This is a genomic window from Algoriphagus oliviformis, assembly GCF_017254915.1.
In the GTDB taxonomy this organism is placed as follows: Bacteria; Bacteroidota; Bacteroidia; order Cytophagales; family Cyclobacteriaceae; genus Algoriphagus; species Algoriphagus oliviformis.
In genome coordinates this window covers 230686-288356 of sequence record NZ_JAFKCT010000004.1, presented here as the reverse complement: position 1 = coordinate 288356, position 57671 = coordinate 230686, and the positions used below count along the sequence as shown (strand labels likewise).

Genomic DNA, 57671 nt, shown 5'->3' with positions numbered 1-57671 from the left:
CACGGCATAGGAGAAGGCAAAGTTGGACAGGTCGTAAAACCGGTTGGGAGAGTCTGGATTCCGCTTGATCTTGCGGACGTTGTTGAAGCTTAGGTTTCGGCGGTTGAGCTGATCCAGGGCGATGTTTCTGTATTCATCACGCTGCGCGCTGGTTTCAAATTTTCCCAGAGCCACTTCAAAGGGCACGTCGGGATTCAGCGGGTCGTACTCCGGTCGGGTGCTGGAGTTTTCCACGGAGAAATACATCGGTATGCTGACACCCAAGGCCTCGGGAAGAAGCTTGTTTACTTCCACATTGGTGGAGATGTCATACTGGGTGGTGGCCTGTCTGGTGCGCTGCGAAAGCTTGGTCTCCAGCCCGCCAAAACCGATGGAATTGTGGCGCACGGAGGCAGAGACTACCGCGACGTCGGCGATCTTGGCGTTCAGGAAGGCATTTGCCGCCCAGCCGTTGCTTTTGGTGAAGCCGGTGACCCGCAGCTCGTTGGCCCAGAGGCAGAGGGTCTTGGAAGAGCCGATTCCAGTGCCGGGATTGCGCACGCCGATCATCATGCTCTGTACCATGCTGAGCTCAGGTCGTCCGACCACGGTGACTTTGTACTGGCGGATTTCCTTGGAATAGGGCAGGTTGAGCGGTGACTGGCTGTTGTCCCGGTCCACCTTGACGCCGACGATTTCTTGGATAGCGATGTCGATTTCGTTTTCCAGCGGCCATACGGCGCGCTGGTCGTTGGTGCCGAGAGGAGAGATGAGCAGCGGAACCTCGATTTCGTAGTAGTTGTCCGTGTAGTCGGTGCCCAGTCTCAGGAAAGCACTCACTTCCCCGTCTCGGGCATCCTCGCTGTTGGCATGGAAAAACATCTTGATCCGCTCGTACTGGACCAGATCGTAGTTGAGGTTTTTGAATACCCCGCGGGCATCCTTGGGAGCCAAGTCTTCCACACACACGCGCAGGGACTGTTCGTTCAGCCTTCTTTCCACGGTAGAGGTGTTGTCCCGATCTCGGTTGATGCCAGGAGGCAGCACGTAGGGACTTTGCTTGTCGTTGCCCTGTGAGTTTTGCTCGATATTCACCACGTCCACGACGACATTGGAGATGTCTGGCTCGGGGATTTCCGAAAAGCCCTTTTCGTACAGCGACTCCTGGAAAACCCGCCACTGGCTGCCGACCATGCGAAACTCCGCCATTCTCAACACCACGGGCTGCTGGAAGTCGGTCAGATAGGTCCGCAACCAACGAATGGATTTGAATCCTGAAATTTCTCCCTCCACCCGGTCTGGCTGGCGGACAGGAACCCTGAACAAATACCAGCTGACCTCTTCGCCCCCATCGGTGTTGGTGACTTTATCCACGATGTAGTTTTCGCCAACGTTGAGCTGGTCAGGTCGGAGATCGATCTCGTACTCGTAGTAGTTTTCCAGCTCATTGATGGTGTTGTCGCTGTTCAGGTCTTCGTTGTCCGGCATGTTGCCTCCAGAGGGAGTGTAGGGGAGGCTGGGGTCGGCGCTGACGGGAGTGTTGCCCTCCATGCCGTTGAATTTCTTGTAGCGTTCCAGGATCTTGACGTCGGCCTGGTCAAAGCGCTCGTCCAGGTAGTACTGAAAGGCATCTCCCGAAACGTCCTGGAGGATCGCGCTTCTGGCCGCTTGGGACACGCTGAGCCGATCCAGGTATCTGCTTTGGAAAAAGGCCTGCTCGTCTTGGTTTTTCAGGCCGTCCAAGCCTACGTCCTGGTTGGGACGGGAGGACTCAGAGTTGTCAAATGCCGGAATCAAGTATTGTTCACGCGTGATCCTGCCCCATTCGTTTTGTCCGGTTTCCGAGGGATCGCCGTCGGCAGGGAGTCCATTTTCAAAGGCATGGGAGCCATCCCGCATCACGTCTTCCGAGATGTCGCCCAGGTTGATGAAAAGCTTACCGCCCGTGGTGTTGTTTTGGTTGAAAATCCCGTCGAGCACCTTCCCGTTTTCCCCGGAGATGAAGGGATCCATGAGCCAAAATTCGATGTACTCGATGTTGGTCCGATCAAAGTCCACCTCCGTGGTGATCGCCCGGGTGATCCCGCCGTAGTTGAGTCTAGGGTTGGGCAGCAGGCCGTCAAAGTCCAGGTTGGGGTTGTAGTTAAACATGCCCCTTTCGCTTGGGAAGAAGGCCATTTCAAAAAGCGGTTGGGGTACGACGATGACGTCTCGATCCTGGTTTTTGAAAATCTCCTGGGGTACCACCCGTCTTACGTAGTGGTTGCGCTTGTCCTGTGGGGTGAGGTTGGTCGGCACTCCGGGTCCGTTTTCCCGGTAGAAGATGTTGTCGATGTTGTACCAGGCCAGCCGAGCTCTTCGGTATGCACTTCCCAGGTTGTCCTCGGTTTGCTGGCTCAGGTCAAACTTGTTTGTGGGAGTCTTTGGGGTCGAGGAAAGCTTCCAGTTTTGGTTTGCCGCCGCTCCGAGGTAAAAGGGCGTCACCGCCGCCTCAAAGTCGTCGATGTAGGAAGCCGCGTCCCCGTCCACCGTATTGGAGGTGCCGGGGATGAGGTGTGCGAACTCAGCGTTAAACTGAACCAGGGACTTTTCCTTGGTGTCCGTGAACGGAAGGGCGTCTGCGAGCTTGGTCAGCCAGCGCGACTCGTCGTTGAAGTTCACATCCAATCCCCAGAGGCTGTTTCTCAGGGTTTCGTTGCCCGTGGCGATGCGGCTGACGTTGGGGCGCTCGTTGAGGTACATGAACGTGCCTCCGATGTTCAGCTTTTTGCTGGCAAGGTAGTCCAGCCTCGTGCCTAACAGACTGCGGGTCTGGAAGGAGACCAGATCCGCCTTTTCGAAGCTGACGTTGATCTGCTTGCCGGATTGGAGGATGGCGTCGTTGATGATCACCAGACGGCCGACGTTGTAGTCGATGGTAAAGTCCACACCCTCGGTCAGGGGGATATTCCCCGCCTGCACGATCACCGAGCCGGGGGCGATATTCAAGCCAGGCAGCTGGATTTCGCTGGCAGAGCCAGCGGTCAGTCTTCCCTTGATGAAGTATTTGTTGAGTCGGGTGACCAGCTCCGCATCCGCCTGCGTGGTGCGGTAGAGGGTGTCGTACACGTATTTGTCTTTGTAGACCAGCTCTTGGTCCAGGAAGTATTTGTCCAAGTTGGACCCAAAAGGCTCCAAGACAGGAAAGATCAACAGCCCCCGGTCGGAGAGCATGGTGAGGCCTTCGATGTAGTCGAAGTTACCGTCTGGTGCGGGATCGTTTTGAGGGTTGAGGTTGTCCAGCCCGGTAAGCCGGATCAAAGGCTTGTCTTTGACGTTGGCGCCTTCGAGCAGGGATGGGTTGTCCAGCCCGGTGCGGTCGTCCCGATAGATGACCTGTAGCTGGAATCCGTCCCTCAAAATCTGGCTTGCATTGAGGCTATAGACGTTTTTCATCATCAGATCCCAAGTTGGGATCTTCGGATTGATTCGGTTGGGACGGAGCATTTTCAGGAAAATAAGCTCGTCCTCGCCGCGGGCCTGATAGTCTTCGGTGAGTTCCCCGACTTTGTAAACCTGCCCGTTGTAGGTGTATTCGAAGGAGACTGCCAGGATCTCGTCGTTTTGCAGCCTGCGAAAAAGCGACACGTAGCCAAGTTGGGGGTTGAAGAAGTACTCGGTGGGGTCGAGTTTGCGGGCGCCGTTGATTTGCTCAAAGTCCACTCCTTTGCGCAGTCCCAAGCTGGACTCGATGGCTCTGGATCCTGTGTCGAAAGGCCTGAAGGACGGATTGGTCGAAAGGTTGGAGTAGAGCTGGTTGGCTCCGTTTCCGGCGGGGGCGCTCGGGTTGCCGGGGCCAATGTTGGGGTTGGAGGGGTTGTAGATTACCCGGCCTTCGCCCATGTCCATGAAAGCGGCGAAGTTCCTTAGGGTTTCGGTGTTGGTCGCCCTGTTCATGATGTACACCTCGATGCGGGTGACGGTGACGCCCGAGAGCACCTGGGGCAGCCCCCTCAGCCATTTTTCGTAGTTGTCCCGAAAGAAGTGGGCGAGAAAGAAGTGGCGGTTTTCGTCGTATTTGGAAGCTTGGATGTCAAAAGACCTGCCTTGTCCGTTGGCGTCGATCACCAGATTGTCCCTGCGTCCCCGCTGGGTCGAGGCGACGGCGGTCACGTTGAGCTTGCCAAATCGCATCTGGGTCTTTACCCCAAAGAGATTCTGGGCGCCCTGGATGAGGCGGTTTTGGATGGGCATGCTGACGTTGCCGATCTCGATGGACTGCAGGATGTCTTCCTCAAAACCGTCGTATTCGACCTTGAGCTGGTTTTGGAAGTCAAAGGAATTGTTGGAATCGAAGTTGGCGGCGATCTTCATTTTTTGGCCGAGGGAGCCATTGACCGCCATCTGGATCTGCTGCTGGAAGTTGAACCCGCCATTCTGCTGCTGGCGGATAGGCAGGGTAGGGTTGTCCACCCGTCGGAAAATCCCGCCGAAATCCAGGTTAACATAGCCGGTAGGGACGATGTTGATTTCGCTTCCACCAAAGATCCGGTCAAAAGAGGGGCTCACCGTCAAGGGAGGGATGAGGCTCCGGCCTTCGACGGCGCTTTCTCCATCCATGCCTCGCGCCCGAGACCGCCAGTATTCCTGCCTGACGCGGTACTCCTGCATCTGCGAAAACCTGTCAAAATCGTATTCCTGCTCATTGCCCAGGCGGTTGGTGTCGAGCTGGTCCACTATGTTGTATTTCAGCGTGGAGTCGATCAATACCTTGATCTCCTGGTCCACCGGGGGCGCTGGGATAAAGGGGGATTTGGGCCGCAAAAAAGGATTGCGGTTTGGATTCAGGGGGTTGGTCCTCATATTTTGCCAGAGCAAAAATGAAGGTGACAGCCTGCGCAGATTTAGGGAATCGATACGGGATTGGGTGCTATCTACTGCAACTTGTTGGGCACTGAGAGGAGAAATTGCAAATAGTAAGGCCAACAGGAAAACAAAAACAGGCCCGTGACTTCTAAATTCGCTTCTGTAGAAAGTCAGTAACTCCTGAAAGTTCAATCCAGCTTCAAATTATAGTGTCTTTAAAGATGCTTTAATTAAATCTTCTAAGGAAATTTCACCATTGCTTTTTTTGAGCGCCTGGGCGATATTTTTCTCCGCTGCGGCTTTGGGGAATCCTAAGGTGATCAAGGCTTGTAACGCCTCCTCGCGGATTTTATTGCTTGTTTTCAGGAAGCCTAGCGGCGTGGTGGTTTCCCCGGTGCCCTGCTTGCCGACCTTGTCTTTCAGCTCCAAAATGATCCGCTGGGCGGTCTTGGCACCGATGCCTTTCACGGCCTGGATGGTGGCCACATCGCCGGATAGAATGGCATGCTCGATCTCCTCGGTGCTGAGCGATGAGAGGATCATCAGGCCGGTATTGGGGCCCACTCCCGTGATGGAGATGAGCAGGAGAAAAAGTTTCTTTTCGGACTCCTCTTTGAAGCCATAGAGGGTATGTGCGTCCTCTTTGATATGCAAAAAGGTGAGGAGCCGAATCTGCTCCTCATCTTTGATCTTGCTGTATGTCTGAAGGGAAATCTTGACCTGATAGCCTATCCCGGCCACGTCGATGATGACGTAGGTGGGGTCTTTGAAGACGAGTCTGCCATTCAGGTATGCGATCATAGTATTCCTTCGGAAGATTGGGCATCCACCACAGCGATGGCTACCATGTTGACGATTTCGCGGATGGAGCTGCCCAGCTGGAGGATGTGGACGGGCTTGTTCATCCCTAGGAGGATAGGCCCGATGGCTTCGGCATTGCCCAGCTCGGCGAGGAGCTTGTAGGCGATGTTGCTGGAGGCTAGATCTGGGAAAATCAGCGTATTTACGGCATTTTTTGCAAGCTTGGAGAAGGGATATACTTCCCGCTGGATCTCCTGGTTGAGCGCTACGTTGGCCTGCATTTCGCCCTCGATGACCAGCTCAGGGTACTTTGCTTTCGCGAGAGCTGTTGCCTTCGCCATTTTCGCGGGGATTTCCCCTTGGGCGGAGCCAAAGTTGGAGTAGGAAAGCAAAGCAATCTTGGGTTCCATGTTGAAAAACTTCACGGCATTGGCAGTCAAGCCGATGATATCGCAGAGTTCCTCCGCTGTAGGGTTGACGTTTACCGTGGCGTCAGCCAGGAAATAGGGCCCTTTTGGCGTGTTCATGATGTACATCCCCGCCACGCGATTTACCCCTTCTTTGACACCGATGGTATGTAGGGAAGGCAAAATGGTCTTTGGATAGTCGCGGGTAAGTCCGGAGATAAAGGCATCGGCAGAGCCTGTTTCCACCATCAAAGCGCCGAAGTAGTTTCGCTCTCTTACCAGCCTTTTCGCGTCGAAGATCGTCATGCCTTTGCGCTGGCGCTTTTTGTAGAGGATTTTGGAGAATTTCTCGATCATCGCATGCTCCTCCACCGGATCGATGATCGTCACCTGGGTGAGGTCCAGGGCGTTGCCCTCGATCAGTTCCAGGATTCGCTCCCGATTGCCCAGCAGGATCGGTATGGCGATTTTTTCGTCGCGCAGAATTTGGGCTGCTTTGAGGATCTTGAGGTTGTCCGCCTCGCCAAATACCACCCGTTTCGGGTCTTTTTTCGCCCGGCCGATGACGATGGACATGAGTCGCTGGTCGATACCGATGCGCTTTTGGAGATCGAGCTCGTAGGCTTCCCAGTCATGGATGAGCTTTTTGGCTACGCCGGAATCTATCGCCGCCTTGGCCACCGCCGGAGCGATGGTGGTGATGAGTCTCGGGTCCACCGGCTTCGGGATGAGATAGAGCCTTCCAAAAGCCAAATTGGAGTCTCCGTAAGCTTTGTTCACGATTTCAGGGACCGGTTCTTTTGCCAGCTTGGCGATGGCATGTGCCGCGGCCAGCTTCATTTCTTCGTTGATGGCGGTCGCCCTCACGTCCAGCGCTCCCCGGAAAATGTAGGGAAAACCCAATACGTTGTTGACTTGGTTGGGATGGTCGGAGCGGCCGGTGGCCATGATCACGTCCTTGCGGGTAGCCACTGCGAGCTCGTAGGAGATTTCTGGATCTGGATTAGCCAGGGCAAAAACGATGGGGTCTGGCGCCATGGACAGGATCATCTCCTGGGTGATGATGTTGCCGGCGGAAAGGCCCAAAAACACGTCCGCTCCGGGCAGGGCCTCGCGGATGTGGTGGATGTCTTTGGTGGTGGCAAATTCGCGGTGGATGTCCGAGAGTCCCGGGCGGTCAGTGCGGATCACGCCGTCCTTGTCGCAGGCGATGATGTTTTCACGCTTCACTCCGAGGCTGACGTAGAAGCGAAGGCAGGAAATCGCCGCAGCGCCTGCTCCACTCACGACGAGCTTGATCTCGTCGATTTTTTTGCCCACGATTTCCAGCGCATTCATCAGGGCTGCGCCAGAGATGATCGCAGTGCCGTGCTGGTCGTCGTGCATCACGGGGATGTTCATCTCCTGCTTCAGGGTCTGCTCGATCTCAAAGCACTCCGGGGCTTTGATGTCTTCCAGGTTGATTCCCCCAAAAGTGGGTTCCAGTGACTTGATGATCTGGATGAGTTTTTTGGGGTCTTTTTCGTCGACTTCTAGGTCAAAGACGTCGATTCCCGCAAACTTCTTGAAAAGGACTCCCTTTCCTTCCATCACGGGTTTGGATGCGGCTGCTCCGATGTCGCCAAGGCCAAGCACGGCGGTACCGTTGGAGATGACCGCGACGAGGTTGCCTTTAGCAGTGTATTTGTAGCTGTTTTCCGGATCGATGGCGATTTCTTTGCACGGCTCGGCGACTCCCGGGGAGTAGGCGAGCGCAAGGTCGATCTGGCTGGAAACTGGCTTGGTGGGGATTACTTCAATTTTTCCTGGTGAGCCCTGGCTATGGTAGTTTAGGGCGTCTTCTTTGCGGATTTTGATAGTCATATTTGGGTGGAATAGATCAGGCCCCCTGGTTTTCCGTCCAGCTTACGTCGGTATTCAGCAGGATGGTCTGGATCTCGCGAAGGGCATCCCGATGGACTTCATTGGGGAAGTAGACAAATCCCTCCATGTAGTACAGCTTGCCCTTGGCCGGATCCACCATCACATATCCCAAGTAAGTCCCCCCCATGCTGAGGTTGTTGGTCTTCCAGGTGCCTCTGATTTCGACCGTAAAATTATCATTAATCACCATGTTTCGGAAAGCCGGTGGGATTTGTTTTTCACTGGTCATGAAAGAGCTGGGATCCTCCGGATCACCAAATACATGAATGCCGGCGATGGAGTCCCTGAGTGCCAGGATATTTGCCGGGAAGGTCTGCTCCTCCGAGGTATAGTCGGTCTCAAAGAAAAAGATGCTGATGTCTGGACGTCTGTCGGTAGGAGAGGGGGATCTCAGCCAGAGGAAATCCTCGCTTGTTTTGGCGATCTGATAGGATGCGGGCGCCTGGATCTCGATGCCCAGCTTGGTGCGCGCCTCGTGCTCGGCTGCGGAGTTTTTCCTTGCGAAAAGCGGCTTTTCCAACCTTCCCCGCTCTCTTACTTCGAAGAGATTTTGCAGTCGGTCCTTGTTCTTTTTCAGGTTGGCGATGAGCTCCTCCTCGGTATTTCCAAACAGATAAAGCACCTCCTGTCCGGCAGCAAACTCATCCTCCATTCTCAGGGAGTACAGGCTGGGGTCCGCTGCGGCCTTTTCCTTGGACTCTTTGCTAAACTGTGCATTGATTACTTGGCTTCCGCCTTTCTTATCGTCGAAAGTGGTGACGTACACCAGGTTGGTGTACATCTTCAGCATGCGGGTCATAGCCCTTGGGTCCACACGATGGACCTTAAACATCGTCTCTGAGCGAAGCATGCCAGGCAAGTCGGCTTCGAAAATCTCCCTGAGCTCATCCCCCACGGGTCCGGCCCATTTGGTGGAGTCGATTGCTAGGACGATTTCTCCGACGGATCCTCTGGCTTTGGGCTTGGAGTTTTCACCCAAGCCTCCTCCTCCTTCGCCACAGGAGATCAGGATGGCAGAAAACAGAATGACTGCGATATAGGATAGGGCTTTCATGGTTGTCTTGTTTAAGCGAGACCTCAAGTTAATGACTAAAACCGAGTCTGCTCGGTTTTTAGAAATTAAATACTGAGTTAAATTACTTTAATTACGTTGAGGGTGGATGGAGAAGCTTAAAAAGAAGGTCTATCCAATGATCAGTTTTTGGCCGGGCTTGATGTTGTTGGAGTTGAGGTTGTTCAGCCTTTTGATGTGTTCCACGGTCAGGGAGTGCTTTTGGGAAATGATCCACAGCGAGTCTCCGGGGCGCACGGTGTAGGTGAGTTGGCCGGAGGAGTTTTCGGCGAGGCGCTCCGAGGCCGGGGCTTTGCCGTCGTAGATGTAGAGAGTCTGGCCGACTTTGATCAGGTTGGAGGTGAGGTTGTTCCACTCTTTGACTTGGGTGACGCTCACGCCGTGTCTGGAGGCGATTTTGCCAAGCACATCTCCCGATCTTACCCGATAGGCGATGCGGTTTGAGGTGCTGGAAGCGACGGCTTTTTCCACGGTGACCAGGTTGGCTGAGTTGGAGGCCAGCAACACGGTAGGTTGGCTGCCGAGGGAATCTCCTATCCAGGCCAGGTTTTCCTTGAGATACAGGGCTTTGGATTTCGGGATTCTGACCTGCATGCTGCGGTTGCTCTCCGGGATGTTTCTGCGTTTGATGGAGGGGTTTAGATGCTCCAGGTCTCCAATGCATATTTCGGTCAGCTCAGACAAGCGGTCCAGGCTGAATGCGCGGTCAAATCTGATCTTTTCGTATTCGATGGGATAGGTGGGCTCTTCCAAACTGAAATTGTGGGCCTCCAGATTGTTGAGCACATAGAGGAAAGCCTGAAACTGCGGCACGTAGCTGCGGGTCTCTTTGGGGAGGTAGTTATAGATACCCCAAAAGGTCTTCTTTCCCCCGGATCTTCGGATTGCTTTTCTGACGTTGCCCGGTCCACAATTGTACGCAGCGAGGGCCACTTCCCAATCTCCAAACATCCGATAGAGCGACTTCAGATACTTGGCTGCCGCCTCTGTGGAGAGCTCGGGATCCATGCGGTCGTCCACGTCGGAGTTGACCTCCATGCCATACATCCTGCCCGTGGCGGGCATAAATTGCCAAAGGCCCATAGCGCCGACTCGGCTCTTGATCTGCGGATCTAGTCCTGACTCGACGATGGAGAGGTACTCGATTTCCGCAGGCATCTCATGCTTTTCGAGGGTAGATTCGAAAAGGGGGAAATAGATGTCCTTTCGCGCCAGCACCATCTTGGTGTAGTCCCTGTTGCGGACGGTGAAGTACTGGATGAAAGAAAAAATCTTGTCGTTGAGCTCGAAAGGCATGCCCGTTTTCATGGACTTGATCCGCTGCTCGACTTCCGCGTAGGTGAAGTCCGGGACGTATTCGTAGTGGTAGTTGGGCAAGACCTCTTCTGAGATCAGTACCGCAGCTTCCAGGGGCTCTTCTTGAGAGAAAGCTTCGGTCAGAGGGATCATGCAAGTGACTAGTACCGGAATGATTACGCTGCGCAAAGACTTTTTCATCAATAGTTTGTTTTAAGAGGTCAATTTGGTCAAATAGTTACTGAAGCTATACAGTTCAGCTTCTTTGAAGGAGTTGGATATCACCTGTAGTCCAATCGGCATGCCAGAATCGTCGCTGCCGTTGGGGATGGAGATCGCCGGAACTCCTGATACCGAGGCTTGTACGGTGAAGAGGTCCTCCAGATACATCGCCACAGGATCGCCACTGTGCTCACCAAACTTAAACGCCGTGGAGGGCGTGGTTGGCATAATAATATAGTCAAAATCATCCAAAAGATTTTCGGTAAAATCTTTTATCAACCTTCTGACCTTCTGTGCCTTGGTGAAATAGGCATCATAATAACTTGCTGAAAGGACAAAGGTCCCCAGCATGATCCTTCTTTTCACCTCTTCGCCGAAGCCTTCGCTGCGGGTAAGCTTGTACATGCTTTCGAGGTTGTGGGCGTTTGGCGTACGGTAGCCGTATTTCACCCCGTCAAAGCGGGAGAGGTTGGAGCTGGCTTCGGCCGTGGTGAGGATGTAGTAGGTAGGCAGCAGATACTTCAGCAGCGGAAACTGCACCTCCTTGACCTCGTGTCCTTCGGCTTGGAGTTTTTCCAATATATCCAGCGTGTTTTTCCTGATTTCAGGCTGGAGCGCTGGAGACTCCATGGTTTCCTTGAGGTAGGCGACCTTTACTTTTTTCTCAAAGTGCAGTAGCTCACTGTAGTGCATGACGGGCTTCCGCGAAGAAGTGCTGTCAAACTCGTCGTGGCCTGCGATGACTTCCATCACCAGCGCGTTGTCTTTGACCGTGGTGGAAAAGATCCCGATCGTGTCAAAGGTGGAAGCGTAGGCGATGAGCCCCCAGCGGGAGACCCTCGAATAGGTAGGCTTCATCCCAATCACGCCGGTGAATGCCGCGGGCTGGCGGACGGAGCCGCCGGTGTCCGTTCCGAGAGACACGGTGCAGAGGTTGGCCTGAACGGCTACCGCAGAGCCTCCGGAAGACCCTCCAGGCACGCGGGTCTCGTCGAGGGCGTTGAGAACCTTGCCGTGGGCGGAGTTTTCGTTGGAGCTGCCCATTCCAAATTCGTCGCAGTTGAGTCGGCCGATGATGATGGCGTCTTCGGCGATCAGTCTCTGGATGGCAGTGGTGGTGAATTGGGCTTGATAGCCCTTGAGGATGGCCGAGGAGGCGTTGGACTCGTGTCCGGCATAGTTGAGGACATCCTTGATGCCGATGACCATGCCGGCAAGTTTTCCGGCCTTTCCCTTCGCGATTTTCTCGTCGATCAGGTCAGCCTTGGCTAGAGCGGAGTCCTTATAAACTTCAACGAAGGCGTTGAGATGCGCCTTCGTCGTGATGTTCTGTAGATAATGAGTGACGATTGCCCGGCAATCAGTTTCCTTCTTTTCGAGCGATTTTTTGATTTCGTCGAATGAACCGAATTTTTCCAAGGGTATTGGCTTAGGGGATTACTTCTTCTTGTCTTTCAGCCCATCTTCCAGATCGTTCTGAATTTCCTTGGTGGCGTCTTTGAACTCTCTGATGCCACGACCCAGTCCGCGGGCCAATTCAGGGATCCTTTTAGCACCAAACAGCAAAAGGATTACGACAATGATCAACACGATCGAACCCCCGCCCATGTTTTGAATGAAACCTAATGTAGTCATGATGGTGTATTTGTTTAAGGATATAAAGGATTACAAAGATACAACTGTCACTCTCTTAGCCAAAAATAAGGCTAGCGACAATCGGTCTTTTTTATGAACATACGAATTTCACGGCTATCTGGACGTAATCCATGTTGCGGGATCCATGATCTGCAGGCCTTTCCAGGTCTGGAAATGGACCTCAGACTCGCCCTCGGCGTTTTGCCCCACTTGGCCGATGATGTCTTTTGCCTTTACGGTTTGGCCGGATTTGACGCTGATGTTTTTCAGGCGGCTGTACATGGTGTAGTATTCGCCGTGCTTGATGATCACGGTACCGCCGTATCCTGGCATGGTGGTGATCTTGGTCACCGTGCCGTCAAAAACCGCCCTCACGTTGGAGTTGGGCTGGGTACGGATGTCTATGCCGTCGCTGTCGAGGGTGATGCCCTTCAGCGTGGGGTGAGGGTAGGTACCGTAGCGCTGGGTGACAAAGCCCGTCTCGACCGGCCAGGGCAGCTTGCCCTTGTTGCCTGCAAATGAGCTGGAAAGCGCCGCTGCCTCCGGGGTCATCGGCATGCTCGTACCGGCTTTTTTGGTCGTGGTGCTGTTGGCCTTTTTGGCCTCGGCCTCGGCTCTTCGGATTTCTTCCTCGATCACCTGCTTGATCATCTTGTTGAGCTGATCCTGCTGTTTTTTGGTAGCGGCGATCTGGCGCTGGATGTCCCGTTCTTTTTTCGAAAGGGTGTTGACGACGCCCTGCTGGCTTTTTCTCAAGCGCTCCAGTTCTGCTTTTTCCTTTTGCTCCTCTTGCAGCACGACGACCTTGTCAGCTTTGCGCTCGTCCAGCAGCGCCCGCTGGTCGGCCAGTTCGAGGGAAAGTTTCTCGATCTGGGCGGCCTGCTGCTTGCGGCTTTCGCTGTATTGACGCAGGTATTTCAGTCTCATGTAGAGCTGGTTGAAGTTGCCGGAGCTGAAGACAAAGGCGACGATGGAGAGCCCCCGGTTGATCTTGGAGGAGGAATAGATCATGCGGGCATACTCGGCTTTGAGCTCCTTGAGCTGGGATTCCAGGTCGGAGATTTTCTTTTCGGTATCGGATATTTCCTGGTTGATGAGGCGGATTTCGCGATCCAGGGTGTTGACGAGACGGTTTTGGGTTTGAAACTGCCGAGTGAGCGCGTTGAGCTCTCCCAGCGAGGTTTTCTTGTTTGCGGTGGTCTGCTTGAGGATGGCGTCAAACTCCCTCAGGCGTGCCTGGACTTCTGCTTTTTCCCGTTCGAGTTCTTCCCGGGTTTTTTTGGTCTGCGAAAAAGTCTCCGCATTCCACGCGAAAAGAAACAGTACTACGAAAGCGATAAATCTATAAATCCGCATGGAAATCAGAATCTGAAGGGAAAGCTCAGGGCTTGGGAGTTGGGGTCAATCGAAGTCCACTCCACATGGATGATGGTGTTTTGTCCGCCTTCGGGAAGCTGGTAGGCCAGCTTGAAGAGCACCTCTGCCGGAAAAGGCTGCGAGGCCGCATCCTGAAACTTGGGGAAGCTGGCCAATACCGAACCCCGGTCGTCGAGGGAATTGCTCACCAGCTCGGAGACCTTGCCATGGCTGGTCTCGACCTTGGAAAAGTAGCGGACATTGTCCCGTACCTGGGTCAGCTCAAACTTTTTGCCCACCCGTACCAGTCGGTCTTGGTAGTCAAATTCAAAAGGCGTATTTGCCCAAAGGACATTTTGGAAGAGCTCCAGGGAGAGCTTTAGCCCATAAAACTTCTCGAAGTCCGCATAGGTAAGGTCGATGTCATCCTGACCCACCCGATCCCGGATTTGGATTTTGTCCTGGGTGAAAAAGCCCCGGATCGCTTCCATTCCCATCCCCGGCGACATGGTGAACCAAAGGACGCTGTCTTTTTTGGCGCGGAGGTTTAGCGTGCCGCGGGTGATCTTGCCGGACTCCTCCTCGATGACGATCTTCGCTTTGGCGCTGAGGTAGTCGTATTGTGCCTGAACAGGTTGGAATTCCTCCATCTGGCCCTCTCCCTCATAGAGCACTACTTTTTTGGCGCAGCCCGCCAAGGTGATGACCAAGAGTGCCAGCACTCCAGCAAAAAGTCTATTCATGGTATTTTCCGTCTTTTAGTTTTTGAGCCAGCTTGTCAGAAGCCTCGGTGCTTCCTTCCGCTTTTCTCCACCAGGTCATCGCCTCAGAAACTTTGCCAAGATGAAACAGGATGTCTCCATAGTGCTCCAGCATGACTCCGCTGGGCTCGGGATCGTTGAGGATCGCCTCGCCCATGTACTGGGAGGCTTCCTCATAGGCGCCCATCTGAAAGAGAACCCAGGCGTATGTATCGAGGTAGGTAGAGTTTTTCGGGTGTTTTTTGATGACCTTTTCGGACATGGTGCGGGCCTTTTCCAGATCCTTTTTTTCCAGCGAAAGGAAATAGGCATAATTGTTTAGCACCTGCTCGTCGTTGGGGTTGAGTTTGAGGGCTTTTTCGAAGTAGAAAAAAGCGGAGTCCTTCACGCCCAGGTTGTAGTAGGAGCTGCCCAGCGAGCCAAAGGCGACCTGGTCGAGTTGGTTGTTCTTGCCGGCGTTAAGCTCCACGGAGCGCGTGAGGGACTGTACGGCCAGGCTGTCCTTCTTTCTCGCCGACTTGACCACGCCGTCATAAAACCAAAACTCCGGCGCATCCGGAAACTCGTCCACGCCCATGGTGGTATAGGTCTCCATCTCCGCAAAGTCCGGGCTTTCGCCAAAGGAATTCAGGATCACCTGCTCCAGGATTGCGGCGTTTTTGGGCTGGATCTGGAGGGATTTTTTGTAGTAGTCTATGGCTGCGGGCAGGTCGCCGTTGTTCTTTTTGCGCTCGCCGATCACTTCCATGACCATGGCATCGCCGGAGTTGAGTTCCAGCATCAGCGCTTCCATCTGCTCGAGCAGGGAGTCGCGCTGGGAGGTCTGCATCTCGGCCAGCATGGACTTGAAGGTCTTGGCCTTCACCTCCCCGTCCAAATCGGGGCTTCGGAAGGCCGACATCAGGTACTCGTTGGCTTGCGCCACTTGCCCTTTTTCCTTGAGCAGGGTATAGGCAGCCATCTGTAGTTCGGGCTGGTTCGGGTATTTTTCTATTTCCTCGGAGACCAGTGCCATGGCTTGGTCGAGGCGGGCGTTGTTGTAGAGGATTTCGACCAGGTTGAGGACGTAGGCCGGGTTACCGGGGAACGCCTCGATGAGCTTTTCCCCTTCTATGACGGCATGGGGCAGGTCGTTTTTCCGAAGGTAGATCCGCTGCTTTTGCACGGTGAAGGGTTCGCGGACGCCGTAGTAGTCCTCAGCTCTGTCCAGGACGACGAGGGCTTTGTCAAATTCCCCCGCATTGAGGTAGATCGAGGCCAAGTCGAGGTTGTACTGCTGGTTTTGCTCGCTGTCGGCAGTGAGTCGATCCAGGATCTCGGCGGCCTTCATGGGCTGCTTGAGGTTGGTATAGATCTCCGCCACCATGAGGGAGTAGTACTTGTTGTCCGGGTCGGCCAGGGCGGCCTTTTCCGCAAAGGGAAGACCCTTTTGGGCCTGGTCAGAGCGGACGAGTACTTCCGCGATCTTGTAGTTGATGGCGGGTTCTTCTGGGGTCAGCTCCAGGGAATGCTGGAGATAGAAGTAGGCCTTTTCCAGGTCGCCCAGGACGAGGGCTTTTTCACCCTCGATAAAATACCGGCTGGATCTGGCCTGGAGGTCTTGAAGCTTTGATTCCTTTCGCGAAAGCTTCTGCTGGGAAAAACCGGCGGTATGACCCAGGCAAAAAAAGGCAAACAGGAATACGAACGGGGTAAATCTCACGGTGAATCGGGAATGCTGCATCAATTAACAAACATAATGCCTTTTGCTCAAATCGACTGGACTATTTCGTTTGCCGGGACAAAGGACCGGGCTGGGTCAGACTGACTTTTTGCGCTGGAAAACCGCGCCGAGCAGGTCTTTTTCCCAGTAGGCAATCCAAGCCAAGAACAATATGACAAGGCTGTTTTTGGCAAAAAAGTTTAACCCGCCCGAGCCTAGGTCGAGAAAGAAGCCCGCATAGCTCAAGGCAAAGGCCAAGACCAAGTAGCTGATGTCGCGGCCGGTTTGGTAGGGGATGGGAAAGTGCTTTTGGCCATAGTAGTAGCACATCGCCGTCATCACGAGATAACAGATCAGCGTGCTCAGCGCTCCGCCCAGATAGCCCAAGGTAGGCACTGCGCCAAAGATCACGGCCACGCTCACCACCGCCCCGGCCAAGGTGATCCAAAAGCTGTACTTGGTTTGATCGGTGATCTTAAACCAGATCGAGAGGTTGAAATAAATCCCCAGCAACAGATAGCCCATCAGGAGGATCGGCACGATGAAAAAGGCCGAGTCGTAGCCTTCACCAGCCGGGAACAGGTAGCCTACCAAGTCGAGATTGACCGAGATGGCGACCATCAGTACCGAGCAAAAGATCACAAAAGCATGCATCACGTTCGCATAGAGCTGAGGGGAGTTTTTGTCGCCGGACTTTCCAAAGAAAAAGGGCTCCGCGGCATATTTGAAAGCTTGGATGACCAGGTTCATCAGGATGGCGAGCTTCACGCTGGTGCCAAAGATCCCCGCGGCTTCACGAGGGCTCAGACCGGGGTAGAAGTTTTCCGGCAGGAGGTATTCAAAGAGAAGTCTCGACACCAGTTCGTTGGTCACTCCGGCCAAGCCCATGAAGAGCAGCGGAAGCGCATACTTCCACATGGGTTGGATGATTTCCTTTTCCAGGGAAAAGCTGAAAAATCCCGCGCGCCACCACACGTAGGGAATGATCAGCCCATTGGCAAACAGGTTGGCGAGCAAGATGTACTCCACGCCCCAGTCGCTTTGGTAGCCGAGAAAGCCATCCTGCATCAGACCGGAGCCGATCAGGCTGGGGATCCACACGATGAGCAGCAGAGTGAAAAAGACATTGAGCAGGACGTTGATGATCTTGGCGCCAGCAAAGGCAAAAGCGCGGTTGTTGAGCCTCAGCTTTGCAAAAGGGATCGCCAAAATCGCGTCAAACGACAGGATCAAGGCCGTCCAGCGAAAGAGGTAGGCCTGTCCCGGGTAGTCCAGCAGCTCCGCCAGCCAAGGCGCCAAGAGGTAGATCCCCGTTCCGAGAAAGAGCGTGGAAGTGATCAGAAGGGACTGGGTGGTATTGTAGACCCGCTGGGGATCGAGGCTTTTCCCAGTGGAAAATCGGAAAAACGAGGTCTCCATCCCGTAGGTAAAGATGATGTTCAGAAACCCGATCAGGGCGTAGATGCCCGTAAATGAGCCCACTACTTCCTTGTCCAGGTAGGAAGTATAGACGAAGATCATCAAAAAATTGATGGACCTTGCCAGGATGCTGCTCAGTCCGTAGATGGCGGTCTGGCCGGCAAGTTTCTTTAGGTTACTCATGCGGGAGCGAGGAGTTTACTCGCCTTTGAATACGGGTTTTCTTTTCTCCAAAAATGCCGAAGTGCCCTCTTTGTAGTCGCCCGATTTCACGCAGCGGGCAAAGCTGTTGGCCTCGGTCTGGTAGCCGTTTTCGTCGCTGAGAAAGGCCGCGTTGACACAGTCGATGACCATGCCTATGGCCAAGGGGGCCTTGCTCATGATCTTGGCGATGATTTCTTCCGCTTTTTCTATGGCTTCGGCTTTGGTAGGCAGCACGTGGTTGACGAGGCCGAGGCTCTTGGCCTCTTCGGCTCCGATCATGTCTCCGGTCATCATGAGCTCGTTGGCTTTGCCGCGGCCGATCAGCATGGTCAGCCGCTGGGTGCCTCCGTAGCCGGGGATGATGCCGAGGTTGACCTCGGGCTGGCCAAATTTCGCGTTTGCCGTCGCGATGCGCATGTGGCAAGCCATGGCCAGTTCGCAGCCTCCGCCCAGGGTGTAGCCGTTGGTGACGGCGACCACGGGCTTGTGGCAGTTTTCGATCATGGCGAAGATTTCCTGCCCGTTTTCGGCAAATTTCCGTGCATTCACCTCGTTGAGCGAGGCAATCTCGCTGATGTCCGCTCCGGCGATGAAGGCCTTTTCTCCCGCGCCGGTGATGATCACTGCCTTGATGGCTTTGTTGTCTTCAGCTTCCTCAAAAATGCCTTTGATTTCCTCCAGCGTGTCGAAGTTGAGCGCATTCATTTTTTCCTCTCGGTTGACGGTCAGGTAGAGAATGCCGTTTTTTTCTTCGGTCAGGATATTTTGCAAATCTGCCATAAGCGAATTGGGTGTGGAAAAACAAATATACACCTAGGGGGTACAAAGCCAAATCAGCCAAGGCAGAAATTAGGCAGGGCGGACTTTTGTCCAAAACCCCAAAATGAAAGATAATAGCCTGCTTTGGGGCCGTGGGAAGGGGATGTTTCGGGAAAAGTGCCGGGCTTGCTTTTTTGTAGGTCGAAAACAAGCGGAGACCAAGCTTTCCGCTGAAAGCGACTGCCTGCCTTTTGGGGAATAAAAGACCCGATTCCCGTCGCCTTCAGGCATTTTTATTTACTTTTGGCTTTCCTAAAAACACAACAAAACCTCCTGTAAATATGTCTTCCAAGAGAAAAATTACAGTGGCTTACGGCGACGGGATCGGTCCGGAAATCATGACCGCCACCCTCAACATCCTCGAAGCCGCAGGCGCGCAACTTGAGTACGATGTCATCGAGATCGGGGAGCAGGTCTACCTCAAAGGGGTGAGCTCTGGCATGGAGCCCAAGGCCTTCGAGTCCCTCCGCGAAACCAAGGTCTTCCTGAAAGCGCCCATCACCACTCCGCAAGGGGGAGGCTTCAAGTCACTCAATGTGACCACCCGTACTTCCTTTGGCCTTTTCGCCAATGTGAGGCCGTGCAAGTCCTATTCGCCTTTTATCCAGACGCACTTCCCGAAGACCGACATGGTCATCATCCGCGAAAACGAGGAAGATCTCTACGCCGGCATCGAGCATAGACAGACCCAGGAAGTGGTGCAAAGCCTGAAGCTGATCTCCCAGCCTGGTTCTGAGAAGATCATCCGCTACGCCTTTGAATACGCCAAAAAATACGGTCGTAAGAAGGTGACCTGTATGACCAAGGACAACATCATGAAGTTGGCCGACGGACTTTTCCACAGGACTTTTGACGAGATCGCCAAGGAATATCCAGACATCAAAACCGACCACAAGATCATCGATATCGGAACTGCGCTGATTGCGGATCGTCCGGAGATCTTTGACGTGATCGTGACGCTGAATCTCTACGGGGACATCATCTCCGACGTGGCGGCTCAAGTGACCGGTTCGGTAGGATTGGGCGGCTCTGCCAACGTGGGCGAGGAAGTGGCCATGTTCGAAGCGATCCACGGTTCTGCGCCGGACATTACCGGGATGGGCATCGCCAACCCGTCTGGCTTGCTGAATGGCGCCATCATGATGCTCGTGCATATCGGCCAGCCAGAAGTGGCTGAGAAAATCGCCAATGCTTGGATGAAAACCCTGGAAGACGGTATCCACACCGGCGACATCTATCAGGAAGGGCTTTCCTCCAAGAAGGTCGGCACCGCTGAGTTTGCCGAGGCGGTGATCGCCAGACTGGGTCAAAGCCCGGCGAATATGATACCGGCGGCTTTCGACAAGGAAGACACCACGCCGATGAATACCAAACTGAAGGCGAGAACTCCCGAGAAAAAGGAACTGATCGGTGTGGATGTGTTTGTGGCTTGGGACGAGGACGGACGCGATCCGAACGTCTTGGGTGAAAAGCTCCGCGCTGCGAATGCCAGCGGACTTCAGCTCCAGCTCATCACCAACCGAGGTGTGAAAGTATTTCCAGCTGGCATGAAAGAAACCTTCTGCACCGACCACTGGAGATGTAGATTCCAGACTGCCGACCAAGCTGTGATCAGCCCGGCGCAGATCTTGGACTTGCTGAAGCAGATTTCTGATTTGGGAATCGAGTTTATCCAGACCGCGAATTTGTACAGCTTTGAAGGCAAAAGAGCTTACTCGCTGGCGCAAGGAGAGTAAGATTCAAAGAGGTCTAATAGAGTACTTGGCGTAACGTATGGAGATAATTTCATCGGTTAAAATGCTAGCCACTGTTGGAGGTGTTGCGTTGATCTTCTGGTTTTTACTAGTAGGGTTGATGAAGAAAGATAAGCGACAGTATGGTAAAGCAGTGAAGGTTCTGGCAGGTGTTGCTGGTTTGCTGTTATTGCTTACCATAGTCGAGTTTGTTTATGCCTACTCCATATAAAATGTCCTTATAGATTATCAGCCGGAAAGGGGGAAGGGAAACTTTCTCCCTTTCTTTTTGCTCGGGCTTGTACTTTGTACTTTGTACCTGGTACTTTGTACAACGATGCAAAAAAGAGTTCTCATCATCACCTACTACTGGCCGCCAAGCGGAGGATCGGGCGTGCAGCGTTGGCTGAAGTTTGCCAAGTACTTGCCCGAATCCGGCTGGGAGCCGGTGATTTTTACGCCGGAAAACCCTGATTTTGACCTACAGGACGAAAGTCTGGCGAAGGAAATCCCAGAGCATCTGGAAGTGATCAAATTTCCGATCTGGGAACCCTACCAGCTTTTCTCCAAAGTAAAACGCAAGTCCAAAACCCATCCCGGAAGGCTGCTGGAGCAGAAGGATCGGGGCTTTTTGGAAAAGGCCGCCATTTGGATGCGTGCCAACTTGCTCGTGCCTGATCCGCGGGTGTTTTGGGTAAAGCCCTCGGTGAAATTTCTGGCGGACTTGGCGAAAAGCGGGCAGTTTCAGGCTGTGATTACCACGGGTCCGCCGCATAGCATGCACCTGATCGGGCTGGAGCTGAAGCGCAAAACAGGCTTGCCCTGGATCGCCGACTTCCGAGATCCCTGGTCGCAGTGGGAGTTTCTCGATAAGCTGCCGATGACTGATCTTGTCCGGCGCCGACATCAAAGCCTGGAACAAAGCGTGCTGAATGAGGCCAACGCCGTTCTGACGATTTCCCCGACTTTCCAACATGATCTGGAAAAGCTCGCTCAAAGGAAGATCAACCTGCTGACCAATGGCTACGACCCGGCGGATTTGCCTGCCGACTTTTCACCCAAAGCGAAAAAGGAAAGAGAGCTCCATCTGGTCTACTCCGGGGTGATCGACTCCATCCGCAATCCCATTCCGGTGCTGAAGGCGATGAAGGAGGAGTTTGTCGAGACGGGAGAGGAAGTCGGGATGACCTTTGTGGGAAAAGTTTCTGAGCAGGTTCGCGACTTTGTGCAAGCGGATGCTTGGCTCAGCGAGCGGGTGTTTTTCCCCGGCTACGTCTCGCACGGGGAGGTTTTTGGTTTTTATGCCAAAGCCGATGCACTGGTTTTGATCCTCACCGATACCAAAAATGCCCAGGGGAATATTCCCGGAAAGCTCTTCGAATACCTCGCCACGGGCGTGCCGGTGCTGGCGCTGGGTGATCCCACCGGCGACTCCGCCAAGATCCTTGCGGAAGCCGGAGGCGGGGAAGTCATCCGCCACGAGGATTTTGTGAAGATCCAGATTGCGCTGCGAAAGCTGATGGACGGAGACGGTGCCGCCAAATCCGAGGCGAAGATAGACCGCTTTTCCCGACAGGCACTTGCCCACGACCTAGCCAAAATTTTGGATGAACATACCCTTTCTTGACCTGAAGCGCATGGACGAGGCGCTCAAGCAGCGCCTGAAGTCCAAGTTTGGTGAGATGCTGGACGCGGGGATTTTTTCCGGAGGGGAGGAGGTAGCGAAGTTTGAACGTTCGGTCGGCCAGTTTCTACAGTCCCGTTTCGCCATCCCCTGCGCCAACGGCACCGATGCGCTGGAGCTGGCATTGCGCGCTTTGGAGATCGGTCCGGGGGATGAGGTGATAGTGCCCGCGATGACTTGGGTGTCCACGGCCGAGGCGGTGCTGATGGTGGGAGCCAAGCCGGTCTTTTGGGATACGGATGAAAATGGCTTGCTGAAAGACGACTGGGAAAATGCCGTAACCAAAAGAACCAAAGCGCTTATTCCCGTGCACCTGTATGGGAAGATGGTGCGAATGGAGGAGTTGACGGAAAAGGCAAGGAACTTGGGACTGAAAGTGATCGAGGATGCCGCTCAGGCTTTCGGATCTTTTCAGGATGGAAAAGCCGCCGGAACCTGGGGCGACGTGGGCTGCCTGAGTTTTTACCCGACCAAAAACCTGGGCGCCCTGGGTGAGGCCGGAATGTGTCTGGCTCAGGATGAACGTCTCGCCGGGCGAATCCGCCTGCTGCTCAATCATGGACAACCCCTGCGGGATCAGCATGACTTGGTAGGGAGAAACAGTCGGATTGATACCATTCAGGCCGCCTTCCTCAATGTCTTTTTGGAGGGTTTTGAAGCAAACCAGCAAAAGCGTAAAGTACTTGCCCAGTGCTATCTGGAGGGGCTTTCACAGGTTGCAGCGCTCAAGCTGCCCGAGGGGGTTTTGGAAGCGGATCACAATGTCCACCTTTTCGTGGTTCAAAGCTCAAGACGGGACGAGTTGACGGGCTTTTTGGCGGAAAAAGGAGTCGGAACGGCGATCCACTATCCGGCGATTGTGCCGGGTTTGAAGCCGTTTGAGACGAAGGGCGATTTTGCAAATGCCAGAAAGCTAGCCGATGAAGGGCTTTCTTTGCCTTTGAATCCTTTTTTGAAAGAGGAGGAAGTGGATTTTGTGACAAAGGCGATGGTTGCATTTTTTGAAACAAAGAACCAATAACTCGGTGCCGATGAAGCTATTAGCAATGAAAGGTTTGAGCGGGGCACAAGAGCTGGTTGCGGAATTTGCCACGGAGCAAGTGGTTTGCGAGTTGATCCATTCGCTGGACTGGTCAGGATTCAATTCTGTGACGTTGGAGAGGGATTCAAAAAATTGGATGGACGTAAGCGGAAACCTAAGCGGCGATGGTTTGGCCATTGTATTTGAGGAGAATGGGGTGCAATACTTCTCAGAGAGCGCACCAGCTTCGGTGGAAGAAATGGGGGAAGCACTGAAGTTGTTTTTGAAAAATGATGATGGTTTTAAGCGATTGGGCTTCGTTTCAGCCAATGAGTCTGTAGCGCCCTTAAGCGAAACAAACTATGGTCTTTGGAAAGTCAGATTCGAGGTGCTGGAAAAGCAGGAGGCTAGACGGCGGTGGTTCAATGTGCTAGTGGCGGTCCTTCTGGTTGGAGGATTCGGATTCATTTTTCACCTCGGGTCTATTGGAGAGTTAAAGTTTTTAGCGCGGAAAACAGACCATACTTCTGCGACAGTTACATCGGTTAGCGCTCGGTATTTGAAGGGAGGCTATGTCAATGTAGTGAATTATGAATTTGATTTTGGGGGAAAAGTGTACCAAGGGAGCTTTTGGGGAACTACGTCCATCGGCTCTTTTAAAAAGGGAGATGTCATACAGGTCAAATTTGTGGTGGATAATCCCTCTCGCTCAAAAATGACTGGAAAGTTTGTCGATATGGGATCTTCGAAATCGGAGGATTGAACGCTTTTTTCCTAATTTCCCCTATGTCCCTTCTCCAAGACCCGATTTTTATCGCCGCCGTACTTTGCCTCACCGTCTTTGTAGGCAACTGGCTCACGAGGTTTGGCTGGGGCAAGACCGTGGGTACGCCGATTTGGGTGATCCTGCTTTGCGCGGCTTTTTCCAATCTGGGCATCATCCCCAGTGCGATGGATGGCAGTCCGGTGTATGATGGCGTGTTTGTGTACTTGGCGCCTTTTGGGATCTTTATCGCCTTGCTGGAGGTGGACTTGAAGAGCCTCAAAAACGCGGGATTGCCGCTTTTGCTGATGTTTTTGCTCGGCTCGGCAGCGACGGTGATCGGCGTGCTGGTCGCTTGGTTGGTCGTCAGTCCCGCCGCTGAGCTTGTCGACTTGGCTCCGGCGGTGGCTGGGATGTACACCGGAACCTACATCGGCGGAAGCATCAACTTCAACGCCATCGCGCTGCACTATGGGGTAAACGAAAACGGGAATCTCTTCGCTGCAACCACGGTGGTGGATAGCGTGGTGGGGACGGTTTGGATCATCGCGACCCTGCTCTTGCCTAAGTTTTTGCAAAGACGGTTTCCAAGAAAGAAACTTGCTTCTGCCAAATCCAAGGAAAAACTGGTAACCGAGGAAACGGTGTCCATTTCTTCCTTGGGCATGATCTTGGCGCTGGGACTCTTTGGAATGGCGCTGAGCAAGGTCTTTGCCGCTTATTTCCCGCAGGTGCCGGAGATTTTGGTGCTGACGACGCTGGCCCTGGTGCTGGCGCAGGTTCCCGCAGTGAAGGCACTTCGTGGCAAGCATACGCTGGGGTTCTTTTTCATCCTCGTCTTCCTGGCAGTGATCGGCACGCTCTGTGATCTGGGTGCGTTGGCCAGTACCGGCTCGCTGGCCCTGACCCTGTTCCTGTTTGTGGGCTTGCTTGTGCTGATCCACGGTGCGGTGATTTTTGGAGTCGGTGCGCTGGTCCGAATTGATTGGGATGTGATCGCTGTTGCTTCCCAAGCCAACGTGGGCGGGAATACCACGGCCATTGCGGCGGCGGAGAGTCTGGATCGCCCAGACCTACTGATTCCCGGTGTGCTGGTCGGCAGTCTGGGCAACGCGCTGGGGACTTATGTGGGCTTTGCGGTGGCTGGGATGATTTGATGGGGAAAGAAGGAATACGGTAGGGATGGCTTGTCTATTTGGACGTGAGGTTCACGCGAGTTGGCTTTTTTTGACCGTTTCGGAAAGCAATCGATATCCGGCGGTAAGCAAAAGACAAAACCAGAAAGTGAAAGCGTACAGCAAGGTTTGGTCAGAAAAGCCTGTCCATTGTAGCCATTCGAGACGCAAGACAGGTTGACTTAGAATGGCAATCAGAAAGACGGTGTTGCCAGACGCTACGATTTGGGAGTTTTTCAGAAATCTTGCCTTGAATAGTCCTGCTGCCGCGATAGCCAGAAAAACAACCATGACCGCCGTCTTTAAGGCTGTTTCGGCGAAGTGGGGCGTGGTGTGCGAAAAGACATTCACGCACGCTCCCAGCACAATGGTTATGAGGATGACTTTAAAGAGGAGTCGTGCCGAAACTTTGCGGAAAAGCGCCTTGGCAGCTCCCAGATGTGCCTGGAAAATGAATTGTCGCTGGAATCTTGTCAAGTCTAACTGGGATAGTTTTTCGAATAAAAGCGATTCGAAAGACTTTTCTCCCCCAAGATCATTTTCGATAGCTGTCGCGAAGTGATCCACCAATTCCGCTTTGATGTCCTCGTAAAAAATCGAGCCGAAGGCCAAAGACGACTGGATCTTTGCGATTTGCTCGGGTGTAAGCGGAGTATTGTTAGGCTTTTTCATATCAAGGCAGTTTTTGATTTGATTTTCCAAGCTTCGAAGAGCGTCAGCGTGTAGGCCACGTAGCCGAAGAGCAGAAAGAAGCTAATGGCCAAGAAGTAGGGGGAGTCAAAGAAATTGCGCGTTCCGAAGATTTTCGGGACGAATATCAGCAAGTTGAGAGAAGAAGTAAGCAAAGAGAACTGTCCGAGAATGGCGTCCAAATAGGAGGATTTGATGGTGGTCTGACTTTTTAAAGTACCCTTGATGTCTTTTACTTTTCGGTAGGATTTGTAAAAAATCCATCCGGTAAGCAGCATGGAAAAAACCACGGGAACTAGCAATGTCAGGCCCTTTGTCCTGTTGTCGATCGTATCCCACACGACGAGCATGAATGCCAAAAAAAACGCGGTGGCGAAAAATCTGGGCCATGTGAAGTAGGTCTTAAAGATGGTCCACTGGAGGCCGAAAATCTCTTTTTTCGAGGCTTTGGCAAATTTTGCCTGAAGGGAGTGGCAATAGCTGTAGGGGAATTTCTCCTCCAATTCCTTCAGTTGCCCTTCGAAGTCTCCCTCGCCAAACCGCTCCAAATGGCTCACGTAGTGGTCGTAGATTTCCAGCAGGATTTCCGCCGAGCTCAAGCCCTTGGCTGTGATGGCTTTTTTGACTTGCTCCAGTTCGGTTTGCGTGAGTGTTCTCATTTCCGCGGTTTTTAAAAAATCAGATATTGAAATCAGGCTTCAAGCCGGGATTGACGATGCGCTGCATGTTTTCTACAAAGGCCCGGAGCTCGGCCAGCTTGGAGCTGACCTCGGTTTTGCCGGATCGGGTCAGGCTGTAGTATTTCCTCACCCGGTTGTCCACTTGCTGGATTTCGGTGCTGAGTAGGCCTTCCGCTTCGAGCTTGTGCAGGGCTGGATAGAGCGCCCCCTCGGTGATCTTGAATTCCCCAGCGGTCAGCTCCTTCACGCGCTGGGTGATCTCGTAGCCGTACATTTTCTCGTTTTCTTCGAGAAGTTTCAAAATGATCGTTTGGAGGCTTCCTTTCAATAAAGCGTTGCTGGACATGGGCTTGACAATGAAGCTCCAATATATCGATTTCTTTTATACCTAAGATTCATAGGTGTATTTTCTTTTCGCTTTTTGCTAAATTTTAGCCATGATCCGAAAAGCCCAAACCCAAGACCTCGGCGATCTGGTGCACATGGCCCGCACGGCCTTTCTCCAGGCCTTCACCGCCGGAAACAAACCCGAAAACGTCAGCGCCTATCTGGAGGAGGCCTTCACACCCAGCCAACTGGAAACAGAACTTTCCAATCCAGCTTCTACATTTTTTGTCGCTGAGGACGGGGACGAGATCGTCGGATACCTGAAGGTCAACCAGACTCCGGCGCAGACGGACATCCATGACCCAGAGAGTCTGGAGATCTCCAGACTTTATGTACTGGAGGAGCATTTGGGGTCGGGTTTGGGAAAAAAGCTTTTGGACACCGCCATAGACTTTGGGAAGCAAAACGGGAAAAAATACCTCTGGCTAGGCGTGTGGGAACACAATGCGCGGGCGATCCGATTCTATGAAAAAAATGGCCTCCGAATCTTCGGAAGCCATCCTTTCCCTTTTGGGGACGAGATCCAGACGGACCATCTGATGCGGATCGACTTTTAGTCGCCGAGCTGACCTTTTTCGGCCATTCGCTGCATCTTCTTGTTTGCGTAGATGGCAACTTCCACCCGTCGGTTGCTGGATCGGCCCGATTCGGTGTCGTTGCTGGCGACGGGCATGCTCTCTCCATAGCCCACGTCGGATATCCTGCCGGGAGCAACCCCCAAGCCTGCCAAGTAGGAGCTGACGGAGTTGGCTCGCTGCTGGGAGAGTTCTTGGTTGTACTCTTCGGTTCCCTTGCTGTCGGTGTGGCCTTCGATCAGGATGTTGGTGTCCTCATATTTCTTCAGCGTCGTAGCCAGATCCTGCAGATTGGCTTGGGAAGTGGAGGTCAGGGATGCTTGGTCAAAACCAAACAAAAGGCCCGAGTCAAAGGTGATCTTGATCCCTTCTCCCACGCGCTCGACTTTGGCTCCTTCCAGATCTTTGCGGAGTTCCGCGGCCTGCTTGTCCATCTCGTTTCCGATGATAGCCCCGGCCGTGCCTCCGATCGCTGAGCCGATCAGCACTCCCGTGACGGTGTTTTCCTTGCCTGCGATCACGCCGCCAAGCACGCCACCTGCGGAACCTCCGATGGCGGCACCTTTCACCGCGTTGCTGGTCTTGCAGGAGGGCGCGGCCGCCAAGACTCCCAGTAGACCTATTCCCAATAAAATTCGATTGGATGTTTTCATGATTTCTAAAATTTATGGTTCCGAAATCAAAGGGCAGTCCAATCCTCGTTTACGACTGACAGAAGCGCTTTTGAAAAACTGGTCTAGCGGCTGTCTGGGCGATGGTGGAACTGTGAAAGGTTTTGGTTTTCAATGGATTTGGAAGTGTTCTCTGATGGAAAGGGGCGAGGGAAAGCCAGGTGTCGGGAAGGTAGCCTAGCCGATGGCTGGCCTTGGAGGTTTTTCATACATCGTCTTGACTGTGTAAAAATATCCTCACTTTGCGCCGGTGTTAAACAGGCGTTAAAGATTCTTCACTGCGCAGATTTGTGTGAAGGACGGGCTTGAATTCGGAAGCGGGAGTGGTATTTTTGAAAGAAAAAAAGATGAAGCGCTTTTTGGCTTTTGTTTTTCTCGCTTTTCTGGGACTGCCTCAGGTTTTTTCCCAAGAGAAAAATGGCGAACCCATCGTGATCCTGATTTCGCTGGATGGATTTCGATATGACTATGTGGAGCGATTTCAGCCAGAAAACCTCTCCCGCTTCATCGCAGGCGGGACTGCAGCCGAAGGACTGATCCCGTCTTTTCCCAGCAAGACTTTTCCCAACCACTACACCATCGCCACCGGGATGCTGCCCGAGCACCATGGCCTGGTGGACAATTCCTTCTACGAGCCCTTCAAAGACCAGGTGTACAACATGGGCAATCGGGACATCGTGCAGGATGGCTATTGGTATGGAGGCACGCCGCTTTGGGTGCTGGCGGAAAACAACGGCATGAAGGCAGTCAGCTATTTTTTTGTCGGTTCGGAGGCTCCAGTGCAGGGGATCCGGCCCAGCGAGTACTTTGACTACGACGGCACGGTTCCCAATCTGACCCGCGTCAGCAAGGTCTTCGACTGGCTGCAGCTGCCGGATACGGAACGGCCACGCTTTATCGCCCTCTACTTCTCCGATATGGACGATGTGGGGCATGCCTATGGGCCGAGCAACGATGCAAAACTCAAGGAAAGGCTCACCCAGCTGGACCATGAGCTGGGTGCGCTCTTCGAGGGGATCAAGAGCTTTGACCTCCCCATCAACGTAATCATAGTCTCCGACCACGGGATGGCGGATGTGCAAAAGGACAAGCTCATCAACCTGGACGAACTGACCGAAGGCATCGACGCCCGGGTGGTCAACAATGGGGCTTTGGCCCACGTGCATTTGGCAAACAAGGCAGAACAAGAAAAGGCCATCAAGCTCATCCAGTCCCGCAGCGCGCATGTTGCGGTGGATGACTTTGTGAAAAACGAGAACTACAGCGACATCAGCGCCTATCCCCAGCGGGTAGGTGATTTCCTGATTATTCCGGAATTTGGATATTACCTGGCCGACAACCGGGGGATGATGCGCTACCAAAACCGCTCGGCGATGCTGAAGACGGAGACTTTTGGCGAGCATGGCTTCAGTCCGAAGCACAGAGAGCTCTGGGGGATTTTCTACGCCAACGGCCCCCAGATCAAGTCGGGGGTTCAGATCGAGCCTTTCCAAAACATCCATATCTATCCGCTGATCTGCCAGATTTTGGGCCTGCCCATCCCAGAGAGTGTCGATGGCAAGACTGAGGTGCTTCAACCTGTTTTGAAATGAAAAAGCTGAAGATAGAAAGCCGGGATGACGTGGACTTTTTGGTCAGGAGATTCTACGATCGGGTGAGGGATCATGAGACGCTGGGTCCGGTGTTCAACGGCATCGTGGAGGATTGGGAGACACACTTGATCCACCTGTCGGATTTCTGGGAAATGATCCTCCTGCAGACGGGACCGGGGAGGGGGAAGTTCAATCCCACTCGCGTTCACCAGCAAGTGGACGCGGAGGTGGACCACAGCATCTCCCAAGTCCATTTCGGCAACTGGCTGGAGCTGTGGTTTGGCACGATTGACGAGTATTTTGAAGGGGAGCATGCCGACTATGCCAAGGAGCATGCCCGCAGAATGGCCCACATGCTGTTTATGCGCATTTGGGAAGCGCGGCCGAGAACATCATGAGTTTTCGGAAGTAGAAACCAGCCGATACCGGCAGTCGGCTATTTTTTGATTATATTTATTCCAGTAGGATTTTTTTGATATTCCACGATAGCACTTCCGGTCGTATGAAATCACAGTGGGTATTCTGCTTTGTCGTCTTGCTTTTTTCTTGGGGTACAGGGCTCCCGGCTTTTTCCCAAGGAAATCTCTTTGACTCCAAGGAGCCGATGCTGATCGAACTGGAGTTTTCAATCAAACAATTGCGCTCAGAAACCAACGACTCGACTTTTCTGGAATCCCGGATGGTTTTTGAGGCGGTGGATGGAAAGATGGACACCGTGGAGGTGGAGATCAGAACCCGCGGCAACTTTAGGCTTGAAAACTGTTATTATCCGCCGATGCGGGTAAAGATGAAAAAAAAGCAGGCCGAAAACACCCTCTTTGAAGGAGACCGGAATCTAAAGCTCGTCCTGCCCTGCTCCAAGGCGAAGAACGCCGGAAACTACGTAGGGAAGGAATACCTGGCTTACCAGCTGTACGAGGATATTGCCAGTTTTTCCTTTCACACCCGCCTGTTGCGCGTTCGGCTCAAGGATTTGGACGACAAAAAACAGGAGACGGTGGAGCTGCTGGGTTTTTTCATCGAGGACGACGACGATGTGGCGGATAGGTTTGGGGGCAAGATCTTGGATGAAAAGAAGATCATCCCCACGCTGATGGAGGACTCGGCTACCGTCCGTCATGATTTCTTTCAGCTCATGATAGGCAATACGGACTGGTCAGGCCTCTTTCAGCACAATGAGAAAGTGCTGATGCTGGAAGACAAGACCATCGTTCCCCTGCCTTATGACTTTGACATGACTGGCTTGGTAAATCCTCCCTACGCCCAAGTCAACAACCAAATTGGGATAGATCGGGTCACGGATCGTCTTTACCGGGGATTCTGCCGGGATCCCGAACTGATGCAGGCGATTCGGCAGGAAATACTGGCGAAGGAAGACCAGATCTTTCAGACCATTGCCGAGAGCGGGCCTTACTTTGCCGATGCTGATGGCAAGGCCTGTCGACGGTACATCCAGGACTTTTTTGACATTCTCAAATCTGACCGTGCTTTTGAGCAGCATGTGCTCAGTGCCTGCCGTTCCGCCGATGCCGCGCAGACCTTTTAGGCCACTTTTTTGCAATTTTTACTAAAAACCTGAGAATCTCGGATCCCTTTTGCAAAACCTGAGAGCGGATGCGCAGGATTTCCAAAATGCTAGTGAGGCCTGCGAATCGCTTTTCCCCTATCACGACGAACCAATTCGGATTTGGATATAGGTGGGGTTAACTTTCTGATGTTCTTTTGATCCTAAGCCAACGAACGATCTTTAAAACATGAGAGATAAGGGTGATTTTTTAAACAACTTACTTTTTTTCAGACTCAGCGACTAGAAAGAGGATGACAGTTTCCTTGATTTAGATTTTTAGTACATTTTTTAATCTTTTCCCTTTTCCTTCTTTTCGATGGAAAGGCAGTTTCTGGCGAAGAATCGGTGCGGAAGGTAACGCTAAGGTCCTAGGCTAGGTTTTTCCAGTTTCTATTTTTGGCTTACTTTTAGGCCAAGCCTACTTTATGATGCGGAAACTTTGCCTCTTGCCTGCTTTTCTGATTCTGTTTTCCTGCGAGGAAATCTCCGACATCACCCGAGTGAAGGGTCCGTGCACGATCGAGCTGGTGGACGGGCGGACGATCTCCACTGCCAATGACATCGAGATACTGGAAAGCACCGGTACAGTCACCTACCGGGACGAAGACGGAAAGCTCTGGTCTCTGAGCGAGGCGGAGTACACGTCCTACACCTGTGGCAACTAGTCCATCGCATCTACAATCAACACCCAATCGTTGCCCCGACCGGAGCTCGGAGGAGTGATGGATAGCCGCTTGCCCTTTGGGACTGAGGTAAGCTTATTGTCGGGAAAAGTAACTCCCGTGCGGGGATCCAGCCAAGTTGCCTGAAAAACCTGCCCTTTGAGAGAAGTGGGATCGATCGCAATCGCTTTTCCATCCGGAAAATAGAAGAGGGCATAAGTTCCCGCCTTGTCTCGGGTCGCCGACACTAGGCTGCGATCATTCTTCTGCCCCTCGGCAATAAGACCTTGGTCTGGAATGCGCTCGAAATAGGGCCTGCTCAGCATGAGGTTTTTCAGGTGCTTCATCTGATTGGCGACTTCGAGATCCAGGGATTTGTGCCAAGGCTTCAGGGGGCCATTGACCGGAGTCTTGTCCAGATCGTACATCTGCCAGACCGCGTGGCAGCCGTAGGTCTGTCCCGCCGCTCCGGCGAAGACATTCCAGTACATGATCCTGCGGATATCCGCCGCTTCGCTGTAGCCCTCCTCTTTGGCATTGAAACAATAGGGGTGCTCTTCATAGAGCGGCTCGCCGTCGATGGTAGGCTTGGTGGGATTCAACTGATAGTCGTGGGTAATCTTTTCAAAGCTAGGCTCTTCAGGACAGTGGCCAGTTTGGTGCATGTTGAAACTCAGCCAGTCGGCCTGATGAAACCAGTTGGAGCTGCCCCCAGGAGAGGTAGGCTGGGGATGAAAGGTGATCAAGATGGGTTTTTCGGGATTTTGGGTGTCGAGGATGCCTTTTGCCATTTGGCTCCATACCTCGGCGTCTTCCGAGCCACTTCTTGGATTTCTGTCACCTCCAAGTACCCAAACCAGGTTTTTCCTGTCTCTGTAGCGGCTTCCGATCCATTTTCCGTAGGCATAGGCGGTGACGGGAGTGAAGATCTCCGGGCCTATGCCCCACTTGTTTTTGAACAGCTTGTCGCCCCAGGTAGGCAAGAGCGCCATGTGGATGCCGCGCTCTTCCGCCAAATCCAGTATCAAATCCACATGGCGGAAGTAGGCCTCATTATACTCCCATTGCTCCAGGCCTGAGAATGGGAGGTCGCCATTTGCATTGGGTGTGTGGATGCCGTCCAGCTCCGCCAATACTACGGCTTGGACCACGTTGAACCCCTGCTCTTTTCTTTTGTCCAAGTAGGCGGTGGCTTGTTTCTCGTCGAGCCTGTGGAAAAGCTCCCAGGCCGTGTCAGCCGTCCAGAAGAATGGCTTGCCATCGGCCGTCATCAAAAACCTGTTTTCGGGATGGACTTGGATGGGGCCGGAGATTTCCTGAGGCATGGCTTCTAGGAAAAGGAAGAGGGCCAGCAGGGTGGAAAGCAGGGGTTTTCTCATCGCATAGGCATAAAAAAAGGCAGCCCGAAGGCTGCCTTGAAGTGGATCAGTGTGCCGCTGCCGCTGTCGCAGGCTTGGAGCCTTTTTGCCAGACAAAGAAGATGATAAACAAGACGATCAGAATGCCCGGGAAAAGGAGCATTTTCTGAAGCGTTTCCTGTCCTGCCGCTAGCTCCAGCGCATCACCCGCGAGGCCTGCTGCGCTTTGCGTAGCTCTGGATTCGTCGATCCATCCACCGATGATAGGTTGGAAGATCGCGGTCGAAAACATACCCACACCACCAATGATGGACATGCCCAGCGCTCCGGAGAGCGGCACTCTCTGGGCTACGGCTCCCACCATTACTGGCCAGAAGTAGCATACGCCAATCGCAAACACCAGTGCGGCTACATAGGCCATTGGGCCGGTAACGGTGCTGAAAAGGAAGATTCCGATTGCCGCGAAGATGGATCCTCCCAGCAATACGCCAGTCTGTCCGAGGGCTTTGACCACCGGGCCGGCAAAGAAACGGCCGACAGCCATCACGCCTGTAGTCAAGGCCAAGATCAGCATAGGGCTAGCTCCGCTGGCACCCATGATCAGGCCTACCCACTGCTGAGGGCCAAACTCGGAGATCGCGGTCAGCGCCATCGCAAAGAACAGGAAGATGAACACTGGACTCACCATAGCCTTGATGTTGGAGCCAATGGAAGTAGCCGCTTCGACGTGCGGTTTAGGGAAGGTTTTGCCAAAGAACAACACCGCGTAGGCGATGGTAGGGATCATCATCACCCATACCTGTGTCTGCCAAGCAAAACCTCCGTCGGTCATAAACTTGGAGATCAGGGAGCCCAGCACAATGCCTCCAGGGAACCACATGTGGAATCTGTTGAGCATCTTGTTGAGGGTGGTGCCGGAGTACATATCGGCGATGAGTGGATTACAGGCGGCTTCGGTACAGCCGTTGCCAAATCCGATGAAGAGTGTGGAGATCAGCAGGGTGGTGTAGCCGCCTGCAAAGATCGTCAACAAAATGCCTAGCGTGTGGGTGATAAAGGCGATTCGCATAATGTTGGCCGGGCCAACTTTGTGATAAAACAATCCTCCCAAAATCATGGAAATCGGAAACCCGAAAAACCACATGGAATTGATAAAGCCTAACTGCTCAGCACTTAAGCCGAAAGAGTCGCCCAGCTGGGGCAAGATGCCTGCGCGTATCGAGAAGGAAAACGCGGTGGTGATGAGCGCCAGACAGCTTGCGTTAAAGAGGGCGCCACGATTGATGGTTTGGGTCATATAAGAATACTTTTTGGTTTTTGGGTTGAGAAAATTTAGCTTGAAACGGCTCAAAATAGAAAAAAAAAAGGATTTTGCTTTCCCGTATTTTAAATTATTCCGTGAACGGAAATCGCCTATTGCAGCACCAGAAGCGAGCTTGTGATTTTTTTCTCAAACTGGAAAGCGGGGTTTCGGACTATCACGATCACCACGTACGTACCAGGCGTAATATACTTGCCATTGCTCGTGCCGTCCCAGTGTAGGATGGGATCGCCTACAGGGATTTCCTGTGTCTTAGCCACATGGACCAGAGCCCCCTGTCTATTGATGATGTGGAGCTCCGCCTCGGAGACTCCTTCGCTGACCCTGACTTCAAAGCTGCGGCTAGGGTCACCGAGGGTCATCGCGTTGGGGAATACGTACTCAAAGTCGCAAGCATCAAAAGTTTCAAAAGAGGCGGAAAAGGCACATCCATCTTGCGATACCACGTCCAGGGTATAGCTGCCGATCTCCTTTGGGACAAAGGAAGCATCCGTCGAGACCAGTGCTCCTTCCCAGTACCAATAGTATTCAGCATAGTCGCCTGGGGTCAAAGTCGGCCCCGTCTTTCCCTCGGAACATACTCCATATCGGTCTTCTAGGGAAGGGACGCTGAGTAGCATGCTTTCCTCGACTGCGATCAGGTTTCTGCCGATTTCGCAGCCTAGCTTGTTGTAGGCCACTACTTCATAGGTTCCGGGAGCGACAACCTCGATTTCAAACAAGTCGTCAAAAGCATTGAGCTCCTCGCGGTTGTCCTGCAAGTCATAGAAGATCCATTCCGTGTCGCTGACTTCGGATTCGTTGGTCGTCAGCCTCACCGAGGCATACTCCGGCTGAGGGCAGATTTTGTCCGCGGCCAGCTCCATAGGTACCGACGTGACGGGGTTGACTACTTCAAACTCCACCGGGGTCACGGGGCAAAAGCCGCTCTTCAGCGGCTGCACCAGCAAGGAGTAGAAGCCGACGCCAGGCGGATAAAACTCCTGCCCCCGACCTACGATCTCCCCCTGGTCGTTGTACCATCGAATACTGGCATCATCCGGGGATATTCCCTGCAAGTCTAGCTGATAGCGTATCGGGTCAAAGCACTTTTCAATCGACAAAACCGGGGAAAATGAAATGCTGGACGAGTAGGTAGTGCTGAAAGAAACCTGCTTGGGACATAGCACGATGCTGGGGTCATTGCTTTCCCCGATGATCGTGTACGTCCCTTCTTCCGTCAGGGAGAAGGTTTCGCCGGTCAATTTGACCTGAGTGCTCCCATCTGGATGGGTGAGGGTAAACCTGAGGTTTTGGTTGGTCTCTGGACTGAAGGAAAAGGTTTCGCAGATGTTATAGTCCGTGGGAACGGTAAAGTTTGCACTGGCAGACCTTCCGACCGTAAAGTCTTTCACGGAAAAATTGCAGCCGTCCACGACGACCTCCAAAAGATAATTGCCGCCTCCAAGGTCAAAGGTAGCTTCCCGGCTGTCGGGAATTGCATCTGACCTGACTTCCCCTTTGCCCGTTGCCAGGATTCGATACGTTCCGCCGGAGATTTCGGAGTCAAAAATTAGGTTGACTTTTCCGGCCAGCAATCCTGAATCTGTACAAGATTCTGGCTCCACCGTGATTTCGGTTTGTTGCGCCGCGGTACCGCCAGGACCAGAAGGGTCGGTTGATTGAAGGACGGACATTTGGGTGGTCTCGCAGCCGCTTTTTGTGGATTTTAGCGTATAGACACTTGCCTCCAAATCGTCGAAATTCAGTTGGTCGCCGTCTTGCATGGGGCCGGTATCGATACCCAGTTCAGGGATGTGCAGGTTGTCAATGTCAGAATTGACGTTGATTTGGATAGCTCCCGACTCAAATTCGCAGCTGTTGGGAGCGTTCACGATTGTGACAGCAATGTCCGGAGATTCGACGAGCTCAAAGCCGACCATCCTTTCCGAGAGGCAATCTGGAAATCGCTGGGACTTGGTCTGAAAAGTGATGAAGTAGAGTCCCGGATCGGTCAGGGAAGATGAGCTGACATCGATTTCAAATCCTGGTCCCAGCGGAGTCCTTGCTCCGTCGTATCCTTTTTGGACAAACCATTCGCCCGTGATAGGCGTGTCCACATCTACATGGATAGCCTGGCCTTCGCATATAGACAGGGTAGAGGGGGTGAGATGGAAGTCAACCGGTGGAGCCACAAAAGCAGAGCCCGTTATCAGGCAGGAGGCTTCTCCGGATGCTTGCGTTTGGTAGATCTCCACCAGGTGATAGCCTTCGCCATAAGCCAGGTACTGGTTGCCAGTCCCAATGACGTTGCCTTCGATGTCTTTCCAGGTAATGATAAAGTCCGAAAAATTGGGAGTGTCGGGATGGAGAGCGGTCAAGACTGCGGGGCCTCCGGCGCAGAGGAGGTAGTCTGCAAGCAGGGCCAGTGCGGGCCCCTGCTGCACGGTCACTTGGAGATTTCCTTGATAATAGTCCGCGTTTGTGCCTCGCCTTACTTTCAGCTGGACATCGTAGGTCCCCACTGCGGAGAAGACCACCTGTATTGTTTCCAGCTGGGCCCCTCCGGTTTTTTCAAAAATCACCTCGCCGGAAGACTGGTCGGTGACAACCCAGTCATATACGTCCACGTCATCCCCTCCTGCGCTGAATGTTCCCACCACTCCGCCAAATACAATGCATAGCTTGTCAGGACCGACCAATTGGGGTTCGGCTCTCATCGGCGATAGGAGTTCTAAGGGGACTGGGAGAGATTCGGAACTTCCGCTGGTAGCCACAAGCAAGAGGAGAAGGCTCGCCCATACTAGTGGAACCCCAGCCCTCCTAATTCGAAACTGATTTTTTATCAATGATTTAGGAGAGAAAGTGGATTTCATGCAAAGGTAACTCTCAAGCCGATGCCAACCTCCAATTCTTTGCCAAAATCATCCGGGTACGGGATGATTTTGTATTTCTACCTAATAAAAACCCAGTCTGTGTCGGTACTCATCGGGGCCGAAAACTCATATCCTTCCAGGTTGAAGGCCTTCAGGTCCTGCGGATTTTCCAGTCTTTGGGTGATGGCAAAATTGGTCATCATGCCCCGAGCCTGCTTCGCAAAAATGCCGATGATCTGATAGCTGCCGTTTTTGTGCTCCTTGAAATGGATGTTTACCACCGGAGACTTGAGGGTTTTTTGGTGTACAGCTTTGAAATATTCCTGGGAGGCGAGATTGACCACCGGCATGCCTGAGGCGGCTTCGTTGATGGCCTTGGCGATTTTTTTGTCCCAGTATTCGTAGAGGTTCTTGCCTTTTTTGGTGACTAGGGACGTGCCCATTTCCAATCGATAGGGCTGGATCAGGTCGAGGGGCTTCAGCAGGCCGTAGAGGCCTGAGAGTATCCTGAGGTGCTTTTGGGCAAAGGCGAAATCCTCGGGGCTGTAGTGGTCCACGTCGATCTTGGTGTAGACGTCTCCATTGAAAGCGAGGAGGGCCTGCTTGGAGTTTTCGGTGTTGAAGTCCTTCTGGAACGTTTTATAGCGCTGCTCGTTGAGTACGCCGAGATTGTCGCTCACATGCATCAGTTCGGAGATCTCCTTGGCGGATTTTTTTTTCATCACCCCCACCAGCGCTTTGATGTCTGAGGTGAAATCGGGAAGGGTATAGTCCTTGAATTCAGGAACGCTGTAGTCTAGGGATTTGGCTGGGGAAATGAGAATCAGCATAGATGCTATTGGATGATGGTAATCGCCCTGGTTTCTTTGATGGTGATGTTTTGGGCGCGGGAAGAAAACTTCACAACGACCGCATATGTTCCGTTGGGGACAAATTTTCCGTTGACTATCCCGTCCCAAGGGCAGAAAGGCTGGCGCGGCTCCAGGTTTTCGTGCTCGCAGTAGAAGATCAGTTCTCCCCAACGGTTGAAGATAAAGACCTCGACATCGTCGATGAAGTCGTTGGCATAGAGGATGAAGTTGCGGCTGGGATCGCCGAGGACTACCCCGTTGGGGTAGGTGATCAGGAGGCGACAGTCCTCCTGGACTACAAAAGACGCCACGTACTCACAACCCAGATTGTCGGAGACTCGCAGTTCATACGTTCCCGGTAGAGTCGGGGTGAAGATCGCGTCTTGGGAGACTTCCTGTCCATCCAGCAGCCAGCTGTAGTTGTCGTAGTCTCCCGGGGCAATGCTGGTAGTGACCCCTTCGATGGCGCAGATGGTCAATTCCGTGGGGACTACTGGAGGGATGATTGTCGACTTGGCGACCACGGCGTTGGCCCGTCCCAGTTCGCAGCCATATTCACTGCGTAGCAGCGCCTCATAGGTGCCTTCCGCCGATACTTCGATGATAGGGAGGTCGTCCCATTGGAATTGTCTCGTGCGGGTGCCCCCAGATACCAGATACCATTCGATGTTGGCTACCCGCTCCATGTCTGCTTCTACCGTGATGGTGGTGCTGGTTTGGTCCACGCAGAAAGGGATGACATCCAAATTCACGGAGATCGCCTCGCCAAGCACCTCCGCCGTAAAGGAGATCGGCGTGCTGGGGCAAAGACCTCCTGAGGCAGGCTGTACTTCCAGCGTGTAGTCCCCGTCCCGACTGGGCACGAAGGTTTGCCTTCTTCCCACGATCACACCCAGGTCATCCTTCCAGATGAATACCACATCCGAGGCGGCAACATTGTTGAGGATCGCCTCGTAGCGGACGCCCGTTTGGCAATCGACTATGGGCTCCGAAAGTTCAAAGTCTATGGGCTGGGTGAGCGATACTTGCATTTGTAACTCGCGAGGGCAGTCGACCCCGTTTGGATCTTCCCCTCTGACTGTGTACAGTCCGGACTGTGTGAGCGTAAACTCACCTGAGGCATCTGGACTGACAGTGGCCCCAGAGCCATCCGTTACCAGATAGGTCAGCGCATTAGGACCCGTAGGAGCAAAGGTGAAACTTTCGCAGGCCGTGACTTGGGTAGGCACGGAGAAAATCACCTGAAGCTTCTGTGCCACGGAGTAAAGCGTAGGGTCTGGAATCGCACAGCCGGAAGCATCGGCGACCTCGATCAGATACTCCCCAAAAGGCAAGTCGACGTCAAAGGTCGCGAGGCTGGGCAATGGACCTGTGAACGTCTGCCCGTCTCCTTGGCGTACGGCGGTGTAGGTGCCTGTTTGGGCGTTGCCGTTGAGGAAAGAGATGGTGATCTTCCCGGGCTCCACCCCGGTGGCAGAACAGGTTTCGTCGGTGGCTGTGGCAGAAAACTGGTAGGGCGCAGGAGGGTTTTGGTTTTCCACGGTGACGGAGGCGGAGTAAAAGCATCCGCTTGAATTTTCTGCCTCAATGGTGTAGACTCCAGGCAAAAGGTTGGTGACAGGGATGGTGCTTCCGGCGGATTGATTTGAAAAGGTCAAGCTCAACTCGGGCACTCGAACCTCAGACGCATCAGACTGAAGGTTGATGTCGAAAGAGCCGTCTGCCGTCGTACAGTCCGTCGCGGGGTTGGTTTGGGCAGCAGTAAGCACCGGGAGCTCATTGACCAAGAGATCGACTTTTTTCTCCACGGTACATCCTTCCAGGATGGGATCCTGAGTCACAAAGATGATTTCGTATTGTCCGGGGCCTGGGAGGGTAGGGATCCAAAGTTCCAGCTCGAAAAACTCTCCCAAAGGCTCACGTACGCCGCTGCCATTGAGCTCGTAGTACCACTCTCCCGAGATTGGGGTGTTCGGTGCAAAGGTGACAGAGGTCTCCTCATAGCAGACTTCCGTGGCGGTTTGGTCGAGATCAAATTCAAAAGCCGGCCCCACAAAAACCTCAGCCGTAGCCGGACAGGTCTCAAAGAGCAGAGCCTCGTCGTCGCCCAGTCCGTCGGGCAGGCGAAAACTCACCTGTACCGTGTAGATGCTTTCCTCGGTGACTTCTATGGAGTTGGAGTTTTCATCTCCAAAGACTTGGCCGGCGGCATTGGTCCACTGGAAGTCGTACAGCCCTTCCGCGGGATCATATCCATCGATTGCTGTGAGGGTGACAGGGTTTCCGGCACAGAGTGTCGCGTCTGAAGCCAAGGTCAGGGCAGGCGGCGCTACCACTTCGATTTCCCCCTCGGCGGTGAAGTAGTCTGGATCTCCACATCGGTCCACCCGCAGCTCTACGGTGTAGACGCCTGGCGTGTTGAAGATCTGGTCCAGGGTCTGAAACTGGTCTCCGGGGCCGCCATAGTCCGAGCGCACCACCGTGCCATCCTCATGGGTGATAGTCCAGAAGTATGAATCGATGTCGGGCTCTCCCCCTCCTTCCAGCAGGGCTCCAGCTCCCAGCTCGGGATCCAGACAAAGGCGCGGAGGCATGGAAAGGGCCGGTTCGGGTATGGAGCTTCCGGAGTTTTGGACAAAGGAAGGAAGGCCGAGGTTCGACGTGCCCGGCATGGGCTCGACGGCGTCTTGGTTGAAAGTACTGGAGCCGGTGCAGCCCGTGCCGACCTGGATCTGGCCAATGCGGTTGTCTCCGACTACGGCCACGTAGATCTGCCCATCCGAGGCGATTTGCAGCGCGCCGAGATTCAGTCCGGAGGTTCCTCCTACTGTTTTTCGCGTGGAGAGGATACAGGCTTCGCGCTGCGCCCGAGTCGTGGCGGAGCCAAAGCAGGAGGGGCAGGCGCCTGCGTTGGGGTCGTCGTTGTCCACGGCTTTGATGTTGAATTCTTCGACTCCAGGCCCTCCATTGCGGTAGGAGACCAAAATGCGGTCAGAGCTTTCCGAGAATTCCAGCCCATAGATATCCCCGTCGCAGCCTAGATCCAGGCGGGCATATTCGGTCAGTTTGCCCGTTTGCTGGTCAAATTCAAAGATTTCCGTTTTGTTGCAACCTCCCTCAGAAATGGTCACGGCGAGCTTGGTGCCGTCTGGGCTGAACTTCATCGCCCCGACTCCCGAGTTGAAGCCGTGGCTGCTTCCCACCGAGCTCATCACTGGCTGTCCTATGCCCTGACCAGAGACCGGGTAGGCCCGAAACGTGTTGTTGCCCAGCTCATGGTACATGACCCAGGTGGTGTCTCCACTGGAAAAAGCCGCCGAATGTTCCGTGGAGGGACTGAAGAGGAAATTGTTTTTGGTGACCACATTGCCCACTCCGGTTGTGTTTTCGGACTTGATGTCCACCATGGAGAAGCTGACACTGTTCGTCCCGCCTGCTGAGGCCTGCGTGGTGAAGAGGTAGAAGAGCGTGGGCTGCTGCGGTACGCCCACGGCGATCACGGATTGGCTGGAGGTGTTGCTGCCGCCGATATCGTCTCCGTTTTCCATCAGGTTTCCATTGAGATCCCACACCGATTGCCCGTCGGTGAAGAAGAGCACTTGGCCTGCCTGGTCGGAAATGGTGGTCGTTCCGGCAGGGATGTTTTGGGGATGGCGCTGCGCAATGGGGCGCGGTGTCGGTGCTGTAGAGTCGTTTGGATCAGGGTTGAAGTCCAGTCCGGCTCCATCGCCAAAATACCAGATGTTGTTCGATTGGTCGGGGAGGTCCCAGATTTTTACACGGATCTCGGCATAGGCATAGCACTGGGAACCGGGTTCCCGTACCAATACCCAATAGAGTCCGGGGAGGCATACTTCGTTGGCCTCTTTTCCTATCCAGCCTCGATCCCGCTTGTTGGACCAGAAGTATTCGTAGTTGTCGCCTCCGGCACCGGGAGCCTCACCTCCCTGTTCGCCCTCCGAGGACTGGGCCTGTAGGAGTGGCTCCAGATCGATACAGCTCATGCAGAGCGTCGTGTCTGAGGGTGAAAAGTTAGCCTCGAGGTTGTTTTCCGTCAGGGGAATGGTCTTGTTGACATTCTGCGTGCTCCCGTCCGCAAATTCCACGGTCAAGGTGACCGAGACGCTCGTCCCCTGCGCTGCGTCCTGGGGGATCAAAAAGTGCTCTTGGGCATAGTCGGCCGGTAGTGGGTTGCCGTCCGAATCGGTCAAAGGTGGCGAAAACTCCCAATTGAACGAGACGGGCTGGTAGTTTTCGGGAGTGATGACACTGGTCAGCTGCACGGGGTTGTTGGAGCAGGGAGCATCGGGATCCCAGGTGAAGTCCACCGTAGGGGAGATGTCTGCATTGGGCGCAAAAACCGGGAATACGGTGCCGCAAAAGTCCGTGCCGGCAAAAGGATCTTCTTCCACGCTCAAAAGCGAAAGGTCGCTTTCGTCGGGATTGGTCACCCGCCCGATCAGTTGCGGGCCTCCATCCACTTCCTCGTAGATGTAATATAGCTGCCCGTCTGGCCCAGTCTTCACATCGTAGACTTGGTGGAGTCCGGCCGTCAGAGGGACCTCCTCCGGTGTGGCGGCCAGATCTGCCGAAGGCACTCGAAAGAGCTGGTTGCCCCTAGAGAAATAGATGTAGGAATCATCTGGAGAATAGTCTGCGCCTCCGATTTCATCCGAGCCGCCCGATCCGGAGATGGGGGTCGGAGTGCCAAAACTTCCCGAGGAGGTGTCGAAAGGCACGACTTGGATGTCGTCGCCGGCATTTTCCGGAATGAGGATGAGTTGGCTGTTTTCCTCGTCAAAGATGATGGCTTTGGGGGTGAAAGGGATAGCTTGGGTGCCGGTTTGGCTGAAGCTTCCCTGGGTGCTCTGAAGTTGGTTTGAGATCAGGTTGCCGCCGCTGAAGCTGATGAGATAGGAGGGTGAGGCAGAGGTTTTGACCACCAAAACCGCACCCGAAGCCGGACCGATCACCTGGTCTTTCACGGTGACTTCACCCAGCGGGCGCTCATTGCCCGTTGCCTGTCCCTGGGCATTCATGTCCACCACGGCGTACTGGAGCTGCCCGCCTGGAGAAATGTAGAAGATGTAGAAAAGCTTGTCGCCCTCCGGATCATATTCCAGAAAGCCTGTAGCCACCTGTTGGTGTCCGGTGAAATTGCCGTTCAACCCCGAGCCTACTCCCTGAATTACCTGCTGACTGTAGTCATAGACCAGCTCTCCGTTGGTCTGGAATAGCACCTGTCCAGTGATGGGATCTATGGCCAAAGCCGAATTGTTTTTTCCCAAAAGGATGCTGTTGGGAAGTGTTTGGACGTTGGCATTGTTTCCCTTGCCAAAAGACAAATAGCTGCTGGAGCCTGAATCGCAATTGCCAAAAATCCACTCGTTTTCATTGAAGCCTTGGGAGTGTCCCAACCTGCTGATTCCGAAAACGCTTAGGGAAATGAAACTTGCAAAAATTAAAATGAACCTTATGGAAATAGGGCTGCTTTTCATATTTTTCGAACTGCTTTCCAAAACAAGCCTTGGGCTGGATCGTTTGAAAGCTAACTGAGTAATCAAATAAACGAACAATTCCTTGTTACGGTCTCCGCTTCTCTTGGTTTTTTTTGTAATCGCAAGCCTGTCTGTTTCGACCGGCGCCTTTGCCCAAGATCCGCAATATAGCCAGTATTATGCAGCCCCGCTCTATCTGAATCCGGCAATGGCGGGCGGAGAACTCACGGGAAGGGTCGGGTTCAACTACCGAAACCAGTGGCCTTCCATCGATGCCCAGTTCACCACTTTTTCCGCCTACTACGACACCTACCTGCCTGACTACAACAGCGGGATCGGCATCCATGTGATGCAGGATACCGAGGGCGCGGCCCAGCTGCGGTCCACTTCCATTTCGGCCATGTATTCTTACGAACTGAAGCTGGGCGACAATACCTACTTCCGGCCGGGATTTCAGGCCAGCTACATTCGGCGCGAGATCGGTTTCTACGAAAACCTGGTCTTCGCCAACCAGATCAACCCCAATGACCCCTTTGGCCCCACCATGCCGGGCACCGACATTCCTGGATTGGGAGACCCCATCGGCATGCTTTCCCTGTCCGTGGGAGGCTTGGTCTTTACCGAAAACCTCTGGGCGGGCTTTTCCGCGCATCATGTCAACGAGCCCAACCAATCCTTCATCGATGGCGTGAGTCCGCTTCCGATGAAGCTTTCCTTCCATGCTGGCTATCGGATACCATTGGCTGAGGGAGGCATGCGCGGGGATTTTACCCACATGAGAAAGCAGCGCTCGCTCACACCGACGGTCAACTACAAGCGCCAAGGCCCTTTTGAGCAGCTGGACGTGGGGGCTTATTTTTCCATCGAGCCGATAGTTTTTGGACTTTGGTACCGTGGCTTGCCCTACAAGCCCGTAGAGCAGCAGAGCAACCGCGACGCCATCGTGATGATGGTGGGCGTCAATCTGCTGAGCGGATTGAATATCGGCTACAGCTTTGACTACACTGTGTCGCAGCTGGGAATCCAGTCTGGCGGGGCGCATGAGCTCAGCCTCTCCTGGACCCTGCCAAACCAGTACCAGGGAAAGCCTTCCCGCCGGGACACCATCTTGCCTTGTCCTAAATTCTAAGCAATCCTATGAATCCGGAGTCTCTGAAGTACCTCTTGCTGGGGGTGGTGGTGTTTGGTTTTTTGTTGGGAAAAATCCTCAGCTACCTCAACGTGAAGCGCCCTGTCCCGCCGATCCCCCGCACGCTTGAGGGCCATTTGGATGCGGAAAAGCTGCTGCAGTCCAAGGCCTACCAAACCGAAAACTACCGCTTCGGACTGGTATCAGGGCTGATTTCATTTGCGCTGAGCGTTTTAATGATCTGGTATGGCTGGTTTGGAGCCATCGATCTTTGGGTTGGGACTTGGACGGCGAATCCCATGCTACATTCTCTGTTGTTTTTCGCGGTGATTTTTATCGCTTCGGACATCATCAGCTTGCCTTTTGACTACTACTCGACTTTTGTGATCGAGGAAAAATACGGCTTCAACAAGACCAGCATAGGCACCTTTTTCATGGACAAAGCCAAAGGCTATGTGCTGCTCATCCTCATTGGGGGAGCGTTGCTGGGGCTTTTTCTCTGGCTGATCCAGTGGATGGGCAAAGATTTCTGGTGGGTGTTTTGGATCGTGGCGGCACTGTTTATGGTGGTGGTCAACGTCTTCTACACGAGCTGGATTTTGCCGCTATTCAACAAGCTCAGTCCGCTGGAAGATGGAGCGCTGAAGGACAAAATCCTCGCCTACGCCCAGTCAGTGGCCTTTCCCCTGGACAATATTTTCGTGATGGACGGGAGCAAGCGCTCAGCCAAGGCCAACGCTTTTTTCTCGGGCTTTGGCAAAAGGAAAAAGGTCGTCCTCTACGACACACTGGTCGAGCAGCACTCCGACGAGGAGCTGCTGGCGGTGTTGGCCCATGAGGTGGGACATTTCAAAAAGAAACACATTCTGCTCGGCTTGGTGATTTCGGTAGTGCAGACCGGACTGATGCTGTTTTTGCTTGCCCAGTTCGTTTTCAGCGAAAGCCTGAGCCTCGCCCTGGGTGGCGCCGAATGGTCTGTGCAGCTGAACCTCATTGCCTTTGGGATGCTCTTTTCCCCCATCTCCACAGTGCTCGGTGTAGCGATGAACTGGCTCAGCCGCAAAAACGAGTTTGAGGCGGACGCCTACGCCAAGGATACCTTCGCCGGAGCTCCTCTGGCCGCGGCGCTGAAGACCCTTTCGGTCAAAACCCTCAGCAACATCAATCCCCATCCCTGGTATGTCTTTGTGAACTATTCCCATCCTCCGCTTTTGCAGCGTTTGGAGCGATTGGAATAGGGCTTTTTTTGCACTAAGGAAAAAGCTACGCCTAGACTCATCGAAACAAATTTTGTGAGGTCCTGTCTGGATGCTTTGCCACAAAGACTTGAAGACGCCACTAGTTGATGGCTGTTGGCTCCGTGGCAAAACTTTCTTGTTGGATTTTTTACCACAGAGAGCGGGAGGATTAGGAGGGAAAAGGCCCGGTCGAAAGCCGCTTTTTGTTATCCACCTGGGTAAAAGAACAGATTCAGAGCCCATCGGGGCGGCCGGTGCATAGCCTACGGTTTTAACCCTAGGTTATGGGGTTGGGATGTTTGATGGGCAGTTTTGGCCGAGGGGAGGTTAATGGTGCCAATCAGGTTTCGCCAAAACCGGTTGAGGATTGGGCTAGGTTTTTGCGCTTCGCGCTTCATCTACCGCTAAGGCGCAGAGAACGCGGAGGCTTCGCAGAGATTTTCTCCTATTCCTCTGTGCAGTGGCAAATTTTCCTTTTTGGATTTTTTACCACAGAGAGCGGGAGGATTAGGAGGGAAAAGGCCCGGTCGAAAGCCGCTTTTTGTTTTCCACCTGGGTAAAAGAACAGATTCAGAAGCCCATCGGGGCGGCCGGTGCCTAGCCTAGGGTTTTAACCCTAGGTTACCGTGTTGAATGCTATTTCTGAAGTTTTGGCCTACAAGAGGTCAATGGTGCCAATCAGGTTTCGCCAAAACCGGTTGAGGATTGGGCTAGATTTTATGCGCTTCGCGCTGGGTTTACCACGGAGACGCCGAGGGCGCAAAGTTTTCGCAGAGTTTTTCTCCTTTTCCTCCGAGCAGTCGCAAATTTTCTTATTGGATTTTTTACCACAGAGGGCGGGAGAATTAGGAGGGACAAAGGCCCGGACCAAAGCCGCTTTTTGTTTTCCTCCTTGGTAAAAGAACAGATTCAGAAGCCCATCGGGGCGGCCGGTGCTTAGCCTAGGGTTTTAACCCTAGGTTATGGGGTTGAATGCTATATCGGAAGTTTTGGCCTACAAGAGGTCAATGGAGTCGTGCAGGTCTCGCCAAAACCGGTTGAGGATTGGGCTAGATTTTATGCGCTTCGCGCTGGGTTTACCACGGAGACGCCAAGCCGCGAAGCTTTTCTCCTATTCCTCGGTGCACTCCGTGGTAAAAAAGATCACCGGAAAAATTCCAGCAGCAACGTACTTGACGGGAGCAAAGTCGCTTCAGTTCCGTAGCTCCGCTTTTCTTTGCGCAGGCAGGCAATCAAAAAGCCGACCGGAAACACTTCCAGTCGGCTTTCTTGTTCTAGATACTTGTGTCTAGAGTCTTGTTTCTTGGCTCTTGGCCCTAAACTCTATAAAACTCCTCCCAGCCCTTTCTCGGCGGCATGCCCGCGAGGATCTGGTTGGCCATGGGATTGTTGGTGATCTGGCGGGTCTCCCGGTCAAACTCCAGCTTTAATCCCGTCCACTGCGCCAACACGCCTAGGCAGAACACCTGGCTGAGTGGCCCGGCGATTTCGAAACGCGATCTGGTTTGCTCTTCGCCCTTGCAGCCTTTGAGGAAGTTGGCAAAGTGGTTGGATGGGCTTGCAGGTACCTCGGGCAGCTTGGATTTCCACTCTTCGGCTTTCGGTCCTCCGATGATGGACAGCGTGCTGCCGTGGGAGCCTCCCTTGAAGATCAGGTCTTTGCTGTAGATGATCTTGCCGGGGTTCAGTTTGGCAGGCTGCATCTGGCCGTTGCTTGGCGGCGGGATGTTGGGGTCGAGCTCGGACACGCCGTAGCCCTCGGGCACCGCGGGGATATTGTCCAAGCCGTCTTGCCAGGTGATGGTCAGTGGAGGCATGTCGCCCCGCTCAGGAAACTTGAACTCCAGCGTGGTGGACATGGGGAAGAAGAAGGGATTGTGTCCCGAAAGCTTGGTTGGGTTCACCTCGTAGGGCAGGCCCAGCTCGAGAAACTCATGGGCTGTGTCCATGATGTGTGCTCCCCAGTCGCCCAAGGCGCCCATCCCGAAATCATACCAGCAGCGCCACTGTCCGTTGTGATAATCTTTGTTGAAGGCGTGGGGCTCAGCCTGGGCTGTCCACACATCCCAATCCAGCGTGGACGGAACAGGCTCGGCGGCGGGATAGGAGGAGATCTTTGGATCCCAGTCATGCCAACGTCTGCGGCTGTTCATGTGTGCGGTGATGGCCGTCACGTCTTTGATGACGCCGGCTTCCTTCCAGGTCTTAAACTGGAAATAATTGCCTTCGGAATGGCCCTGGTTTCCCATTTGGGTGGCCAGCTTGGGGTGTTTTTTTGCCGCGGCGATCATGAGCTCGACTTCGCGGAAGGTGCGTGCCATGGGTTTTTCCACATAGACGTGCTTGCCCTCGGCCAGCGCCATCATCGTCACCGGGAAGTGGGAAAAGTCAGGAGTGGCAACGCTCACGGCGTCAAATTCCTTCCCGATCTGGTCAAACATCTTGCGGAAATCCTGGAATTGTTTGGCCTTGGGAAACATCCCGATGATGTCTTGGGTCTGCTTGGCTCCCATGTCCACGTCGCAGAGTGCGACGACATTGCAGAGCCCGGTTTTGTGCAGTTCTTTGATGATCTCCGCGCCGCGGTTGCCGATGCCCACACAGGCGAGGTTAACCTTGTCGGAGGGAGCGACATAGCCCATGGACTTGCCCAGAACTGACGGCGAGATGACCGTAAGTCCCGAAAGTCCCAAGGCGGCAGTGGCTCCGGTCTTTAGAAAACTTCTTCTATTGGTATTCATGAGACGGTTTTTTTGGGTGGATCGACGGGATCGATCCTACAGGGTTGAACTTTGGAAAATTGGGGTATTTGCATCGTCAAGGTAGTTCTATGTTTTTCCAAACTAACCACAAAGCATCGCAAAATCAACGGAAACGTTATCGGGACGTTTTTTTAAGCACAGGATTCCCCTGAGGCAAACTTTCTCTATCTTTTTCCTTCCAAAAAGAAAACAAACCCATGAAAGACCTGGCAGACTTCCACTATCCCCTCACCGAGCTTTTTCCCCAGCCAAAGACAGATGCGGATTGGAAGCAATACCGCCTCAGCAAGGACCAAATCGACTTTTTCCACGAGAATGGGTATGTGGCGGATGTCAGACTGCTGGACGAAAAACAGATCGAGGCGCTGAAAAAAGCCCTGGACGAAGTGATGGATCCGGCGCATCCGCTCCACCATTTGTTCCATGAGTTTCACAGCAACGAGTCCGGGGATCCCAACAAGGTGCTGTTCCACTCCCTGGGGCATTGGAGGATTGCGGAAGCCTTTCACGACGTGATCTGGAATCCGGCTTTTCGGATGGCGGCGAGCCAGCTGTTGGGAGACAGGCCGGTGCGGTTTTGGCACGATCAGCTTTTCTGCAAGCCTGCCCATCACGGGGGGAATGTCGCCTGGCATCAGGACTACAGCTATTGGACTAGGACCGTGGAGATGCAGCACCTGACCTGCTGGTGTGGCCTGGATGACGCTACGGAGGAAAATGGCTGCCTGCAGTATGTACCTGGTTCCCATCGCTGGGGATTGCTGGAAAAGCCAGCCCTAGCCGGTGAGATGGACGGGCTGATGGCCATGATGAGTGACGAGCAAAAGGCCGGTTTCAAGCCGGTGCCGATCCCGCTGAAAGCCGGACATGCCGCTTTTCACCACCCGCTTCTCGTACATGGAAGTTTCGCAAACGATTCCGGATATTCCAGGAAGGCCTTTGTGCTCAACGTCTTTGCAGACGGTACGCTGTCCGATTCCGACGAGCCCCTGCTGGCCGGAGTGCCCGTGATCCCAAAAGGCGAGAAGATGAAGGGGAAGTTTTTCCCGTTGGTTTTCGAAGGAGGATTGGAAAATTGAAAAATTTGAAGATTGGAAAATTGGAGTGGTAAAGTGGTAAAGTAGTGAGACGAAGCGCCGAAGCTGGCAAAGTGGGAAGGAGGGAAAGTAGCGCGGCCGATTCCCGACAAATCGGCACCAACGTACTCAGCCGTCCGTATTTCGTATTGAAAGATCGAGGATGGGAGACCGAAGACGGAAGCGCCGTATCCCGATGACTATCGGGGCGTACTTCGCAAATCGTACTTCTTAGATCGTATATTCCTTTCGATTTCCTTTACTTCGCAAATCGTAAATCAAAAACCACAACTAAGAATGGCTTCTGGACTTTTTGCACTGTTGGATGATATCGCCACACTGATGGACGATGTGGCAGTGATAAGTAAAGTGGCGGCAAAGAAGACCGCCGGGATTTTGGGGGATGACCTGGCGGTGAACGCGGAGAAAGCCTCGGGCTTTGTCTCCGATCGGGAGCTGCCCGTGCTATGGGCGATTACCAAGGGCTCGCTGCTGAACAAAGCGATCATATTGCCTTTTGCCTTCTTGCTGAGCGCATTTTTGCCGGTGGCCGTCACCATCATTCTTGTGTTGGGCGGGCTCTACCTGGCCTATGAGGGGGCCGAAAAGATTTACGAATACTTTGTACCCCATCCTCATGAGTCGGCGGAGAAGGTGGACGAAAACATCACCGAAGAGGAGGTTTTGGCATTGGAGAAAAAGAAAATCAAGTCCGCCATCACTACGGATTTCATCCTTTCAGTTGAGATTATCATCATAGCCTTGGGTACGGTAGTCGGCGAACCGTTGTCCACCCAGATCATAGTCGTCACCATCATTGCATTGGTAGCTACCGTGGGTGTCTATGGGATCGTAGGGTTGATCGTTCGGATGGACGAGTTTGGGGCTAAGCTGATTGCGCTCAATGAGAAGGAAGACAGCTTTTCCGACAAAGTAGGCCTCTTGCTGGTCAATGCCTTGCCAAAGTTGATCAGGGCCTTGGGCTTTATTGGGACCATCGCCCTGCTGCTGGTGTCAGGGGGGATTTTCGCGCACAACATAGACTTTTTCCACCACCTGCTGGAGTCCTGGCCTGGGATCGTGAAGGAGTTCCTGATCGGCTTGGTCGTGGGCTTTGCAGTCTTGCTTCTGCTGTCTGCGGTCAAAAAGATTTTCAAGAAAAAATAATCGAATCCGGATTTTCCGAGCCTTGTTCGTCCAAAAGGCCTATTTTGATGGCCGGAATTTTGGGACATAAACCCTGTCAAAACAACATATTGTATGCGAATCCTTTTCAAAAGCCTGATTTTCAGTTTCATTCTGGCGTCTTTTAGCCTCATGGCCTGTGCGCAAAACGGCCGAACTTTTCTCCAATACGAAGGCAAAGCCGGGCCAGGCAAGGGCAAACACATCGTCCTGGTGGCCGGTGACGACGAATACCGGTCCGAGGAGTCCATGCCCATGCTGGCCAAAATCCTCGCTGAGCATCACGGCTTCAAGACCACGGTACTTTTTCCCATCGAACCGAGCAGCGGGGACATCGTGCCCAACTACCAAAACAACATCCCCGGACTGGAACACCTGGAAACAGCCGATCTGATGATCCTACTGATCCGCTTCCGCGAGTTGCCAGACGCGCAGACGAAATACATCGAAAACTTCCTCAAGGCAGGCAAGCCGATCATTGGTCTTCGCACTTCGACCCATGCTTTTGCCTACCAAAAGGACAAGACTTCTCCCTATGCCAAGTGGTCTTGGAATGGAAAAGAGGCCGGTTGGGAACAGGGCTTTGGCAAGCGGATCTTTGGAGAAACCTGGGTCAACCACCACGGCATACACGGCAAAGAGGGATCCCGCTCCCTGATCAACGGCGTAGCGCAAATGAACGATCATCCCGTACTCCGCGGTGTGGATGACATCTGGGTGCCGGAGGACGTGTACGGCATCAAGGGCCTGCCCGCCGAGGCGGAAATCCTGATCTATGGACAGTCTACCGCTGGGATGGACGACAAGGCTCCCCTGATGTGGAAAAAGTCCGTGATGCCCATCGCCTGGACCAAACCATACCAAATCGAGGGCGGCAAGCAGGGAATGGCCTTCGCTTCCACTATGGGGTCTTCCCTGGGCTTCCAAAGCGAGGATCTCAGAAGACTGGTCGTCAACGCGTCGTTTTGGCTGCTGGATATGCCCGAGACCATCAGCCCTGAGCTGAACGTGGCTATCGTCGGCAGCTACGAGCCTACGATGTTTGGCTTTGACACCTTTAGAAAAGGGATGAAGGTCGCGGATTTCAAATGAGCTGTCCGAGTCCGACTATTTCGTTTTTCCGCTGTGCGGTTGACTGCAAATAAATTAACTTCGCCCCATGCTTGTCATTGTCACCGGCGTATCGGGGACGGGTAAATCCACCCTCGGGGCGCTACTTGCCGAACGGCTCGGCCTTCCCTTTTTCGATGCGGATCAGTTTCATCCCGCGGCCAACGTCGCCAAGATGAGCGCGGGCCATCCCCTGACCGACGAAGACCGCATTCCTTGGCTGCAGGCTATGGCCGATCAGCTGGTGGAGTCTGGGAAAAGCGGCGGCGCCGTTTTGACCTGCTCGGCACTGAAAAATTCCTATCGGAAAATGCTCTCCGTGTCGCCAAGCATCCGCTGGATACACCTCACTGGCGACCGTGACCTGATCTGGGAGCGGATGTCTGCCCGGCAAAACCACTTCATGAAGGCGGGAATGCTCGATTCGCAGATTGCCCTTTGGGAAAAACCGCTGACAGGCTATCTTTTGGATATCACCGGGACTCCGGAGCAGCTGCTCGACGCGTCCCTACACTACCTAAAAACTCAACCTATGAACATGCAAATGGGCGTGATCGGAATGGGTGTCATGGGCAAAAGCCTGGCACTCAACCTGGCCGAAAAAGGCGTTTCCGTGTCACTTTACAACCGATATGTAGCCGGAAAAGAAGAGGGCGTCGCCCAGAAAGTGGTCGACGAAAACCCAGAGTTTTCCAATACCGCGGCGTTCGAAGACCTCCAGAAGTTTGTCGATTCGCTGGAAAAGCCACGTCGTATCCTCATGATGATCCCTGCGGGCGCGGCTATCGATGCCCAGCTGGATGCCCTGATTCCGATCTTGGAAAAGGACGACCTGGTCATCGACGGCGGCAACTCGTTCTACAAAGACTCCGAAAGAAGAGTCGAGAGACTGAGGGAAGTCGGCATGCACTTCCTGCCCATGGGCGTATCCGGAGGTGAGGAAGGCGCCCGAAAAGGCCCATCCATCATGCCGGGCGGCAATGCCGAGGGCTATGCGATGGTGGAGGATTTCCTAGGAAGGATCTCTGCCAAAGACAAGGACGGCAAGCCCTGCGTGACCTATGTCGGGCCGGGAGGCTCGGGCCACTTCATCAAGATGGTGCACAACTCCATCGAGTATGGAGAGATGCAGGTTTTGGCGGAGCTGACGCACTTGCTGCGCTTTGGATTTGGTTGCACTGCTGAGCAGGTTTCGGCGATTTTTGCCGATTGGGGCAAGGGAGAACTGAAGTCCTTCCTTCTGGAGATCACCGCTGATTTGTTGCTTTTCAAGGAAGACGGAGCGCTGCTGCTCGATAAAATATTGGATCAAGCCGGTCAAAAAGGAACCGGCGCTTGGTCATTGACTACCGCTTTGGAGTACGGGATTCCATACAGCCCGCTGGCAGAATCCGTGAATGCCCGTGGAGTTTCCGGGGAAAAAGCCATGCGCGTCGCCTTCTCCAAGACCTTCCAGCACGAATTCCAAAAAGTCGAAGATTCTCTGGAATCCTGGCTGCCAAAAATCAAAGCTGCCTACTCTTTGGCTCGGATCATCAACCATGAGGTGGGTTTCCGCCTGATGAAAACCGTTTCTGACACGAAAGACTGGAAACTCAATTTCAACGAAATCTCCCGCATCTGGACGAATGGCTGTATCATCCGCTCCGGATTGATGGAAAACATCTCTGCCAACTACTCCGACTCCGTGTCCTTCTTCGAGACGGCAGGAGTGAAGGAGCAGGTCATTTCAGGTAGAAAAGCACTGGCTGAATTGGTTGGTTTGGGCTTGACTCATGGCTTTGCCTTGCCAGTCATGAGCGCAGGGATCAACTACCTCTTGGGTAGAATCACGGCGGAATCTTCCGCCTCAGTGATCCAGGCCCAGCGTGACTACTTCGGTGCGCACACCTATCAGCGCAAGGATGATGCAAGTGGGAAGTTTTACCACACCAACTGGATTTAAGATTTGAGATTTTTGATTTACGAAGGGCTGGGGAAACTCAGCCCTTTTTTTGTCTTGCTTTTCCAGAAGCTGGTTTTTTTTCACCCCAGAGTTCGCGGAGAAATGGGAGAAAAACTTTGCGCCTCAGCGGCTTTGCGAGAGCTCTTTTCTCGCAGAGACGGAGAGCCGCAAAGTCCAAAATCAAAAATCTCCCTTTCCTCTTTTTTCTCTGTGGTGAAAAAACGGTTTCCGGAGGAGCAGGCGAAGCCTCTTTGCGTCCATGGCGCACTTGCGGCTAGAATCCTTGCGGTTACTTTTTTACCACAGAGTGCAGAGAAAAAGGAGGCGATCTGGGAAATCCATTTCTTTCCCACCAAAGTGGGAGGTCGGATTCACAGCCCCACTGGGGCGGCAGCTCGGTAGCCTAGGGTTTTAACCCCAGGGTTGTCGCGTTGGAAGGTGACTTGGGGAGTTTTGGCCGAAGGGATGTCAAGGGAGTTTTTCAGTTTTCGCCAAAACCCAAGGACGTTTGGGCTCGTTTTTTGCACTTCGCGCTGATCTTGCCGTAGAACACAAAGGCTTCGACGAGATTTTACCTCCTGCCTCTGCGTCTTTTCGAAAGCAGGGGTTTGGTATTGATGTGGGTACAAAATGATGGGGGAATAGATTTTTAAAGAAACCAATTGGTTACTTTTGCTGTAATAGCTATGCGGATCATCGAGGTTTACAGGGACTATTTCTGGGAGTTTTATGACGAACAGAAGGATTCGGTCAAGGAAAAGATTGATTACGTCTTGAATATCGTGATCACCGTCCAGCGGGTTCCAGAGAAGTTTTTTAAGCACTTGGATGATGGAATCTATGAGATCCGGGTAAAAGTTGCGAGTGATATCTTTAGGATCTTCTGTTTCTTCGATGAAGGCAAGCTGGTGATCTTGCTCAATGGGTTTCAGAAGAAAAGCCAAAAGACTCCTAAAAATGAACTTGACAAAGCTAAGCGTATAAGAAAGGAATATTATGAAGACAAGCTATCCAAAAACAATCGCTGAACATTTGGACCAGAAGTACGGAAGTCCGGGCTCTCCGTCCCGCGAAGACTTTGAAGAAAGGACCCAAGCGTATATGATCGCCGAACTGGTGAAAGATGCCAGAATAAAGGCCGATATGACCCAAGAACAACTCGCCAATCGATTAAATGTGAAGCGAACCTATATTTCCAAAATCGAGCGGGCAGTCAGCGATGTGCGAATATCCACGCTAAGAAAAATCGTGGAGGAAGGTCTAGGCGGCAAGCTTCACATCAGCGTGGAGTTGTGATCTTTTCATGGCTTTTTTTGCAAACGGAAGGGCTGGAGTGATCCAGCCCTTTTTTGATTTTCGGTTCTTTTATCTCACAGAGCGGGAGGGGTGCTAAGATTAGCTATCGAGTCTTACGCAGTCTTGCTAGATAGGAGAAAATAGCCCACGGATTGACACAGAAAAAAGACACAGATCAAGCACAGATTTGGCCCATTCGGCTTCGCTCCGTGTGAATCTGTGGAGAAATCCGTGAGAATCTGTGGGAAATAAAATCCACCCCCGGATTGGTTTCAAAATCCGAAAGGACGATCTTAAGTTTCGAACCCGAAGCGCCTCCCATGAAAACTTTTAAACTCCTGCTGTCCCTGGCTTTTTTGGCCCTTTTTTTTGCGCCAGCCTTTTCCCAAGAGCTCCTCATCAATCACGTCAACGTGGTCACCATGCTGGATGACAAGGTCCTGGAAGATCATGCAATCTATGTGAAGGATGGCATGATCGTGCAGATCGCGCCTGAGGCGGAGATCTCCGTGTCCGGTGTCCAGAGGATGGACGGTCAAAGGATGTATGTGTTTCCGGGTTTGGCGGAGTTTCACGCCCACCTGCCCAATCCGGACCAGTTTGGGCCGGAGTTTCAGGAGGAGGTGCTCTGGCTCTACCTCGCCAACGGCGTCCTGCGGATTCGCAGCATGCTGGGGCACGAGTCGCATTTGGCGCTGAAGGAAAAAGTGGAAAAAGGAGAAGTGCCCGGCCCACGGATGTTCATCTCGGGCCCGTCGCTCAACGGCTCTTCGGTCGCCGATCCCGAGTCTGGTCGGCAAATGGTGCGGGAGCAAAAAGCCGCCGGATACGATCACCTAAAGCTGCACCCGGGGCTGGACACGCCGAAATTTCTGGCGATAGCGGATGAAGCCAAAAAAGTCGGGATTTACTATGGAGGCCATGTTTCCCTGGATGTCGGCTTGGTCACTTCGGTGAAAAACGGCTACCGTTCGGTGGAGCATATCGACGGATTTCTCGAAGCCATGTTGCCGGATGGGACGACGATCGACCCCACCGTCTCCGGTCCTTTCAACATGAATTTGGTCGGCCAAGTGGATCAAGCCAAACTTGCCGGACTGATCCAGCTTTGCCTGGAGAGCAAAACTTGGATCGCACCGACCATGACGCTTTTTGAGCGTTATTTTGGGTTTCAGCCGGCCCACGAGCTTCGGCAGCAGCCGGAGATGGCCTTCCTTCCTGGGCTCATGGTGACGCAGTGGTATAATACAAAAAGCCAGCTGGAAGGAAATGGCGTGCTTACGGAAGCCAAGGTGAAGCCCTATCTGGAGTTTCGCCAAAAGCTTTTTCTCGATCTTCATCGTGCAGGCGTGCCGATGATCATGAGCTCGGATTCCCCGCAGGTGTTTAACGTGCCGGGCTTTTCCATCCATCGCGAGATCCAGTCCATGTCCAAGGCGGGCATGTCCAATTATGAAATCCTGAAAACCGGTTCGGTGAACTGTGCGGATTATTTTGAGGAAAGCGGGAATTGGGGCGTGCTGAAGCCAGGTGCTGCCGCTGAGTTTGTGCTGGTGGAAAAGAATCCGCTGGAAGATTTGGTGACCATGCAAAAGCCCCAGGCGATCATGGTCCAGGGAAAGCTGATCCCGCAGGACGAGCTGAACCAACAGCTCGAAAAGATCCGCCAGAAATACGGCAGGCAATAGGGTTTTTTGATTTGGGATTTGCGGATAAACGAAGGTAAATTTCCAATCTTGGCGAATCTTCAATCTCGCGTCTCTTGAATACTCACTCCCAAATCCAGAAGCCACTTTTCAACTTTGACACTTTACCACATTTCAACCCTTAACCAATGAAATACCTTTCCACTCTCGGTCTAGCGGCCGCACTTTCAGGAGTTTTTTCCTGTGCCCAAAAACCAACCCAAGAACCTATTAAAGAAGAAGTCAACCTCATGATCAAAGCAGAACAAGTGGCCGAACATGCCGGCCAGCCCGTTTTCCAATACATCCTGGACAACGGCACCATGCAAGTCGAAATGTCAAACTTCGGTGGACTAATCACTCGGATCATCGTCCCCGACAAAAACGGAAACAAAGAAAACATCGCCCTCACCTTTGATACGGTAGAGGAATACCTGACTAAGGCCAACCCGTTTTTTGGTGCGACGGCTGGTCGCGTGGCCAACCGGATCGGCGGGGCGAAGTTTGAACTCGACGGCAAAACCTACGGACTTGCCAAAAACAACGGAAACAACACGCTCCACGGCGGCAACGAAGGCTTTAACAAGAAAGTCTGGACTCCCGAGACCTATACCAACGACTCCGTGGTGGGCGTAAAGATGAGCTACCTGAGCGTGGACGGAGAGGAAGGCTATCCCGGCAACCTGCAGACCACGCTTTGGATGGAACTGACCACAGACAA

At 53.3% G+C, this 57671-nt stretch carries 42 protein-coding genes (2 of these 42 only partly in view); 20 read left to right on the top strand and 22 right to left on the bottom strand.

Annotation, left to right across the window (positions count from 1 at the left end; translation table 11 throughout):
• The 12 genes from sov to J0A68_RS11645 form a co-directional block, all read right to left on the bottom strand.
• Window positions 1-4821: the 5' portion of a T9SS outer membrane translocon Sov/SprA gene (gene sov, locus J0A68_RS11700; RefSeq protein WP_236025550.1), read on the bottom strand. Its footprint begins 2121 nt before the window's first position; the window shows 4821 of its 6942 coding nt (coding positions 1-4821); its start codon is at window positions 4819-4821; the stop codon falls past the left edge of the window.
• Between the two features lie 207 nt (window positions 4822-5028).
• Complete coding sequence (ruvA, locus tag J0A68_RS11695; RefSeq protein WP_206578395.1) at window positions 5029-5625, bottom strand: Holliday junction branch migration protein RuvA; 597 nt, start codon at window positions 5623-5625, stop codon at window positions 5029-5031.
• Window positions 5622-7895 carry an NADP-dependent malic enzyme gene (locus J0A68_RS11690; RefSeq protein ID WP_206578394.1) on the bottom strand — a complete coding sequence of 758 codons (2274 nt, stop codon included), beginning with the start codon at window positions 7893-7895 and terminating at the stop codon, window positions 5622-5624. Before J0A68_RS11690 ends, ruvA begins: the two co-directional genes overlap by 4 nt.
• Window positions 7896-7911: 16 nt before the next feature.
• Window positions 7912-9009, bottom strand: a complete 1098-nt coding sequence (locus J0A68_RS11685) for a DUF4837 family protein (RefSeq protein WP_206578393.1) — start codon at window positions 9007-9009, stop codon at window positions 7912-7914.
• Window positions 9010-9138: 129 nt separating this feature from the next.
• On the bottom strand, window positions 9139-10524 hold the full coding sequence (locus tag J0A68_RS11680) for a transglycosylase SLT domain-containing protein (RefSeq protein ID WP_206578392.1): 1386 nt from the start codon (window positions 10522-10524) through the stop codon (window positions 9139-9141).
• Window positions 10525-10536: 12 nt separating this feature from the next.
• Complete coding sequence (gatA, locus tag J0A68_RS11675) at window positions 10537-11964, bottom strand: Asp-tRNA(Asn)/Glu-tRNA(Gln) amidotransferase subunit GatA (RefSeq protein ID WP_206578391.1); 1428 nt, start codon at window positions 11962-11964, stop codon at window positions 10537-10539.
• Between the two features lie 18 nt (window positions 11965-11982).
• Complete coding sequence (gene tatA, locus J0A68_RS11670) at window positions 11983-12180, bottom strand: twin-arginine translocase TatA/TatE family subunit (protein WP_077353614.1); 198 nt, start codon at window positions 12178-12180, stop codon at window positions 11983-11985.
• Between the two features lie 114 nt (window positions 12181-12294).
• Complete coding sequence (locus J0A68_RS11665; RefSeq protein ID WP_206578390.1) at window positions 12295-13536, bottom strand: murein hydrolase activator EnvC family protein; 1242 nt, start codon at window positions 13534-13536, stop codon at window positions 12295-12297.
• A gap of 5 nt (window positions 13537-13541) precedes the next feature.
• Entirely contained in the window at window positions 13542-14279 is a 738-nt protein-coding gene (lolB1, locus tag J0A68_RS11660; protein WP_206578389.1) for a lipoprotein insertase outer membrane protein LolB1, read from the bottom strand.
• On the bottom strand, window positions 14272-16020 hold the full coding sequence (locus J0A68_RS11655) for a tetratricopeptide repeat protein (protein WP_206578388.1): 1749 nt from the start codon (window positions 16018-16020) through the stop codon (window positions 14272-14274). The genes lolB1 and J0A68_RS11655 overlap by 8 nt, the downstream gene beginning before the upstream one ends.
• Before the next feature lie 75 nt (window positions 16021-16095).
• The gene (locus J0A68_RS11650; protein ID WP_206578387.1) at window positions 16096-17601 is read right to left on the bottom strand and encodes a lipopolysaccharide biosynthesis protein; all 1506 of its coding nucleotides are present in this window, start codon (window positions 17599-17601) and stop codon (window positions 16096-16098) included.
• 15 nt (window positions 17602-17616) lie between these two features.
• Complete coding sequence (locus tag J0A68_RS11645; RefSeq protein WP_206578386.1) at window positions 17617-18402, bottom strand: enoyl-CoA hydratase/isomerase family protein; 786 nt, start codon at window positions 18400-18402, stop codon at window positions 17617-17619.
• A 320-nt stretch (window positions 18403-18722) separates the two neighbouring features.
• Between J0A68_RS11645 and J0A68_RS11640 the strand changes: the two genes are divergently transcribed.
• The 5 genes from J0A68_RS11640 (at window position 18723) to J0A68_RS11620 (ending at window position 24799) form a co-directional block, all read left to right on the top strand.
• Window positions 18723-20177 carry an NADP-dependent isocitrate dehydrogenase gene (locus tag J0A68_RS11640; protein WP_206578385.1) on the top strand — a complete coding sequence of 485 codons (1455 nt, stop codon included), beginning with the start codon at window positions 18723-18725 and terminating at the stop codon, window positions 20175-20177.
• A 334-nt stretch (window positions 20178-20511) separates the two neighbouring features.
• Window positions 20512-21801, top strand: a complete 1290-nt coding sequence (locus J0A68_RS11635) for a glycosyltransferase family 4 protein (RefSeq protein ID WP_206578384.1) — start codon at window positions 20512-20514, stop codon at window positions 21799-21801.
• Window positions 21782-22879, top strand: a complete 1098-nt coding sequence (locus J0A68_RS11630; protein ID WP_206578383.1) for a DegT/DnrJ/EryC1/StrS family aminotransferase — start codon at window positions 21782-21784, stop codon at window positions 22877-22879. Before J0A68_RS11635 ends, J0A68_RS11630 begins: the two co-directional genes overlap by 20 nt.
• Window positions 22880-22889: 10 nt before the next feature.
• Complete coding sequence (locus J0A68_RS11625) at window positions 22890-23642, top strand: hypothetical protein (protein ID WP_206578382.1); 753 nt, start codon at window positions 22890-22892, stop codon at window positions 23640-23642.
• A 23-nt stretch (window positions 23643-23665) separates the two neighbouring features.
• Window positions 23666-24799, top strand: a complete 1134-nt coding sequence (locus tag J0A68_RS11620) for a DUF819 family protein (RefSeq protein WP_206578381.1) — start codon at window positions 23666-23668, stop codon at window positions 24797-24799.
• Between the two features lie 51 nt (window positions 24800-24850).
• On the opposite strand, the gene J0A68_RS11615 is transcribed toward J0A68_RS11620, so the two are convergent.
• The 3 genes from J0A68_RS11615 to J0A68_RS11605 are packed head-to-tail and all read right to left on the bottom strand — an operon-like array spanning window position 24851 to window position 26533.
• Complete coding sequence (locus J0A68_RS11615) at window positions 24851-25489, bottom strand: hypothetical protein (protein ID WP_206578380.1); 639 nt, start codon at window positions 25487-25489, stop codon at window positions 24851-24853.
• The gene (locus J0A68_RS11610) at window positions 25486-26166 is read right to left on the bottom strand and encodes a hypothetical protein (protein WP_206578379.1); all 681 of its coding nucleotides are present in this window, start codon (window positions 26164-26166) and stop codon (window positions 25486-25488) included. Before J0A68_RS11610 ends, J0A68_RS11615 begins: the two co-directional genes overlap by 4 nt.
• 19 nt (window positions 26167-26185) lie before the next feature.
• Window positions 26186-26533 (bottom strand): PadR family transcriptional regulator, encoded by a 348-nt coding sequence (locus J0A68_RS11605; protein WP_206578378.1) that lies wholly within the window; start codon window positions 26531-26533, stop codon window positions 26186-26188.
• Window positions 26534-26624: 91 nt separating this feature from the next.
• On the opposite strand from J0A68_RS11605, the gene J0A68_RS11600 reads away from it, so the two are divergent.
• Window positions 26625-27131, top strand: coding sequence for a GNAT family N-acetyltransferase (locus tag J0A68_RS11600; protein WP_206578377.1), 507 nt, complete (start codon window positions 26625-26627; stop codon window positions 27129-27131).
• Here J0A68_RS11600 and J0A68_RS11595 read toward each other — a convergent pair.
• Entirely contained in the window at window positions 27128-27802 is a 675-nt protein-coding gene (locus tag J0A68_RS11595) for a YiaD family glycine zipper/OmpA-like lipoprotein (RefSeq protein ID WP_206578376.1), read from the bottom strand. The genes J0A68_RS11600 and J0A68_RS11595 overlap by 4 nt on opposite strands.
• A 365-nt stretch (window positions 27803-28167) precedes the next feature.
• On the opposite strand from J0A68_RS11595, the gene J0A68_RS11590 reads away from it, so the two are divergent.
• From J0A68_RS11590 to J0A68_RS11575, 4 genes are all read left to right on the top strand, one after another.
• Window positions 28168-29412: an alkaline phosphatase family protein gene (locus J0A68_RS11590; protein WP_206578375.1), complete on the top strand. Its 1245-nt coding sequence runs from the start codon at window positions 28168-28170 to the stop codon at window positions 29410-29412.
• Window positions 29409-29810: a group III truncated hemoglobin gene (locus tag J0A68_RS11585; RefSeq protein ID WP_206578374.1), complete on the top strand. Its 402-nt coding sequence runs from the start codon at window positions 29409-29411 to the stop codon at window positions 29808-29810. The genes J0A68_RS11590 and J0A68_RS11585 overlap by 4 nt, the downstream gene beginning before the upstream one ends.
• 104 nt (window positions 29811-29914) lie before the next feature.
• The gene (locus tag J0A68_RS11580; protein ID WP_206578373.1) at window positions 29915-30958 is read left to right on the top strand and encodes a hypothetical protein; all 1044 of its coding nucleotides are present in this window, start codon (window positions 29915-29917) and stop codon (window positions 30956-30958) included.
• Between the two features lie 446 nt (window positions 30959-31404).
• Window positions 31405-31644, top strand: coding sequence for a YgdI/YgdR family lipoprotein (locus tag J0A68_RS11575; protein WP_206578372.1), 240 nt, complete (start codon window positions 31405-31407; stop codon window positions 31642-31644).
• On the opposite strand, the gene J0A68_RS11570 is transcribed toward J0A68_RS11575, so the two are convergent.
• From J0A68_RS11570 to J0A68_RS11550, 5 genes are all read right to left on the bottom strand, one after another.
• Window positions 31641-33020 carry a glycoside hydrolase family 140 protein gene (locus J0A68_RS11570; RefSeq protein ID WP_206578371.1) on the bottom strand — a complete coding sequence of 460 codons (1380 nt, stop codon included), beginning with the start codon at window positions 33018-33020 and terminating at the stop codon, window positions 31641-31643. The two genes, J0A68_RS11575 and J0A68_RS11570, sit on opposite strands and share 4 nt — an antisense overlap.
• A 46-nt stretch (window positions 33021-33066) precedes the next feature.
• On the bottom strand, window positions 33067-34296 hold the full coding sequence (locus J0A68_RS11565; RefSeq protein WP_206578370.1) for an MFS transporter: 1230 nt from the start codon (window positions 34294-34296) through the stop codon (window positions 33067-33069).
• A 116-nt stretch (window positions 34297-34412) separates the two neighbouring features.
• On the bottom strand, window positions 34413-37019 hold the full coding sequence (locus tag J0A68_RS11560; RefSeq protein WP_206578369.1) for a T9SS type B sorting domain-containing protein: 2607 nt from the start codon (window positions 37017-37019) through the stop codon (window positions 34413-34415).
• A 233-nt stretch (window positions 37020-37252) separates the two neighbouring features.
• Window positions 37253-38005: a peroxide stress protein YaaA gene (gene yaaA / locus J0A68_RS11555; protein WP_206578368.1), complete on the bottom strand. Its 753-nt coding sequence runs from the start codon at window positions 38003-38005 to the stop codon at window positions 37253-37255.
• 5 nt (window positions 38006-38010) lie between these two features.
• The gene (locus J0A68_RS11550) at window positions 38011-43443 is read right to left on the bottom strand and encodes a gliding motility-associated C-terminal domain-containing protein (protein WP_317195106.1); all 5433 of its coding nucleotides are present in this window, start codon (window positions 43441-43443) and stop codon (window positions 38011-38013) included.
• Between the two features lie 163 nt (window positions 43444-43606).
• Between J0A68_RS11550 and J0A68_RS11545 the strand changes: the two genes are divergently transcribed.
• Window positions 43607-44653: a PorP/SprF family type IX secretion system membrane protein gene (locus J0A68_RS11545; RefSeq protein ID WP_206578366.1), complete on the top strand. Its 1047-nt coding sequence runs from the start codon at window positions 43607-43609 to the stop codon at window positions 44651-44653.
• Window positions 44654-44661: 8 nt separating this feature from the next.
• On the top strand, window positions 44662-45891 hold the full coding sequence (locus tag J0A68_RS11540) for a M48 family metallopeptidase (protein ID WP_206578365.1): 1230 nt from the start codon (window positions 44662-44664) through the stop codon (window positions 45889-45891).
• A gap of 1316 nt (window positions 45892-47207) precedes the next feature.
• On the opposite strand, the gene J0A68_RS11535 is transcribed toward J0A68_RS11540, so the two are convergent.
• Window positions 47208-48632: a Gfo/Idh/MocA family protein gene (locus tag J0A68_RS11535; RefSeq protein ID WP_206578364.1), complete on the bottom strand. Its 1425-nt coding sequence runs from the start codon at window positions 48630-48632 to the stop codon at window positions 47208-47210.
• A gap of 218 nt (window positions 48633-48850) precedes the next feature.
• Here J0A68_RS11535 and J0A68_RS11530 point away from each other — a divergent pair, with 218 nt between their 5' ends.
• The 8 genes from J0A68_RS11530 to J0A68_RS11495 all read left to right on the top strand — a co-directional run.
• A complete protein-coding gene (locus tag J0A68_RS11530; protein WP_206578363.1) occupies window positions 48851-49732 on the top strand; it encodes a phytanoyl-CoA dioxygenase family protein in 882 nt (293 codons plus the stop codon).
• Window positions 49733-50026: 294 nt separating this feature from the next.
• Window positions 50027-50896 (top strand): DUF808 domain-containing protein, encoded by an 870-nt coding sequence (locus J0A68_RS11525; protein WP_206578362.1) that lies wholly within the window; start codon window positions 50027-50029, stop codon window positions 50894-50896.
• Window positions 50897-50989: 93 nt separating this feature from the next.
• Window positions 50990-52006 carry a ThuA domain-containing protein gene (locus tag J0A68_RS11520; RefSeq protein WP_206578361.1) on the top strand — a complete coding sequence of 339 codons (1017 nt, stop codon included), beginning with the start codon at window positions 50990-50992 and terminating at the stop codon, window positions 52004-52006.
• A gap of 67 nt (window positions 52007-52073) precedes the next feature.
• Window positions 52074-53969, top strand: a complete 1896-nt coding sequence (gene gnd / locus J0A68_RS11515) for an NADP-dependent phosphogluconate dehydrogenase (protein ID WP_206578360.1) — start codon at window positions 52074-52076, stop codon at window positions 53967-53969.
• A 686-nt stretch (window positions 53970-54655) separates the two neighbouring features.
• Window positions 54656-54997: a type II toxin-antitoxin system RelE/ParE family toxin gene (locus tag J0A68_RS11510; protein WP_206578359.1), complete on the top strand. Its 342-nt coding sequence runs from the start codon at window positions 54656-54658 to the stop codon at window positions 54995-54997.
• Window positions 54966-55265 carry a helix-turn-helix domain-containing protein gene (locus J0A68_RS11505; protein WP_236025548.1) on the top strand — a complete coding sequence of 100 codons (300 nt, stop codon included), beginning with the start codon at window positions 54966-54968 and terminating at the stop codon, window positions 55263-55265. The genes J0A68_RS11510 and J0A68_RS11505 overlap by 32 nt, the downstream gene beginning before the upstream one ends.
• A gap of 320 nt (window positions 55266-55585) precedes the next feature.
• Window positions 55586-56953 (top strand): amidohydrolase family protein, encoded by a 1368-nt coding sequence (locus J0A68_RS11500; protein WP_206578357.1) that lies wholly within the window; start codon window positions 55586-55588, stop codon window positions 56951-56953.
• 248 nt (window positions 56954-57201) lie between these two features.
• Window positions 57202-57671 carry the beginning of an aldose epimerase family protein gene (locus J0A68_RS11495; protein WP_236025547.1) on the top strand. 565 nt of this gene lie beyond the right edge of the window, so only the first 470 of its 1035 coding nucleotides appear in the window; the start codon lies at window positions 57202-57204; its stop codon lies off the right edge, out of view.

Excerpts from the sequence above, each read along its gene's own strand:
- tatA (WP_077353614.1), bottom strand. The coding sequence starts at position 12,180 with ATGACTACATTAGGTTTCATTCAAAACATGGGCGGGGGTTCGATCGTG.
- J0A68_RS11640 (WP_206578385.1), top strand. The coding sequence starts at position 18,723 with ATGTCTTCCAAGAGAAAAATTACAGTGGCTTACGGCGACGGGATCGGT.
- J0A68_RS11655 (WP_206578388.1), bottom strand. The coding sequence starts at position 16,020 with ATGCAGCATTCCCGATTCACCGTGAGATTTACCCCGTTCGTATTCCTG.
- J0A68_RS11595 (WP_206578376.1), bottom strand. The coding sequence starts at position 27,802 with ATGAAAACATCCAATCGAATTTTATTGGGAATAGGTCTACTGGGAGTC.
- J0A68_RS11560 (WP_206578369.1), bottom strand. The coding sequence starts at position 37,019 with ATGAGAGCCGAACCCCAATTGGTCGGTCCTGACAAGCTATGCATTGTA.
- J0A68_RS11690 (WP_206578394.1), bottom strand. The coding sequence starts at position 7,895 with ATGACTATCAAAATCCGCAAAGAAGACGCCCTAAACTACCATAGCCAG.
- J0A68_RS11620 (WP_206578381.1), top strand. The coding sequence starts at position 23,666 with ATGTCCCTTCTCCAAGACCCGATTTTTATCGCCGCCGTACTTTGCCTC.
- J0A68_RS11570 (WP_206578371.1), bottom strand. The coding sequence starts at position 33,020 with ATGAGAAAACCCCTGCTTTCCACCCTGCTGGCCCTCTTCCTTTTCCTA.
- J0A68_RS11510 (WP_206578359.1), top strand. The coding sequence starts at position 54,656 with ATGCGGATCATCGAGGTTTACAGGGACTATTTCTGGGAGTTTTATGAC.
- J0A68_RS11575 (WP_206578372.1), top strand. The coding sequence starts at position 31,405 with ATGATGCGGAAACTTTGCCTCTTGCCTGCTTTTCTGATTCTGTTTTCC.
- J0A68_RS11535 (WP_206578364.1), bottom strand. The coding sequence starts at position 48,632 with ATGAATACCAATAGAAGAAGTTTTCTAAAGACCGGAGCCACTGCCGCC.
- gnd (WP_206578360.1), top strand. The coding sequence starts at position 52,074 with ATGCTTGTCATTGTCACCGGCGTATCGGGGACGGGTAAATCCACCCTC.
- lolB1 (WP_206578389.1), bottom strand. The coding sequence starts at position 14,279 with ATGAATAGACTTTTTGCTGGAGTGCTGGCACTCTTGGTCATCACCTTG.
- J0A68_RS11600 (WP_206578377.1), top strand. The coding sequence starts at position 26,625 with ATGATCCGAAAAGCCCAAACCCAAGACCTCGGCGATCTGGTGCACATG.
- J0A68_RS11645 (WP_206578386.1), bottom strand. The coding sequence starts at position 18,402 with ATGGCAGATTTGCAAAATATCCTGACCGAAGAAAAAAACGGCATTCTC.
- J0A68_RS11625 (WP_206578382.1), top strand. The coding sequence starts at position 22,890 with ATGAAGCTATTAGCAATGAAAGGTTTGAGCGGGGCACAAGAGCTGGTT.
- J0A68_RS11590 (WP_206578375.1), top strand. The coding sequence starts at position 28,168 with ATGAAGCGCTTTTTGGCTTTTGTTTTTCTCGCTTTTCTGGGACTGCCT.
- J0A68_RS11650 (WP_206578387.1), bottom strand. The coding sequence starts at position 17,601 with ATGAGTAACCTAAAGAAACTTGCCGGCCAGACCGCCATCTACGGACTG.
- ruvA (WP_206578395.1), bottom strand. The coding sequence starts at position 5,625 with ATGATCGCATACCTGAATGGCAGACTCGTCTTCAAAGACCCCACCTAC.
- J0A68_RS11630 (WP_206578383.1), top strand. The coding sequence starts at position 21,782 with ATGAACATACCCTTTCTTGACCTGAAGCGCATGGACGAGGCGCTCAAG.
- J0A68_RS11500 (WP_206578357.1), top strand. The coding sequence starts at position 55,586 with ATGAAAACTTTTAAACTCCTGCTGTCCCTGGCTTTTTTGGCCCTTTTT.
- J0A68_RS11605 (WP_206578378.1), bottom strand. The coding sequence starts at position 26,533 with ATGTCCAGCAACGCTTTATTGAAAGGAAGCCTCCAAACGATCATTTTG.
- J0A68_RS11585 (WP_206578374.1), top strand. The coding sequence starts at position 29,409 with ATGAAAAAGCTGAAGATAGAAAGCCGGGATGACGTGGACTTTTTGGTC.
- J0A68_RS11635 (WP_206578384.1), top strand. The coding sequence starts at position 20,512 with ATGCAAAAAAGAGTTCTCATCATCACCTACTACTGGCCGCCAAGCGGA.
- J0A68_RS11615 (WP_206578380.1), bottom strand. The coding sequence starts at position 25,489 with ATGAAAAAGCCTAACAATACTCCGCTTACACCCGAGCAAATCGCAAAG.
- J0A68_RS11520 (WP_206578361.1), top strand. The coding sequence starts at position 50,990 with ATGCGAATCCTTTTCAAAAGCCTGATTTTCAGTTTCATTCTGGCGTCT.
- J0A68_RS11580 (WP_206578373.1), top strand. The coding sequence starts at position 29,915 with ATGAAATCACAGTGGGTATTCTGCTTTGTCGTCTTGCTTTTTTCTTGG.
- J0A68_RS11685 (WP_206578393.1), bottom strand. The coding sequence starts at position 9,009 with ATGAAAGCCCTATCCTATATCGCAGTCATTCTGTTTTCTGCCATCCTG.
- J0A68_RS11610 (WP_206578379.1), bottom strand. The coding sequence starts at position 26,166 with ATGAGAACACTCACGCAAACCGAACTGGAGCAAGTCAAAAAAGCCATC.
- J0A68_RS11680 (WP_206578392.1), bottom strand. The coding sequence starts at position 10,524 with ATGAAAAAGTCTTTGCGCAGCGTAATCATTCCGGTACTAGTCACTTGC.
- J0A68_RS11525 (WP_206578362.1), top strand. The coding sequence starts at position 50,027 with ATGGCTTCTGGACTTTTTGCACTGTTGGATGATATCGCCACACTGATG.
- J0A68_RS11505 (WP_236025548.1), top strand. The coding sequence starts at position 54,966 with ATGAAGACAAGCTATCCAAAAACAATCGCTGAACATTTGGACCAGAAG.
- J0A68_RS11565 (WP_206578370.1), bottom strand. The coding sequence starts at position 34,296 with ATGACCCAAACCATCAATCGTGGCGCCCTCTTTAACGCAAGCTGTCTG.
- J0A68_RS11530 (WP_206578363.1), top strand. The coding sequence starts at position 48,851 with ATGAAAGACCTGGCAGACTTCCACTATCCCCTCACCGAGCTTTTTCCC.
- J0A68_RS11540 (WP_206578365.1), top strand. The coding sequence starts at position 44,662 with ATGAATCCGGAGTCTCTGAAGTACCTCTTGCTGGGGGTGGTGGTGTTT.
- J0A68_RS11665 (WP_206578390.1), bottom strand. The coding sequence starts at position 13,536 with ATGCGGATTTATAGATTTATCGCTTTCGTAGTACTGTTTCTTTTCGCG.
- yaaA (WP_206578368.1), bottom strand. The coding sequence starts at position 38,005 with ATGCTGATTCTCATTTCCCCAGCCAAATCCCTAGACTACAGCGTTCCT.